The organism is Streptomyces gelaticus (assembly GCF_014649535.1).
Taxonomy (GTDB): Bacteria; Actinomycetota; Actinomycetes; order Streptomycetales; family Streptomycetaceae; genus Streptomyces; species Streptomyces gelaticus.
Genome location: NZ_BMTF01000004.1, coordinates 1 through 50,372, shown reverse-complemented (window position 1 = coordinate 50,372; position 50,372 = coordinate 1). Strand labels below are relative to the sequence as shown.

The 50,372-nt window shown below is 70.5% G+C and carries 47 protein-coding genes and 1 tRNA gene; 32 read left to right on the top strand and 16 right to left on the bottom strand.

The window, feature by feature from the left end; genetic code table 11:
* Both IE107_RS34755 and IE107_RS07100 read left to right on the top strand, forming a co-directional pair.
* Window positions 1-623, top strand: a 623-nt coding sequence (locus IE107_RS34755; protein WP_308434210.1) for a styrene monooxygenase/indole monooxygenase family protein, incomplete at its 5' end; no start/stop codon positions are given.
* A 324-nt stretch (window positions 624-947) separates the two neighbouring features.
* A complete protein-coding gene (locus IE107_RS07100) occupies window positions 948-1,094 on the top strand; it encodes a hypothetical protein (RefSeq protein WP_189542233.1) in 147 nt (48 codons plus the stop codon).
* On the opposite strand, the gene IE107_RS07095 is transcribed toward IE107_RS07100, so the two are convergent.
* The 5 genes from IE107_RS07095 to IE107_RS07075 form a co-directional block, all read right to left on the bottom strand.
* Window positions 1,055-2,212, bottom strand: a complete 1,158-nt coding sequence (locus IE107_RS07095) for a C40 family peptidase (protein ID WP_229866745.1) — start codon at window positions 2,210-2,212, stop codon at window positions 1,055-1,057. The two genes, IE107_RS07100 and IE107_RS07095, sit on opposite strands and share 40 nt — an antisense overlap.
* A 130-nt stretch (window positions 2,213-2,342) precedes the next feature.
* Window positions 2,343-4,874 carry an outer membrane protein assembly factor BamB family protein gene (locus tag IE107_RS07090; protein ID WP_189542229.1) on the bottom strand — a complete coding sequence of 844 codons (2,532 nt, stop codon included), beginning with the start codon at window positions 4,872-4,874 and terminating at the stop codon, window positions 2,343-2,345.
* Between the two features lie 83 nt (window positions 4,875-4,957).
* Window positions 4,958-5,224: a DUF8847 domain-containing protein gene (locus IE107_RS07085; RefSeq protein ID WP_189542227.1), complete on the bottom strand. Its 267-nt coding sequence runs from the start codon at window positions 5,222-5,224 to the stop codon at window positions 4,958-4,960.
* Between the two features lie 17 nt (window positions 5,225-5,241).
* Window positions 5,242-5,991 (bottom strand): TetR/AcrR family transcriptional regulator, encoded by a 750-nt coding sequence (locus IE107_RS07080; protein WP_189542225.1) that lies wholly within the window; start codon window positions 5,989-5,991, stop codon window positions 5,242-5,244.
* Window positions 5,992-6,030: 39 nt separating this feature from the next.
* Window positions 6,031-6,966 carry an AurF N-oxygenase family protein gene (locus IE107_RS07075; protein ID WP_189542223.1) on the bottom strand — a complete coding sequence of 312 codons (936 nt, stop codon included), beginning with the start codon at window positions 6,964-6,966 and terminating at the stop codon, window positions 6,031-6,033.
* A 177-nt stretch (window positions 6,967-7,143) separates the two neighbouring features.
* On the opposite strand from IE107_RS07075, the gene IE107_RS07070 reads away from it, so the two are divergent.
* On the top strand, window positions 7,144-8,253 hold the full coding sequence (locus IE107_RS07070) for a ferritin-like domain-containing protein (protein WP_189542221.1): 1,110 nt from the start codon (window positions 7,144-7,146) through the stop codon (window positions 8,251-8,253).
* 230 nt (window positions 8,254-8,483) lie between these two features.
* Here the strand turns inward: IE107_RS07070 and IE107_RS07065 are convergent, their stop codons facing one another.
* The 8 genes from IE107_RS07065 to ligD all read right to left on the bottom strand — a co-directional run bounded on the left by IE107_RS07065 (window position 8,484) and on the right by ligD (window position 18,312).
* A complete protein-coding gene (locus IE107_RS07065) occupies window positions 8,484-9,551 on the bottom strand; it encodes an amidase family protein (protein ID WP_189542219.1) in 1,068 nt (355 codons plus the stop codon).
* Between the two features lie 4 nt (window positions 9,552-9,555).
* Entirely contained in the window at window positions 9,556-11,013 is a 1,458-nt protein-coding gene (locus tag IE107_RS07060) for a penicillin-binding transpeptidase domain-containing protein (protein WP_189542217.1), read from the bottom strand.
* A complete protein-coding gene (locus IE107_RS07055; RefSeq protein ID WP_189542215.1) occupies window positions 11,010-12,389 on the bottom strand; it encodes an FtsW/RodA/SpoVE family cell cycle protein in 1,380 nt (459 codons plus the stop codon). The genes IE107_RS07060 and IE107_RS07055 overlap by 4 nt, the downstream gene beginning before the upstream one ends.
* A 124-nt stretch (window positions 12,390-12,513) precedes the next feature.
* Window positions 12,514-13,848 carry an ATP-binding protein gene (locus tag IE107_RS07050; protein WP_189542213.1) on the bottom strand — a complete coding sequence of 445 codons (1,335 nt, stop codon included), beginning with the start codon at window positions 13,846-13,848 and terminating at the stop codon, window positions 12,514-12,516.
* A complete protein-coding gene (locus IE107_RS07045) occupies window positions 13,845-14,615 on the bottom strand; it encodes a hypothetical protein (protein ID WP_189542211.1) in 771 nt (256 codons plus the stop codon). The genes IE107_RS07050 and IE107_RS07045 overlap by 4 nt, the downstream gene beginning before the upstream one ends.
* Before the next feature lie 111 nt (window positions 14,616-14,726).
* The gene (locus IE107_RS07040; protein WP_189542209.1) at window positions 14,727-15,050 is read right to left on the bottom strand and encodes a zinc ribbon domain-containing protein; all 324 of its coding nucleotides are present in this window, start codon (window positions 15,048-15,050) and stop codon (window positions 14,727-14,729) included.
* A complete protein-coding gene (locus IE107_RS07035; protein ID WP_189542207.1) occupies window positions 15,047-17,212 on the bottom strand; it encodes a HEAT repeat domain-containing protein in 2,166 nt (721 codons plus the stop codon). Before IE107_RS07035 ends, IE107_RS07040 begins: the two co-directional genes overlap by 4 nt.
* A gap of 203 nt (window positions 17,213-17,415) precedes the next feature.
* A complete protein-coding gene (ligD, locus tag IE107_RS07030; protein WP_189542205.1) occupies window positions 17,416-18,312 on the bottom strand; it encodes a non-homologous end-joining DNA ligase in 897 nt (298 codons plus the stop codon).
* A gap of 61 nt (window positions 18,313-18,373) precedes the next feature.
* Between ligD and ku the strand changes: the two genes are divergently transcribed.
* Window positions 18,374-19,438 carry a non-homologous end joining protein Ku gene (gene ku / locus IE107_RS07025; protein WP_189542204.1) on the top strand — a complete coding sequence of 355 codons (1,065 nt, stop codon included), beginning with the start codon at window positions 18,374-18,376 and terminating at the stop codon, window positions 19,436-19,438.
* 251 nt (window positions 19,439-19,689) lie between these two features.
* Window positions 19,690-20,067 (top strand): hypothetical protein, encoded by a 378-nt coding sequence (locus IE107_RS07020; RefSeq protein ID WP_189542202.1) that lies wholly within the window; start codon window positions 19,690-19,692, stop codon window positions 20,065-20,067.
* Between the two features lie 92 nt (window positions 20,068-20,159).
* Here the strand turns inward: IE107_RS07020 and IE107_RS07015 are convergent.
* A tRNA-Arg gene (locus IE107_RS07015) sits at window positions 20,160-20,231 on the bottom strand.
* 169 nt (window positions 20,232-20,400) lie between these two features.
* On the opposite strand from IE107_RS07015, the gene IE107_RS07010 reads away from it, so the two are divergent.
* The 27 genes from IE107_RS07010 to IE107_RS06880 all read left to right on the top strand — a co-directional run bounded on the left by IE107_RS07010 (window position 20,401) and on the right by IE107_RS06880 (window position 48,103).
* Entirely contained in the window at window positions 20,401-20,883 is a 483-nt protein-coding gene (locus IE107_RS07010; protein WP_189542200.1) for a response regulator, read from the top strand.
* A gap of 55 nt (window positions 20,884-20,938) precedes the next feature.
* The gene (nrtL, locus tag IE107_RS07005) at window positions 20,939-21,937 is read left to right on the top strand and encodes an ArgS-related anticodon-binding protein NrtL (RefSeq protein WP_189542198.1); all 999 of its coding nucleotides are present in this window, start codon (window positions 20,939-20,941) and stop codon (window positions 21,935-21,937) included.
* A 26-nt stretch (window positions 21,938-21,963) separates the two neighbouring features.
* The gene (lysA, locus tag IE107_RS07000) at window positions 21,964-23,355 is read left to right on the top strand and encodes a diaminopimelate decarboxylase (protein WP_189542197.1); all 1,392 of its coding nucleotides are present in this window, start codon (window positions 21,964-21,966) and stop codon (window positions 23,353-23,355) included.
* Between the two features lie 95 nt (window positions 23,356-23,450).
* Complete coding sequence (locus tag IE107_RS06995) at window positions 23,451-24,743, top strand: homoserine dehydrogenase (RefSeq protein ID WP_189542195.1); 1,293 nt, start codon at window positions 23,451-23,453, stop codon at window positions 24,741-24,743.
* 6 nt (window positions 24,744-24,749) lie between these two features.
* The gene (thrC, locus tag IE107_RS06990) at window positions 24,750-25,820 is read left to right on the top strand and encodes a threonine synthase (protein WP_189542193.1); all 1,071 of its coding nucleotides are present in this window, start codon (window positions 24,750-24,752) and stop codon (window positions 25,818-25,820) included.
* A 321-nt stretch (window positions 25,821-26,141) separates the two neighbouring features.
* Window positions 26,142-27,059, top strand: a complete 918-nt coding sequence (thrB, locus tag IE107_RS06985; protein ID WP_189542191.1) for a homoserine kinase — start codon at window positions 26,142-26,144, stop codon at window positions 27,057-27,059.
* A gap of 385 nt (window positions 27,060-27,444) precedes the next feature.
* Complete coding sequence (gene rho, locus IE107_RS06980; RefSeq protein WP_189542189.1) at window positions 27,445-29,454, top strand: transcription termination factor Rho; 2,010 nt, start codon at window positions 27,445-27,447, stop codon at window positions 29,452-29,454.
* 375 nt (window positions 29,455-29,829) lie between these two features.
* Window positions 29,830-30,930, top strand: a complete 1,101-nt coding sequence (locus tag IE107_RS06975) for an LCP family protein (RefSeq protein WP_189542187.1) — start codon at window positions 29,830-29,832, stop codon at window positions 30,928-30,930.
* A 142-nt stretch (window positions 30,931-31,072) separates the two neighbouring features.
* Window positions 31,073-31,297 carry a 50S ribosomal protein L31 gene (gene rpmE, locus IE107_RS06970; RefSeq protein ID WP_189542185.1) on the top strand — a complete coding sequence of 75 codons (225 nt, stop codon included), beginning with the start codon at window positions 31,073-31,075 and terminating at the stop codon, window positions 31,295-31,297.
* Window positions 31,298-31,453: 156 nt separating this feature from the next.
* Window positions 31,454-32,530, top strand: a complete 1,077-nt coding sequence (gene prfA / locus IE107_RS06965; protein ID WP_189542183.1) for a peptide chain release factor 1 — start codon at window positions 31,454-31,456, stop codon at window positions 32,528-32,530.
* Window positions 32,531-32,570: 40 nt separating this feature from the next.
* Window positions 32,571-33,416, top strand: coding sequence for a peptide chain release factor N(5)-glutamine methyltransferase (prmC, locus tag IE107_RS06960; RefSeq protein WP_189542181.1), 846 nt, complete (start codon window positions 32,571-32,573; stop codon window positions 33,414-33,416).
* Between the two features lie 64 nt (window positions 33,417-33,480).
* Window positions 33,481-34,128 (top strand): L-threonylcarbamoyladenylate synthase, encoded by a 648-nt coding sequence (locus IE107_RS06955; RefSeq protein ID WP_189542178.1) that lies wholly within the window; start codon window positions 33,481-33,483, stop codon window positions 34,126-34,128.
* On the top strand, window positions 34,125-34,766 hold the full coding sequence (locus tag IE107_RS06950) for an arsenate reductase/protein-tyrosine-phosphatase family protein (RefSeq protein WP_189542176.1): 642 nt from the start codon (window positions 34,125-34,127) through the stop codon (window positions 34,764-34,766). The genes IE107_RS06955 and IE107_RS06950 overlap by 4 nt, the downstream gene beginning before the upstream one ends.
* Window positions 34,767-34,899: 133 nt before the next feature.
* Window positions 34,900-36,165 carry a serine hydroxymethyltransferase gene (gene glyA, locus IE107_RS06945; RefSeq protein ID WP_189542174.1) on the top strand — a complete coding sequence of 422 codons (1,266 nt, stop codon included), beginning with the start codon at window positions 34,900-34,902 and terminating at the stop codon, window positions 36,163-36,165.
* A gap of 119 nt (window positions 36,166-36,284) precedes the next feature.
* Complete coding sequence (locus IE107_RS06940; protein WP_189542172.1) at window positions 36,285-37,643, top strand: MraY family glycosyltransferase; 1,359 nt, start codon at window positions 36,285-36,287, stop codon at window positions 37,641-37,643.
* 260 nt (window positions 37,644-37,903) lie between these two features.
* Window positions 37,904-38,341 (top strand): Cg1360 family ATP-synthase-associated protein, encoded by a 438-nt coding sequence (locus tag IE107_RS06935; RefSeq protein WP_189542170.1) that lies wholly within the window; start codon window positions 37,904-37,906, stop codon window positions 38,339-38,341.
* A gap of 210 nt (window positions 38,342-38,551) precedes the next feature.
* A complete protein-coding gene (gene atpB, locus IE107_RS06930) occupies window positions 38,552-39,388 on the top strand; it encodes a F0F1 ATP synthase subunit A (protein WP_189542877.1) in 837 nt (278 codons plus the stop codon).
* A 72-nt stretch (window positions 39,389-39,460) separates the two neighbouring features.
* Window positions 39,461-39,688, top strand: coding sequence for an ATP synthase F0 subunit C (gene atpE / locus IE107_RS06925; protein ID WP_030386954.1), 228 nt, complete (start codon window positions 39,461-39,463; stop codon window positions 39,686-39,688).
* A gap of 38 nt (window positions 39,689-39,726) precedes the next feature.
* On the top strand, window positions 39,727-40,272 hold the full coding sequence (locus IE107_RS06920; protein WP_189542168.1) for a F0F1 ATP synthase subunit B: 546 nt from the start codon (window positions 39,727-39,729) through the stop codon (window positions 40,270-40,272).
* The gene (locus tag IE107_RS06915; protein WP_189542166.1) at window positions 40,269-41,084 is read left to right on the top strand and encodes a F0F1 ATP synthase subunit delta; all 816 of its coding nucleotides are present in this window, start codon (window positions 40,269-40,271) and stop codon (window positions 41,082-41,084) included. Before IE107_RS06920 ends, IE107_RS06915 begins: the two co-directional genes overlap by 4 nt.
* Before the next feature lie 138 nt (window positions 41,085-41,222).
* Window positions 41,223-42,794, top strand: a complete 1,572-nt coding sequence (atpA, locus tag IE107_RS06910; RefSeq protein ID WP_189542164.1) for a F0F1 ATP synthase subunit alpha — start codon at window positions 41,223-41,225, stop codon at window positions 42,792-42,794.
* 3 nt (window positions 42,795-42,797) lie between these two features.
* The gene (locus tag IE107_RS06905) at window positions 42,798-43,712 is read left to right on the top strand and encodes a F0F1 ATP synthase subunit gamma (RefSeq protein ID WP_189542162.1); all 915 of its coding nucleotides are present in this window, start codon (window positions 42,798-42,800) and stop codon (window positions 43,710-43,712) included.
* Complete coding sequence (gene atpD / locus IE107_RS06900; RefSeq protein WP_189542161.1) at window positions 43,712-45,154, top strand: F0F1 ATP synthase subunit beta; 1,443 nt, start codon at window positions 43,712-43,714, stop codon at window positions 45,152-45,154. The genes IE107_RS06905 and atpD overlap by 1 nt, the downstream gene beginning before the upstream one ends.
* A gap of 110 nt (window positions 45,155-45,264) precedes the next feature.
* On the top strand, window positions 45,265-45,639 hold the full coding sequence (locus IE107_RS06895; RefSeq protein ID WP_114246680.1) for a F0F1 ATP synthase subunit epsilon: 375 nt from the start codon (window positions 45,265-45,267) through the stop codon (window positions 45,637-45,639).
* A 141-nt stretch (window positions 45,640-45,780) separates the two neighbouring features.
* A complete protein-coding gene (locus IE107_RS06890) occupies window positions 45,781-46,227 on the top strand; it encodes a DUF2550 domain-containing protein (RefSeq protein ID WP_189542875.1) in 447 nt (148 codons plus the stop codon).
* Window positions 46,228-46,466: 239 nt separating this feature from the next.
* A complete protein-coding gene (locus IE107_RS06885) occupies window positions 46,467-47,672 on the top strand; it encodes an aromatic ring-hydroxylating oxygenase subunit alpha (protein WP_189542159.1) in 1,206 nt (401 codons plus the stop codon).
* Window positions 47,669-48,103 (top strand): PaaI family thioesterase, encoded by a 435-nt coding sequence (locus IE107_RS06880; RefSeq protein ID WP_189542157.1) that lies wholly within the window; start codon window positions 47,669-47,671, stop codon window positions 48,101-48,103. Before IE107_RS06885 ends, IE107_RS06880 begins: the two co-directional genes overlap by 4 nt.
* Window positions 48,104-48,239: 136 nt before the next feature.
* On the opposite strand, the gene IE107_RS06875 is transcribed toward IE107_RS06880, so the two are convergent.
* Together IE107_RS06875 and IE107_RS06870 are read right to left on the bottom strand one after the other, a co-directional pair.
* On the bottom strand, window positions 48,240-49,742 hold the full coding sequence (locus tag IE107_RS06875; RefSeq protein ID WP_229866744.1) for a class I adenylate-forming enzyme family protein: 1,503 nt from the start codon (window positions 49,740-49,742) through the stop codon (window positions 48,240-48,242).
* A 337-nt stretch (window positions 49,743-50,079) separates the two neighbouring features.
* Window positions 50,080-50,372, bottom strand: a 293-nt coding sequence (locus IE107_RS06870) for a glycosyl hydrolase family 18 protein (protein ID WP_268246564.1), incomplete at its 5' end; no start/stop codon positions are given.

Below are 50,372 nucleotides of genomic sequence, written 5' to 3'. Positions count from 1 at the left end.
CGCTGACCACCTCCGGCCGCGCCGACATCCTGTTCTGGGAAGGCATCCCGGGCGGCCCGCTCGATGTCTTCCAGGGCATCAAGGACCCCTCCGAGCACCTGGCGAAGACGCTGGAGCTGATGGAGCGGTTCACGCCGTGGGAGTACGCCCGCGCCACCAAGGTCGAACTGACCGACGCCAACGGCACTCTGGCGGGCCGTTACGCCCCGACCGTCCGCAAGCCGATCGGCCGGCTGCCCAGCGGCGGTCTGGTGCTCGGCGTCGCGGACGTGGTCGTCGCCAACGACCCGGTCACCGGACAGGGCTCCAACTCGGCCTCCAAGTGCGCCAACGCCTACCTGGACTCGATCACCGAGCACGGTGACCGGGAGTTCGACGCGGAGTGGATGCAGGCCACGTTCGACCGCTACTGGGACACCGCGCAGCATGTCGTGAAGTGGACCAACGCGATGCTCGGCGTACCGCCGGAGCACGTACTGAACCTGATCGGCGCCGCCGGCCGGCTCCAGCCGGTCGCCGACCGCTTCGCCAACGGCTTCAACAACCCGGCGGACTTCGAGAACTTCTTCTTCGACCCGGAGAAGGCCAACGCGTACCTCGCCGAGGTCTCTGCGGCTGCGTAGGTGTCCGATCTGCACAACAGGCGGTCGACGTCGTTGAACGCCGGTGTCCGTGGGCCGTCCTCGGGCGGCCCACGGACGGCCCGGTCGCCAACGCGGTGACCGGCCCGACACCCCGTGACAGTCAGGACCCCGTGACATCCAAAGCCTTGGGCAGACGCCGTGTCACACGGGCTGACACCGACCGTGACACCGCCTGACATCCGGACGGGCCCGCCACCCGCCGTGGGCGGGGACCCGGTGAGGGCGTAACGGGCCGGTGCCATGCGGGGCGCTACGGAATCGCCGCGTACCGCGCAGCCATCCCGGCAATATCACCGCTCCGACATGGCTAGGACAACCACACCCGAGATGGGCGGCATGCAGGAGATCAGGGTCCCCGACGACAACACGGCGGACACGATGCGTTCGGCCGCCCGCGCCCGCGACTCCGTCTACTGCCCGGGGGCCGAGGGGGCCGACGAGGAGCTGTAACCCGTGTCCGAACCGGCGGAGGCCCCCTGCGGGAGCCGCGGCGGCCTGTACGTGGACAGCGGCGCGCTCCGCGGGTCGGGCCGTACGGCGCCGAGCAGCGGGTTCGACGCCACCGGCGAGACCTTCACCCGCGAGCCCGGCCGGGGGGCCTGCACCACCAGGCCGTTGCCGAGGTACAGCGCCACATGGGTGGCCTTCGGGAAGTAGATCACCAGGTCACCCGGACGCAGTGCGTTCGTCGGCACCTTCCGCAGCTGCCGCCACTGCTCCTGCGACGTCCGCGGAATGACCCGGCCCGCCTTCGCCCAGGCCTGCGAGGTGAGTCCCGAGCAGTCGAAGGACTCCGGCCCCTCGGCGCCCCACAGGTACGGCTTGCCGACCTGGGCGATCGCGTACTTCACCGCCTCGCCACCCGCTTCGGACGGCGGCCTCGTGGAGGACAGCGCCCCGGAGGCGACCAAAGCGCCCTGCGCCTTCTTCGTGTCCCGCTGTTCGAGGCGGGACAGCTCGGTGAGCTGTGGGCCGGAGAGCGTGGCCAGCACTTTCTCGACGGCCTTCAGCCGCGACCGGACCGTGTCCCGCTGCTTCTTCTGCTTCGCTGCCAGCACCTGCTGCCGGTCGAGCACCTTGCGGGACTCGGTGGCCAGTTCGTCGGCGCGCTCCTCGGCGCCGGTGAGCCGCTTCACGGTCGCCGCCCGCGCGGCCGCCGCGTGCCGGAGCACATGCTCCTGGTCCAGCAGGTGCTCGGGGTCCGGGGACAGCAGCAGCCGCACGTACGAGGAGAAGTCGGACCGGCCCTGGTACTGCTGCCGGGCCAGGCGCCCGGCCTCGTCGCGGCTGCCGGACAGTGCGCTCCGGGCGGCGACGAGCTCGGCGTCGAGCTTCTTCGCCTGTGCCGCGCGCTTCTTCAGCTCCGCGGCGGTCCCGTTGTACTTTTCGGTGGCCTCCTCGGCCTTCTGGTACAGCTGCCGCAGCTCGGACAGGAGCTGGGAGACGCTCCTGTTCGCACCCGCGGGCGCCGCGGGGTCCGGGGCCACGGGCGCGGCGGCCGCCGGCGAGGTCACGACGAGCGTGGCCAGGGCGGCGGCGCAGACCGCACGCAAGACTCCGCCTGACACGACATCACCTCCGATGACGGGGCGATCATGGGGATACCCCATAAGTGAGCGCAACGGAACAATACGGTCACTCGGTGTCGGGAGATGCAAGAACCGCGCGGCGTGGCGGCAGAGGATTCGCTCGTACGCTCTAGGCGACCGGGAACGCGTAGAAGATCCGGTCGCGTTGCACGACGGCCGTCCGGCCGGCCGTCATTACCCGGTACGGAGCGGTGACCGTGGGGCCCTTCGGGTCCTGGGTGCCGATGTCCTGGAACTTCCACAGCCGCCGCCCGTCCTCGGCGGCGAACGCGGTGACCTGGGACGCGTCCGCGGCCAGCAGCGTACGGCCGGTCGTGCTGAGGGTGACGGCGGGGGCGGCGGTGGTGATCGCAGCCTCCGTCGAGCGTCGCCAGCGCAGCCGCCCGGTCTCCCGCTCGACCGCGCCCACTTCCTGGTTGCGGTTGGTGGTGTGCAGCACCGTTCCGGTGACGACGGGGGTGCCGTACGGGGTGCCGCCGGTGCCGTTCAGTGTCCACTTCGGCTTGCCGGACGGGGTCTCGAACGTCTGGAGGTCGTCGCCCACCGCCGCGTACAGCAGTCCCCGGTCGTCGCCCGTGGCAGCCGCGTCCGGGGCGACCGTGCCGAACTGCTTGCTCCACAGCGCCTTGCCGGTCCTGCGGTCGAAGCTCCGGAAGACGGCCCTGCCCTTGGCGGCCTTGACGTCGCCGGGGGCGAGAGTGGCCGGGGTCTGACGTACCACCAGGTCGTCCTGGCGGACCGCGATCAGCCGGTGGACGGGGGCGGCGGTGCCGCGACCGGCGGGTACGGGGGTCCGCCACAGCTGCGCGCGCCGCACGATGTCGTACGCGAAGAGATAGGCCCTGACGACCTGCCGGTCCTTGCCGCGCTTCTTGCCCTTCTTCGGCGGCGGGGCCTTGACGGTGACCGTCTCGGCGCCGGTGAACCAGATCACCGGTCCGGACGCCCCGACGAACTCCGGCGCCGAGAGCTTCGGCATTCCGGGGGACAGGGCCGCGTGGTCCACCCGGTGCACGGTCTTCCCGTCCTTCGGCGACAGCCAGAGGAACCCGGTGGGGGCGGCGACGAAGCAGAGGTCCTTGCCGGCGGGGAGCGCGGCCTCCGCGTCGGCTGCGTCCGCGTTCTGCCAGGCACGGAGCCCGGTGCGCAGGTCCACGGCGGTCGCGCCGCTCTTGCCGGTGAGCACCAGCAGCCGCTCGTTCCAGACGGCGGCGGTGAGCGGTGCCGGTTCCGCCGCCGGGTGCGTGTACACCCAGCGGGGTTGCGGCGGCAGTCCCGCGACGGTGGGACCGCTGTGGCCCGGCGCGGGCTTCGGGTCGTCCGTGTCCCCTCCGCCACCGCCCAGCGCCAGCACACCGCCGCCACCGACGACCAGCCCCGCGGCCCCGGCGGCGAGCCCGATCAGCAGACCGCGCCGGTCCACGGCGGAGGAAGGGGCGGCGGCGCGACTCGTGGGGACGGGCAGGGGGCGCGGGGTCACCGGGACCATGGGTGGAGGCACGGCGGGCACCCCGCCGGGCAGGGCCGGGGCGGGGGCGGGGGCGGCGGCGGGGCGTCCGGTGAGTTCGGGCGGGACGGACAGCTGGGTCGTCGGCCGGTCGGTCCTCGGGACACGCCCGATGTCCCCGAGCTGAGCGGTCCGCGTATCCGGGCCCGGGGCGGGATCGGGGGCCGGAGCGGGGGCGGGCACCACCGCGTCGACCGGGCCACCGGCCACCGCGTCCACCGGCGCACCGGCCGCGACCGTCTCCCGTACGCGCACCCCCTGCTCCGCCACCGCGGCGGCCAGCCGCTCCGGCAGCCAGCCGCCCTTCGCCAGGCCCGCCGCCCCCTCCAGGGCCAGCTCGGCCGCCACCGCCCCGGCGCTCGGCCGCTCGGCCGGGTCCTTCTCCAGGCAGCGGGCGATCAGACCGCGCAACTCCTCGGGAACCGCGCCGAGTTCGGGAGCGGTGCGGGCGATCCGCTCGGCACCCTCGGCGGCCGGGCCGTCGGCGAGCGGGGTCGTGCCGGTGGCCGCGTACGCCAGCAGCAGGCCCAGCACGAAGAGATCGGAGGCCGGTCCGGGCTCCTCGCCCTCGACCTGCTCCGGGGTGAGATAGCCGAGCCGTACGGACAACTGCCCGCCGGGCCGGGCCTCCGCGTCGGCCGCGGCGCCCAGCGGGCCGAAGGCGGTGAGCCGCGGCCCGTCCTCGGCCAGCAGCACCGTCCGGGGAGCGAGGCCCTGGAGCACGGCTCCGGTGGCGTGCACCCGGGAGAGGGTCTCGGCGAGGCCCGCGCCCAGTATCCGCACGGCACGCTCGGGAAGCGGCCCGGTGAGCTCGATCGCCTCGGCGAGCGTCAGCGCCGGTATGTACGGGCCCGCCATCCACAGCGGCTCTTCGTCCGGGGTGTCCTCCGGGCCGCCCAGCCGGGTCTGGACCCAGTGGCCGGTCAGTCGGTCCGCGGTGCGGGCCTCCGCCTGGAAGCGGCGCCGGAAGGCGGGCAGTGCGGCGAGCTCGGGGCGGGCGGCGGTGATCACCACCGCGTCCTCGGAGGCCGTGTCGCGTGCGAGGTACTGCACGCTGCTCGCGGTCCCTCTCAACCGCGCCAGCACGGTGTACGGGCCGAAGCGGCGTGGATCGTCCTGACGCAGCGCCTCCATGGCGCACCCCCTCGCTGACCGTGCCTGGGCACCAGAGCGTCGATCTTAGACCGGCCACCCCTCACCCCATCGGCCCCGTGTCCTCAGTCCGGCTTCGACCAGGGCCACTTGGGGCTGTGCCGCTCGCGGCCCCCGGGAGCGTACTCGTACACCCAGCCGCGCGGGAGCCCCAGCCGCTTGGAGTGGCCGGCCGGCACTCTGCGGTACGCGTACACGGTTGCGGGACCGCCGTCGGCGGCCGGTACCGGGACCTCGTACCACTTGGGCGGATGGCCGGTCGGGCCGACGAGGACGGGCAGTACCCGCCCGTCCAGGGGCCCGCCGGTGAAGGCGGTGTTCTCGCTTCTCACCGCCCCAGTCTGACCGATCAGCCGTCCTCGGCCAGCAGATGGGCCGCCTCGCCGAGCACCGGGACCAGCCGCTGTGCCAGCCGTCCGGCCGGACCCCCGGCGGTCTCCTGCGCCAGCAGAGCCGTCATCGCCGAGGCGGTCTCCCGGTCCGTGGCCGCGGTGGCGGCCAGCTGCACCATCAACTGGTCGACCAGCCAGTCGCGCAGTTCGGCCGCGGCGGGCTGCTTGCCCTCGTCGAGCCAGATCAGGGACGCCGCCTCGACGGCCGCGATCCAGGTGCGCACCATCATCCGCAGCCTCGGGCCGGCCGCCTCGCCGCTGCCCAGATGCAGCAGGATCTGCTCGGCCGCCGCCCGCCGCACCTCGTCGACGATCGCCGACGTACGGGAGGTCTCGACGACGGAGCCGCCACGCAGCAGCGCGCTGAACCCGGTGTCGTGCTCGTCGACGAAGGCGAGGTAGCGGTCGAGTACCCGGGTCACCCGCTCGGTGGGCGGTCCTGCCGGCGGTTCGCCGAAGCACAGGATCAGCTGCTCGGCGGCGGACCTCAGCGCCGCCTCGTACAACTGCTGCCGCCCGCCGGGGAAGTAGCGGTAGACGAGTGGGCGGGACACCCCGGCGACCGTGGCGACCTCGTCGAGCGAGACCTCGTCGGGGGCCCGGTGGGCGAAGAGGGTGAGGGCGGCACCGAGGAGCTGGGCCCGGCGCTCCTCGACGCCGAGCCTTCGGTACGCGCGGGCCGGTGGCGCGGCGGCAGCAGGGGTCATACGCCGAAGCCTAAGGGCTGTCCCTCGTGCCGGACCGGATCAGGCCAGCAGGCCGGAGCGCTTCCACAGCCTGCGGCCCACCCCGTTCAGCACCCCGATGTCGTCGAAGAAGTCCGTCAGCCGCTTCGCGCCCGACTGCATGACCTCCGCCCGGTGGCCGCTCGCCTTCACCTGGGCGACGGCCTCGTGGCGGTCCAGGCCGACGTTCTCGTACACCCGCGGGTTGATGAAGCAGACGGAGAAGACGCGCGCCGCCTCGCCGCAGCTCAGCCGGGTCAGTTCGCGCTCCCAGCGCGGGGCGGTCACCATCTGGCGGCGCAGCTCCTCGCGGGCGTAGCGGACGTGCCGCGCCTCCTCGACCACATGGATGCGGGTCACGCCCCGCACCAGCGTCTGGACGCGCTCGTCCGGGAAGGTCAGCCGCTGCATCCAGTCCAGGATCTCCTCGCCGAGCAGGGTCGAGGCGAACGAACCGGGGGTGGTGGAGATAGTCTTCAGTACCCGCGCGAGGTTGTGGTAGACGCGCGGCACGGGGTAGTCGGGCGAGCCGCTCCACTTGATCATGCGGCCGAACATCATCGAGTGCCGGCACTCGTCTGCTATCTCGGTGAGCGCGTAGCGGACGTGATTGCTGGTCACCGGCCGGTCGTAGATGTGCCGGACCAGCAGCTGCATGAGGATGATCTCGAACCAGATGCCCAGCGAGGCGAGCGAGGCCGCCTCGTGCCGGGACAGCTCCATCCGCTGCTCCTCGGACATCTTCCGCCACAGCGGGGTGTCGTAGAGCGAGACCAGCTCGGGCGGCCAGAACCACTTGCCGTCCTCGGCCGGCGCCTCCCAGTCGAGTTCCTTGTCCGGGTCGAAGGAGTGCTTGGCCGACGAGTCGAGCAGCCGCTCGGCGATCTGTTCGCGGTCCCGGAGCGGGCCGAGTGCGTCGCGAAGCAGCTGGACGTCGCGTTCGCTCACTGTGGTCATGCTGGAGGCACCTCGCACATGGGTTACCGGCGGTCGCTCCTTATAAGACTCCTCGTCAGCAAGGTCGTCAATCCCTTGCGCACGAATTGTTGACCCGGTGTCTACCAACGTGTGAACCTGCCAACTGATGCAACTGCCAAGGGAATTGCCGGAACGCGCCAGGCGAAGGAGCCGTCCGTGTCGACACACGACCTCTACACCACCGCCCCCGAAGCACCGTTGTGGCAGGTACCCGCCTCCGGCGCCGCCCGCTTCAGCTGGGACTACGACGACGGCCGCGAACGCCTGCTCGCCCTCTACCAGAAGGGCAAGGACAAGCAGTGGGACGGCAACAAGCGCATCGACTGGTCCCTGGAGGTCGACCCCGCCGACCCGCTCGGCACGCCCGACGAGGCCCTCACCCTGTACGGCACCCCGCACTGGGCGAAGATGACCGAGAAGGACCGGGGCGAGCTGCGCAAGCACTACACCTCCTGGCAGTTCAGCCAGTTCCTCCACGGCGAGCAGGGTGCCATGGTCTGCGCGGCCAGGATCGTGGAGTCCGTCCCCGACCTGGACGCGAAGTTCTACTCCGCGACCCAGACCATGGACGAGGCCCGGCACGCGGAGATCTACGGCCGGTTCCTGCACGAGAAGGTCGGGATGCTCTACCCGATCAACGACAACCTCCAGGGGCTGCTCGGCGACACCCTGCGCGACTCCCGCTGGGACATGCCCTATCTCGGCATGCAGGTCCTCATCGAGGGGCTCGCCCTGGCCGCGTTCGGCATGATCCGCGACACGACGACCGAGCCGCTGCCCAAGCAGATCCTCGCGTACGTCATGCAGGACGAGGCCCGGCACGTCGCGTTCGGGCGGATGGCGCTGCGCGACTACTACAAGCAGCTGAGCGACGCCGAACTGCGCGAGCGCGAGGAGTTCGTCATCGAGGGCTGCTACCTGATGCGGGACCGGCTCAGCGGCGTCGAAGTGCTGGAGAACTTCGGCATCGGCAAGCAGGAGGCCAAGGAACTCTCCGAGCACTCGGAGTACCTCCGGCTCTTCCGCAAGCTGCTGTTCAGCCGGATAGTGCCGTGCGTCAAGGACATCGGCCTGTGGGGCGAACGGCTCCAGAAGGCCTATGTCGACATGGGCGTCTTCGAGCTGGGCGACTCCAATCTGGATCTGCTGATGGCCCAGGACGAGGAGATCGCCGAACAGCTCGACCGGGACCGGTTCGAGGCGGAGGAACGGGCCAGGGTCGCCGAGGTCGAGGAGGCGATAGCGCAGGGCACACCGGGAGAGTGACGCGAAGCCGCGCCTTCGCGGGGGCCGAGAAGGATGCACGCCGCCGGCCGGCGAGGGAGGTCCCGGCCGGCGCGGGAAAGCCCCGGCGGGCGCCGGGAACGGCCTGCGCAGGGTGAACGCCCGTCGGGTGAGCCCGTGTTCACGCAGATGCTACAGGCGCTCCTCGGCATCCGAGGGCGGGACATGTTCACCCGGGCCGGTTCATGGCCGGCCCGCGGGGGTGTTGTGCGTCATGGCCGCACCGTGGCCAGCGCGTCCTCCACCGCACAGGCCGTTTCGAGCAGTTGGACATCGGCGCCGCGCTCCGCGACCAGCTGGAGCCCGACCGGGCAGCCGTCCGCCGTGAATCCGGCGGGCACACTGGCCGCGGGATGCCCACTCAGATTGAACGCCCAGGTCAGCGCAGTCGAGAAGAGCTCGCCCGGACCGTCGTGGCCGTGCGGGCGGTTGGGTGTGGTCGGCGTGAGCAGCAGCGGGGCACGCGCGAACAGGGCTTCCAGCGCGGTGTCGTTCGCGCGCCGGATCTCCGCGGCGCGCGGGGACGGCGACCCGCCCCGGACCGCCTGCCACGCCTCGCGCGGGTCGAGCAGCTCGCACCCGCGGTCCACGAGCCGCACCACCCCGGCCGCCACGAGCCCCCCCACCGCCCGCCGGACGACCGCCGCGACCTCCGGGTCGACGTCGGCGTACCCCAGGCCGGTGCTGAAGACGGCCGGTACGGGAAGGACGGGCGGCACCGGCGCGCAGTCGTCCAGGACGGTGCGCAGATACGTCCGGGCCCCGGCGGCCGACCGGGTCAGCACCCCGGCGGAGGCCAGCCCGGTGCGGTCGGGGGAGGGCAGCAGACCGTTCGTGGTCTTCAGGCCGAACACGCCGCACCACGCCGCCGGGATCCGTACCGACCCCGCCCCGTCGCTGCCGGTCGCCAGCCCCACGAGGTCCGCCGCGACGGCGACCGCCGAGCCCGCCGAGGAGCCGCCCGGGGTGCGATCGGGGCGCCACGGGTTGACCGTGCGGCCGTGGGCGCCCAGCCCCCAGGTCTGCCAGTACGTGCCGGGGCCGGGCACCGAGGTCGAGCCGACCGGGACTCCGCCGGCCCCGATCAGCCGCCGGGCCGCGTACGAACGGATGCCGGTCCGCCCCTTGACCGCGAACGGCATCCCGGCCAGTGGGAGCCCCCGGGCCCGCTCCGCATCGGCGAGCGCCCGCTCGGGCCACACCTCGATGAACGCGCACAGCCGGGGATCCTCCCGCCCGATGCGCTCCAGTGCCCGGTCCACCCCGCTCGCTCCAGCCATCCGGTCAGTCTTGCAGGGCCGCCGCCATGACGGAACGGGCGATCGGTGCCGCGCTGCCGCCGCCGCTGATGTCCGCCCGGTTCGCCGCTGCGTCCTCCACGACCACCGCGACCGCGACGGCCGGCTGTCCCGAACGGGGCGACTGGGCCCAGGAGATGAACCAGGCGTACGGCCTGCCCGAGTTGTCGATGCCGTGCTGTGCGGTGCCGGTCTTGCCGCCGACGGTCACCCCGTCGATCGCGGCGTTGGACCCGGTGCCGTTCTCCACGACGTCGACCATCATCCTCCGCAGCTGCATCGCCGTCCGCGGGTTCATCGCCTGGTGGTAGGTGTGCGGGCCGTTGCGGTGGACGGACGCGCCGCTGTGCGTGGTCGTACGGTCCACCAGATACGGGTGCTTGAGGTCGCCCCCGTTGGCCACGGCGGACGCCACCATCGCCATCTGGAGCGGAGTCGCCGTCGTGTCGAACTGCCCGATCGACGACAGCGCCAGCTGGTCCCTGGTCATCTCGGTGTCGAAGTTGCTCTTCGCCACCCCCGAGGGGATCTTCAGCCCGGTGTCGTTGAAGCCGAACTTCCGCACCGCGTCCACCATGCCGTCGAGGCCGACCCGCACCCCGAGATCCGCCATCACCGTGTTGCAGGAGATCCGGATCGCCTCGGCGAGCGAGGCCTGCTCGCAGCCCTGTGCCTCGTTGGGCAGCGTGGTCGACGTACCGGGCAGCACATACGGGGACGGGGTGCCGGTGTCCGCGTCGGGATCGGTGACGACGTCCGCGTCGAGCGCCGCCGCCGCCGTCACGATCTTGAAGGTGGAGCCCGGCGGATAGGTCTGCCGGATCGCCCGGTTGAGCATCGGCCGGCTCTTCGAGGCGTTCAGCCGCGCCCAGGCGTCGGTGACGGACGAACCGGTGCCCGAGAGCAGACCGGGGTCGTACGAGGGGGTCGAGACCAGCGCCAGGATCTTCCCGGTGGACGGTTCGACGGCGGCGACCGCGCCGCGCCGGCCGCCGAGCCCTTCGTACGCGGCGCGCTGCATCGAGTCCTTGACGGTCGTGACGACGTTGCCGCCGGGCTGCTGGCTGCGGGTGATCTCGTTCCACAGCGGGAACGGGGCGAGCATCGGATCGGTGCCGGAGAGGACGGAGTCCTCGGCGTTCTCGATCAGGGTCGTGCCGTACGTCTGCGAGGCGTAGCCGGTCACCGGCGCGTACAGCGGGCCGTCGAGGTACGTGCGCTCGTACGCGAGCTGCTCGCCGGTGTTCTTCGAGCCGGTCACGGTCCTGCCGCCGACCAGGATGTTGCCGCGTGCCTGGCCGTAACGGGCGATCGTCAGACGGCGGTTGGCGGGATTGCTGTCCAGGCTGTCGGCCTCGAAGACCTGGATGCGGGCGGCGTTCAACAGCAGTGCCACGAGCAGCACCAGGAGAAGCGCGGCGGCCCGTCGGATGTAGCGGATCACTGCTCTCCCTCCGTGACCTGCGCGATGATCCCGGTCTCCGCGTGGTCGGGGCGCGGTCTGCGGGCCTGGTCGCTGATCCGGATCAGCAGCGCCACGATGATCCAGTTGGTGACGACGGACGAACCGCCCTGGGCGAGGAACGGCATCGCCATGCCCGTCAGCGGGATCAGCCCCATCACCCCGCCCGCGATCACGAACACCTGGAGCGCCAGGATCGAGGCGAGACCGATCGCGAGCAGGCGCCCGAAGGGGTCGCGCAGGGCGAGGCCGGCCCGGTAGCCGCGGGCCACCAGCAGCGCGTACAGCAGGAAGATCGCGGTCAGCCCGGTCAGTCCGAGCTCCTCGCCCGCCGTCGCCAGGATGAAGTCCGACTTGGCGGCGAAGCCGATGAGGATGGAGTGGCCGAGGCCGAGCCCCGTGCCGAGCATCCCGCCCGCGGCGAACGCGAACAGCGACTGGGCCAGCTGGCCGGGGCCCTGACCGGCGTCGATGGAGGCGAACGGGTCGAGCCAGTCCTGGACCCGGCTGTGCACATGAGGCTCGAAGGAGCCGACCACGAACGCGCCGACCGCGGCGAGCAGCAGCCCCACCGCGATCCAACCGGTCCGGCCGGTGGCCACGTACAGCATGATCACGAACAGGCCGAAGAAGAGCAGCGAGGTGCCCAGATCGCGTTCCAGGACCAGCACGCCGACGCTGAGCAGCCAGATCGCCACGATCGGGCCGAGCACCCGGCCGGTGGGCAGCTGGAGCCGCCAGATCCGGCGGCCGGTGTAGGCGAGCGCGTTGCGGTTCGCGGCGAGGTAGGCGGCGAAGAACACGGCGAGCAGGATCTTGGCGAACTCGCCCGGCTGGAAGGAGAATCCGCCGACCCGGATCCAGATCTTGGCGCCGTTCACCGCGGGGAAGAAGATCGGCACGATCATCAGGACCAGCGCGGTGGCGACCGAGAGATACGCGTACCGCTGGAGCACCCGGTGGTCGCGCAGGAAGACGACCACCGCGGTGAACAGCGCCACACCGAGCGTGGACCAGACCAGCTGGGTGGGAGCAGCCTGGTCCCTCGGCGTCTCCAGGTCGAGCCGGTAGATCAGCACCAGGCCGAGCCCGTTGAGCAGTACAGCGATGGGCAGCAGCAGCGGATCGGCGTACGGGGCGCGGAAGCGGACCGCGAGATGGGCGAGGAGGGCGAGCAGCCCCAGGCCCGCGCCGTAGCCGGCCACATCGGGCGGGACCGCGCCGTTCCTGGCCAGACCGACGGCCGCGTAGCCGTAGACGGAGATGAGGACGGCCCCGATGAGGAGCAGCAGCTCGACTCCGCGCCGCTTGGGCAGACGTAGATCGGGCGGGGGTGCGTCCGCCGTCGTTGCGGTCATGCCAGGCAACGTAGCAAGAGCTGGTGTGTATTTCCCTTATGTCGTAGCAAATATGTCCGACGGTATGGTGATGAGCGTCGGCTTGCGGCCCGACGCCTCGTCACTCCCCGTGATGCGGGCCGGACTACGGGCCGCTCCGGGGTTCCGCCGCCCCGTCGTCCGCTGCCGGGCACCCGGGCAGCGTCACCCGGGCCACCGCCCCGCCGTCCGAGGCGTTGCGGAACACCAGGCCGGCGCCGATCACCGCGGCCTGACCGGCCGCGATGGTCAGCCCGAGACCGTGCCCCCGGCCGACGCCCTCGGTACGGAAGCGCTGCGGGCCGTCGTCCAGCAGATAGTCCGGGAACCCCGGGCCGTGGTCGCGTACGGTCACCACCGGCCCGTCGACCGTCAGCACCACCGGGGGCCGGCCGTGCTTGTGCGCATTGGTGATCAGATTGCCCAGCACCCGCTCCAGGCGCCGTCTGTCGGTCTCGACGCGCAGGTGTGCGGAGCTCTCCGGGTGCTCGACACGGATCGCGGTCCCGGCCCCGGACGCGCACACCACCCGTTCCACGAGCGGCACCAGCTCGTACACATCGAGATCGACCGCTTCGCTGCGGGCGTCGAGCCGGGAGATCTCCAGCAGATCCTCCGTCAGCGCCCGCATCGTCCGGACCCGGTCCCGCACCAGCTCGGACGGCCGCCCCGGCGGCAGCAGCTCGGCGGCGGCCGACAGACCGGTCAGCGGAGTGCGCAGCTCGTGCGCCACATCGGCGGTGAAACGCTGCTCGGCCTGCAGCTTGCGCTGGAGCGTGGACGCCATCGTGTCCAGCGCCCCGGCCACGATCGCGACCTCGTCCTGTGGGCGCGAGGGGTCCGCCGTACGCGGGTCGCGGACCCGGGCGTCGAGATCGCCGGCGCCGATCCGGCGGGCCACCCGGGCCGTCTGGTGCAGCCGCCGGGTGACCCGGGTGACCGCGAAGGCGCCGACCAGCAGGGTGGCGGCGATGGCCAGCACGGAGGAGCCGACGATCGCCCCGTCGACGCTGTCGATGGTGCGGGCGCTCTGGCTGTAGTCCACCTGCGTGGCCAGCGCCCGGCCGTCGGCCGGGGCCGCCGCCCACATGGCCGGGCGCCCGTTGTGCTCACCGACGAGCGTGCCGCGTTCGCCGCTCGTGGCCAGGGCGCGCAGAGCGGCCGGCAGCCCCGGCGGATCGATCCCGGAACCCGGCGGCAGCGCCTCGCCCGTCTCGTACGCGACGGTGACGTCGGTCAGCCGGGACAGGGCCTTCTCGCGGGCCTGGCCGACGGTCTGGCGGGTCACCTCGGTGTGGACCAGCACGCCCAGCAGGGCGGCGAGCGCGCAGCACATCACGGAGATGAAGACGGCCGACTTCCAGGTGAGCGTCGCGGCCCAGGGAGGCAACCGCGGCAGGCGCCGCCCCGTTCGCGGCCCGTCCGCGCCGGGCCGGCTCACCGGCGCTCCGCGGAGACACCGGCGGACGGCGTCGCGGTGGGGCCGGTGGGCGCGGTGCTCGGCCGGGCGGTCGTGAGCTGCGGGCGCGGTGCCCGGGACGGCGGAATCCGCTGGATCTCGTCCTGCGTCGGCAGCATCGCGCGCTGCCGGGCGTCCCAGGACCAGGCGGTGCGGTACTCGTACCCCGCGATCGCCGACGGCGCCCGCATGATCAGGTCCCGGCCCGCCAGCTCGATGCTGATCACGGCGTCCGAGGTGGACAGGATCCGGGTCAGCCCGCCCGCCTCGGGCATGTAGACCCGCACGGAGACCTGGTGGTCGGGCAGCCGGATGCCGAGCACCAGCTCGTCCCTCCCGTCACCGGTCAGATCGCGGTAGTACGGCCGGAGCACGGGACAGGAGGCCGGTTCGGTCCGGCAGGCGTCGATCTCCCGTACGGTGTCGGCGGGCAGGACGGCCGTACCGCTGGACCGGTCGGGCCGGGCCCGCAGGTCGGCCCGCACCACCGCCACCGGATCCAGCCGGTGCACATCGCCGTCCGGCACCTCGATGCCGGGGATGCGCGCGGTCTCGCCCTCGCCGTAGTCGTACGGCGCGGCGGAGGCGGGCGGCAGCTCGGGCCAGAGCCTGGCGGGCCCGACGGCGGTCGGGGTCGGTCCGGCGCTCCGCAGCCCACCGCCGTTGCCGCAGCCGGTCAGCAGCGCCATACCGGCGGCGGCCCCCAGGGCCGCCACCGTGCGGCACCGCACCCCGCGACGCGGACGCATGACTCCCTCCCTTCCCGAGGTCCAGCTCTCCAGACCTTATGCGGAAGGAAGTCCGTAATGCCTATTTAATGCAGGCGGAGGCGTTCGTTTCGGTATCGGCAGGGGTGCCTGTCAGCCCTGGTAGGGATTCTGGCCCTGAGCGTTCGGCGCGTACCCCGGCTGGCCCTGCGGCTGCCCGTACGGATTGCCCTGCTGCGAGGCCGCGTGCTGCGCCAGCAGCTGATCGGCCTGCTCCTTCGGTATCTGCTGCTCCCCGCCGCAGAAGGTGCACTGGGTCGCGAATTTCGTCGAGAAGGGGAAGAGCGGCACGAAGAACAGTGTGAACTTCGTGACCCTCTTGCGCAGCGTGTGCGCGGCCGGATTGCCGCACCAGCCGCATACCAGCGTGAGTACGGCCAGTTGGTACAGATAACCTCGCGTACCGAAAATGATCATGTTGCGGGCCCCTTCCCCGTGTTCCACAGCAGCGCCTGCCGGCAGAGCGCCAGCAGCTTTTCGTCCTCGTAGGTGTCGTGGCTGCCGTACCCGCTGTCCATCGCGTTGTGACGGCGTACGGAGGCGAGTTCGGCGCGCAGCACATATGCCGCATCCGACCCTGCACCAGCGGCACCCATCCGCGCCAGGCCTTCCGCCACCCGGACGCGCGCATGACGGTTCTGCTCCCAGGCCGCCAGCAGCACCGGCACGGACGCGTCGGACCGCCCGGACACCTCCCACAGCGCGATCGCCGCGTCCACCCGCAGCCACAGCTCCCCGTGACCCAGCAGCGCCCGCAGCCTCGGCGCGACCACCCCGGCCCGCGCCCCGAGCCCGCCCAGCGCGTTCACCGCGGACCGGACCTCATGGACGCGCTCCGCCCGCAGCCCCTCGATCAGCACCGGGAGCACCGCGCCGGCATCCCCCTCGACCGCCCACAGGGCCTTCGCGACCTCGGTCGCCGAGGTGGCCCCGGGACTCCGCAGCAGCACCCGCAGCTCCGGCACGGCACCGCGCGCCGCGGGCCCGAACGCACCGAGCGCCCGCAACGCCGCCGTACGCACCCACTCGCCCCGGTACTCCGGCACGCCGCGCAGCACCCGCAGCACCTCCGGCAGCGCCTCACCGGCCCGGAGCGCGGCCAGACCGGTGAGCAGCGGGCCCGCCCGGTCGTGTGCCCGCTCGTCGAGCGGGACCTCGCCGAGCCTGCGGCGCAGCACCTCGGCCAGCGGGTCCGCCGCCGCCCCCAGACAGCCGATGGCGAATCCCATGTCGTGCGGCACCTCGGGCCGCTCCAGCGCGGCGGTCAGCGCGGGCACGGCGCGGGCATCGCCCAGCCCGGCCAGCGCCTTCACCGCACTGCCCAGCGCCGGCGGCCCGCTCGGCCAGTCCCGCACCCAGGCCCCGGGATCCGCCGCCACCCGCGCCGCCAACGCGTCCGCGGCGGGGGCAGCGAGCCCGAAGAGCTCCTCCAGCACCTGCGAGGCCTCGTCGGCCAGCCGTGGATCGGGGGTGGCGAGCTGCTCGCCGACCAGCCGGACGAGCTCTTCGTACGAGCCCCGCCAGGTCCGGATCAGCCCGCTGCTCATCCGGAGCGCGTCGATCCGCTGCCGGCGGTCCGCGCTGCGCAGCTGATCCGCCAGCAGCGCCGTCCGCTCGGCGACCCGGTCGTCGAGCCCGACGTGCAGTGTGCGCAACAGGTCCGCCGTCCAGGGGGCGGCGGCCGGCGGGACCTCCTCGTCGGACAGCGCCCGCAACTGGCCCACCAGGGTCGCCGGCGCGACCCGTTCCTCGGCGGGCGGTTCCCCGGCCGCGTCCGGATACCCCGCGACCGCCTCGGCCGCACCGGCCTGGGCGTCGAGTGCCGGGACCGCCCCGGACCGGCGCGCGGGTATCGAACGCAGCTGCCGCAGCAGCCCCGTCACCATCCGCACCACATCGCCGGGCAGCGCGTCCGGCGCGCACCGCGCCAGCTGGGCCAGCGCGGCCAGCCGCAGCCCCGGCGGGAAGCCCTCGCCCGCCAGCCGGCTCAGCCAGGCGGCCGCCGGCCCGGCCTGCAGCCGGTGACGCAGGGCTATCCGCCCCGCGGCCTCGATCAGGGCGAGCCGCACCTCCTCGTCCGGCTCGATCGGCAGCCGCTCCCGCAGCAGCTCGAGAACCCTGCCCGGATGGTCGTGGAGCGCGGCGAGTGCCAGGGGAGCGCAGAGCCGTACCCCTGGGTCCTCGTCGGCCATCAGGTCGAAGAACACATCGGCGCCCGCGGTGACGGCGGTCGCCGCCATCGCGTAGTTGGCCGCGCCCTCGATCTCGTCCTCGTCGATCTCGTCCTCGTCGTCCTCGTCCAGATCGATGCCGCCGATGCTGGTGAGCAACTCGACGATGCCGCCCCGGTCCGGGATCCCCGGATCGACGACCAGTTCGAAAAGGAAAGGAATGCTGGCCAGTGTGCAGGCGTACACATCGCCCTGGTGGTGAACCGCCCCGTACATCCCGTCCAGCGCCTGTTCGCGCTCGGCCGGATCGGCCGACGCCAGCCCCCGCAGCATCGCGGGCACATCACCGGCCGGTCCGTAGGCATGTTCCATCGAGGCCCAGTCGACCTCGTCGATCCCAGCGAACACCCCATCGCCTCCCCACGCATTTCAACGAAGCAGTGTCTGCGAGGAGTGTGCACCACCGGTCGGACGGTCCGCCCTCCACATGCGGTCTTTTCCTGGCGAGCATGACAAACGCGCATGCCATGCGCTATCGGTGGACCGTCGCGAAACGGTCACTTTTGATGGCGAGACGTCAGAATCGCTCCTGCGCGGCCCTGTTGCCGTGCCTACCGCGCGTCCGGCAGGCGTCCGGCCCCGTCCGGATCGGCCAGCGGCCCGAGCAGATCCCCGTACCGCTCCAGCCGCGCCCTCATCCCGTCCGCCAGGAAGACCAGCTCCCCGGGGGTGCGGCACTCCTGGATCTCGGCCCAGGTGACGGGCGCGGAGACGGTCGGTTCGGGCCGGGCACGCAGCGTGTACGGGGTGGCGGTGGTCTTGGCCGCCGCGTTCTGGCTGAAGTCGACGAACACCTTCCCCGGCCGCAGCGCCCGCTTCATGCGGTGCACGACCAGGTCCCCGAGCTCCCGCTCCGCCTGGACGGCCAGCCCTTTCGCGTAGGCCGACACCCGATCGGCGGGGGTCGGCTCCAGCGGTACGAGCAGGTGCAGCCCCTTCGCCCCGGACGTCTTCCCGTACGCGCACAGCCCGTCCGCCGCCAGCCGCTCGCGCAGCCACAGCGCCACCGCACAGCACTCCACCACGGTGGCGGGTGCGCCCGGGTCCAGGTCGAGGACCATCCGGTCGGCCATCCCGGGCGCATCGGCCCGCCACTGCGGGGTGTGGAACTCCACCACCAGATTGGCCGCCCACATCAGCGAGGCCAGATCCTCCACGACCACCTGCCTGGCCTGCTCGTCGTCGTGGTGCGGCACCGGGGTGGTCCGTACCCAGGACGGCGTACCCGGCGGCGGATTCTTGGTGAAGAAGCGCTGCCCGTCCGGCCCGTCCGGATAGCGCAGGAAGGAGACGGGCCGGTTGTCCAGATGCGTGAGCAGGGGCCCCGCGACGGTGGCCGCGTAGTAGTGCAGCACCTCGCCCTTGGTGGTTCCGGTGGCCGGATACAGCACCTTGTCGAGATTGCTGAGCGCCAGCCGCCGCCCCTCCACCTCTGTGATCGGCGTCATACGATAAGAATCACATGATTCACGGATCTACAGGTATCTACGCGGACACAAGGGGTGAACAGTGAGGTCCATCTGGAACGGCGCCATCTCCTTCGGGCTGGTCAGCATCCCGATCAAGCTGGTCAACGCCACCGAGAACCACTCGATCTCCTTCCGTCAGATCCACCTCGCCGACGGTGGCCGGATCCGTTACCGCAAGGTCTGCGAGCTCGACGACGAGGAGGTCGCCGCGGCCGAGATCGGGAAGGCGTACGAGGAGCCCGACGGTTCGCTGATCCCGATCACCGACGAGGACCTCGGCTCGCTCCCGCTGCCCACGGCCAAGGCGATCGAGATCGTGGCCTTCGTGCCGGCCGCCTCGATCGACCCGCTCCAGATGGACGCGGCGTACTACCTCTGTGCCAACGGGGTACCGGCGGCCAAGCCGTACACCCTGCTGCGTGAGGCGCTGAAGCGGAGCCGGAAGGTCGCCCTGGCGAAGTACGCGCTGCGCGGCCGCGAGCGGCTCGGCATGCTGCGGGTGGTCGACGACGTGATCGCCATGCACGGCCTGCTCTGGCCGGACGAGATCCGCAGCCCCGAGGGCGTCGCCCCGGAATCCGGGGTCAAGGTCCGTGAAGCCGAACTCGACCTGGCCGACGCGCTGATGGACACCCTCGGCGAGGTGGACATGGATTCGCTCCACGACGACTACCGCGAGGCGGTCGAGGAGCTCATCGCGGCGAAGGCGGAGGGCCGGACCCCGGAGCCGGCGGGGGCGGACGCCTCGGGCGGCGGCAAGGTCATCGACCTGATCGCGGCCCTGGAGAGCAGCGTCCGGGCGGCGAAGGAGGCCCGGGGCGAGGAGCCGGAGGCCGCCGAGCCGGAAAAGGCATCCGTCGCCAAGGTCTCCTCGCTCACGGGCCGCAAGAAGACGGGCGGAACCGGAACGAAGAAGAAGGCCACCGTGTCCGCCGACAAGACGCCCGCGAAGAAGTCGACGCCGAGCAGGACACCCGCCAAGCAGACTGCCGCACGGTCGACGGCGAAGTCGTCCGCCAGATCGACGGCGAAGAAGACCACCGCGAAGTCGGACACGAAGACGGCGGCGAAGAAGGCGGCTTCTCGCAAGCGCGCCTCGGCCTGAAACACGGATGAGCGGCGCATCCCAGCGACGATCACGGTCAACACCGTTCCTGTAACGGTCCTTTGCCCGAAGAATCGGAGCCGGTAACTCCACATGGCCGAGGGGCCGAGGCTGCTACGGCCGCATCCCCTTCGCGGGCACGGGCTCGGTTTCCTCCTGGTCCGAACCCGGACCGCCGAAGGCGCGAAGGCGCGAAGGCACGAATGACCGACCGCCCACAGGTTGCGCGGTTCCGCGCCTATGCTCGCCGGATGGAGCAGAGCGAAGTGGTGAAGCGAGTGGTGGGCATCCTCACGGAGGCGGGCGAGATCCGTCGGCTGCTCGAAGAGAACGTCGACCGCGACGACCTGGAAACCGATCCCAGCGTGGTGACCGTACTCCTCAACGAGACGATGCCCCGGATCACCGTCCCCGAGGACGCCTCGATCGAGGAGGTCGCGACGCTCGTCGGCCGGGAGGTCGGCGCCGCGGTGGAGCAGCTCGTCGGTGCGTTCACCCTGGCCTTCGCGATGCTGGCCCAGGTGCACGACTCCGGGCAGACGGACGTCTCGTCCGCCGACGTGCTCCAGGACCTGGCGCTGCGGGCCGAACAGATCGGCTCCGACGGGCCGGACGACGTGGGGCCGTAGCCGGTACGGGCCGCCGCAGTCCGACAGGCTCGCGACCATGACGAAAAGACCCTCCGCTCAGCGTTTCCGCTGGTCGGAGGGTCTGTCGGAAGTGCCCTCGGCAGGATTCGAACCTGCGCACACGGCTCCGGAGGCCGATGCTCTATCCCCTGAGCTACGAGGGCGAATCGCTGTGTTGCTCGGCGACGGGTGAAACACTACCAGCTTCCGCGGGGTGTCCGTGAACAGGTATTTCCGGGCCGGCCGGCGAGGCCGCGGGGGCCAGGAGGAGGGGCGTGCAGTGCGTTCCGGATGCATCCGGCCACCCCTCGCGCCACTCGTCCGGGGTCGGAAATGGGCAAAACCCGGACGCAGCCCCTACGTCCCACCTACTCTCGGAGTGTGTCAGGGGCGTGTGGCCGCGTGCTTGTTGTCGACGACAACAAGGTCATCCGGCATTTGATCAGGGTCAACCTCGAGCTCGAGGGCTTCGAGGTCGTGACCGCGGCCGATGGTGTCGAGTGTCTGGATCTGGTGCATCGGGTCAGTCCCGATGTGATCACGCTCGATGTCGTCATGCCCAGGCTGGACGGTCTGCAGACCGCCGCCAGACTGCGCTCCGATCCGCGAACCAGACAGCTGCCCGTGGCGATCATCAGCGCCTGCACGGCGTACGAGGTGGACAGCGGGGTCGCCGCAGGGGTCGACGCGTTCCTCGCGAAGCCCTTCGAGCCGACCGAGCTGGTGCGGCTCGTACGGCAGTTGATGGAGCGGGAGGACCCGCCGACGCTCGACGGCAGACAGGGTGCCGGGACGGCGGAGCGTGCAGCGGGGTGACCGCATGGCGAAACCGGTTCGCGGGGTGCCCCCCTTCCTCCCATACGCTTGTCCTGTGACCCCCGCCGATCTCTCCAGGACCGTGCTGCACGCCGTGCGCCGCGCGGTCGACGAGGACGCCCTGCGTGCGCCCGTGCCCGCGCGCGTGCGGGTGGAGCGGACCCGCCCCGGCGGGCGGGGGGAGTACGCCTGCGCCGTCGCCCTCCAACTGGCCGGGCCCGCCGCGCTGCCGGCCCGGGACGTGGCCGAGATCCTCCGGGCCCGGGTGCTGGGCGCGCCGGGCATCGGGGACGTCGAGGTCACCGGGCCGGGATTTCTGAACTTCACGCTGCGGGCCGGGGCGCGCGGCCTCGACACACTGGTGCGGACCGTCACCGCCCACGGCACGGCGTACGGACACGGCGACGCCCTCGCCGGAGCGGTGGTCTCGTTCGCGCCCGTCGAGGAGCTCCGCGCCCGTCTCGTCACCGAGACCGTCGAACGGCTGCTGAGGGCCCAGGGCGCCGAGGTCGGGGAGCGGACGGCGGGCGGGGAGGCGCTCCACGTGATTCCGGTGCCGGCCGCCGACCGTGACCTCTTCGGGCGGCTCGGCAGCGACGCCGCGCGCTGGGCCCTGCTGCGGGCCGCCCCGCACGACCGGCCCCGGAGCACGGGGAACGACGAGCTCCTCGTGCAGCAGGAGAGCAATCCGCTGTTCCGGGTGCGGTACGCGCACGCCCGGATCCGGGCGCTGGGCCGTGGCGCCCGGCAGCTCGGGTTCGGCCCGGCGTACGAGGAGAGCGTGGACGCGCCCGCGCTCGGCGCGCTGCTCGCCGATCATCCCGGCGTGCTGGCGGCCGCCGCCCGGCACCGCGAGCCGGATCGCGTCGCCCGGCAGCTGGAAGCCCTCGCGCTGGCCTTCTTCGACTTCCACGACAGTGCTTCGCCGCTCCCCGTCGGTGACGAGAAACCCTCGGCCGCCCACCGCTCCCGGCTCGCTCTTGCCGACGCCACCGGGACGGTGCTGGCAGGCGGCCTGTCCCTGCTCGGCATCAGCGCACCCGAAGTCCTCTGAGAGATCCGAGAGAGCAGAGCAACACCATGAGCCGATCCGCACACCCCGCCGGGCCCCGCCACGCCGATGTCATGACGGAGGGGCACTACACCGCGCCGCCGGCCGATCTCAACGCCCTGGACGAGAAGGTCTGGGCCCGCACCGTCACCCGCGACGAGGAGGGCGCGATCACCGTCGGCGGGATCGGAGTGACGCGGCTGGCCGAGGAGTTCGGCACCCCGGCCTACTTCCTCGACGAGAGCGACTTCCGGGCCCGCTGCCACGCCTGGGCCGACGCCTTCGGACGCGACGCCGACGTGTTCTACGCCGGAAAGGCCTTCCTGTCGCGGGCCGTCGTGCGCTGGCTCCAGGAGGAGGGGCTCAACCTCGACGTCTGCTCCGGCGGCGAGCTGTCCACCGCGCTGGACGCCGGGATGCCGGCCGAACGCATCGCCTTCCACGGCAACAACAAGACCGTCGCCGAGATCGAGCGGGCCGTCGAGGCCGGCGTCGGGCGCATCGTGCTCGACTCGTTCCAGGAGATCGCCCGGGTCGCGCACACCGCGCAGCGGCTCGGCAAGCGGCAGCGCGTACAGATCCGGGTGACCGTCGGCGTCGAGGCGCACACCCACGAGTTCATCGCCACCGCGCACGAGGACCAGAAGTTCGGGATCGCGCTGGCCGGGGGACAGGCCGCCGAAGCGGTGCGCCGGGCGCTCGCCCTCGACGGTCTGGAACTCATCGGCATCCACTCGCACATCGGCTCGCAGATCTTCGACATGGCCGGATTCGAGGTCTCCGCCCGGCGTGTGGTGCAGCTGCTCGCCGAGGTGCGCGACGAGCACGGGGTGGAGCTGCCCGAGATCGACCTCGGCGGCGGGCTCGGCATCGCGTACACCTCCGAGGACGACCCGCGCGAGCCGCACGAGATCGCCAAGGCGCTCGGCGACATCGTGACCCGCGAGTGCGAGGCGGCCGGGCTCGCCACCCCGCGGATCTCCGTCGAGCCGGGGCGCGCCATCGTCGGCCCGACCGCCTTCACGCTGTACGAGGTCGGCACCATCAAGCCCCTGGAGGGGCTGCGTACCTACGTCAGCGTCGACGGCGGCATGTCGGACAACATCCGCACCGCGCTGTACGACGCCGAGTACTCCGTCGTGCTCGCCTCGCGCACCTCCGACGCCGAGCCGATGCTGGCCCGGGTCGTCGGCAAGCACTGCGAGAGCGGCGACATCGTGGTCAAGGACGCGTTCCTGCCGTCCGACCTCGCTCCCGGCGATCTGATCGCCGTCCCCGCCACCGGCGCGTACTGCCGTTCCATGGCGAGCAACTACAACCACGCCCTGCGTCCGCCGGTCGTCGCCGTGCGCGACGGTCAGGCGCGTGTCATCGTCAGGCGCGAGACGGAGGAAGATCTCCTGCGTCTCGATGTCGGCTGATGAAATACATGTCTCAGGATCCGGACGGGTGGCAGAAACTCCCGTCCGGTGAGTGAGACTGGTCCACACATCGGATGTAAAGGAAACGAGGTCGGATGATGCGTACGCGTCCGCTGAAGGTGGCGCTGCTGGGCTGTGGAGTGGTCGGCTCAGAGGTGGCGCGCATCATGACGACGCACGCCGACGACCTCGCCGCGCGCATCGGCGCGCCGGTCGAGCTCGCCGGTGTCGCCGTGCGCCGGCCCTCCAAGGTGCGCGAGGGCATCGACCCCGCGCTGATCACCACCGATGCGACGGCCCTGGTCAAACGGGGCGACATCGACGTCGTCATCGAGGTCATCGGCGGCATCGAGCCCTCCCGTACGCTCATCACCACCGCCTTCGAGCACGGCGCGAGCGTCGTCTCGGCGAACAAGGCGCTGCTGGCAGAGGACGGCGCCGCGCTGCACGCCGCCGCCGAGCAGCACGGCCGGGACCTCTACTACGAGGCCGCGGTGGCCGGCGCCATCCCGCTCGTACGGCCGCTGCGCGAGTCGCTCGCCGGTGACAAGGTCAACCGGGTCCTCGGCATCGTGAACGGCACGACCAACTTCATCCTCGACAAGATGGACACGAGCGGAGCCGGATACTCCGAGGCGCTCGACGAGGCCACCGCCCTCGGGTTCGCCGAGGCCGACCCGACCGCCGACGTCGAGGGTTTCGACGCCGCCGCCAAGGCCGCCATCCTCGCCGGCATCGCCTTCCACACCCGGGTGAGGATCGGCGATGTGCACCGCGAGGGCATCACCGAGGTCACCGCCGCCGACATCGCCTCCGCCCGCCGCATGGGCTGCACCGTCAAGCTCCTCGCCATCTGCGAGCGCGCCGCCGACGGGCAGTCGGTCACCGCCCGGGTGCACCCGGCGATGATCCCGCTGAGCCATCCGCTGGCCTCCGTGCGCGAGGCGTACAACGCGGTCTTCGTCGAGGCGGAGGCGGCCGGGCAGCTCATGTTCTACGGCCCCGGCGCCGGTGGCTCGCCGACCGCGTCCGCGGTCCTCGGAGACCTGGTCGCGGTCTGCCGCAACAAGCTCAACGAGGCCACCGGCCCCGGTGAGTCCGCGTATACGCGCCTGCCGGTCAGCCCCATGGGCGACGTGGTCACGCGGTACCACATCAGTCTCGACGTGGCCGACAAGCCTGGCGTGCTCGCCCAGGTCGCGACGGTCTTCGCCGAAAAGGGCGTATCGATCGATACCGTCCGCCAGCAGGGCAAGGATGGCGAGGCATCTCTCGTCGTCGTCACCCACCGCGCGTCCGACGCCGCCCTCTCGGCGACCGTCGAGGCGCTGCGCAAGCTCGACACCGTGCGCGGTGTCGCCAGCATCATGCGTGTTGAAGGGGAGTAAGGACCCATGACCAGCAAGGGCACCCACCAGTGGCGCGGCATCATCGAGGAGTACCGGGACCGCCTTCCGGTCACGAGCACGACGCCGGTCGTCACGCTTCGTGAGGGCGGTACGCCGCTCGTACCCGCCCAGGTCCTCTCCGAGCGCACGGGCTGCGAGGTCCACCTCAAGGTCGAGGGTGCCAACCCCACCGGTTCCTTCAAGGACCGCGGCATGACGATGGCCATCACCCGGGCCAAGGAGGAGGGCGCGAAGGCGGTCATCTGTGCCTCCACCGGCAACACCTCCGCCTCCGCCGCCGCGTACGCGGTGCGGGCCGGCATGGTCTGTGCCGTCCTCGTGCCGCAGGGCAAGATCGCGCTCGGCAAGATGGGCCAGGCGCTGGTGCACGGCGCCAGGATCCTCCAGGTCGACGGCAACTTCGACGACTGCCTGACGCTGGCCCGCTCGCTCTCGGACAACTACCCGGTGGCGCTGGTCAATTCGGTCAACCCGGTCCGCATCGAGGGCCAGAAGACCGCCGCGTTCGAGATCGTCGACGCGCTCGGCGACGCCCCGGACATCCATGTCCTCCCGGTCGGCAACGCGGGCAACATCACCGCGTACTGGAAGGGTTACAAGGAGTACGCGGGGGACGCCGTCGCCACGCACACCCCGCGCATGTGGGGCTTCCAGGCCTCCGGCTCCGCGCCCATCGTCCGCGGCGAGGTCGTCAAGGACCCGTCGACCATCGCCACCGCGATCCGGATCGGCAACCCGGCCTCCTGGCAGTACGCATTGGACGCCCGGGACGAATCGGGCGGTTTCATCGATGAGGTGACGGATCGCCAGATCCTGGCCGCCTACCGGCTGTTGGCCTCCCAGGAGGGCGTCTTCGTCGAGCCCGCCTCGGCCGCCTCGGTCGCCGGTCTGCTCAAGGCCGCCGAGGAGGGCAAGGTCGACCCCGGCCAGAGGATCGTCTGCACGGTCACCGGCAACGGCCTCAAGGACCCCGACTGGGCCGTCGCGGGCGCCCCGCAGCCGGTCACGGTCCCCGTCGACGCGGCCACCGCCGCCCAGAAGCTGGGCCTCGTCTAGAGCCTGCGCCGATCCGCCGGGCAGGTCCCAGGACCCTCCCGGCGGCTCAGGGAAGAACCCAGCTCAACCACCCCTATTCGGGGCGGAGAGCGCATAGGAGGCGTGCGACACGCATCGTGCGCCTCCCGTGCGCCCTATGTCGCCACAGAACCTTCCTTCGATAAGCTGTACTCAAGCCGCCCCGCCGCATCTGCCGCGGTGCATGGACCGTTGTGGCCGTCGGTTCGCCGGAATCCCACTCCCCGTCACCACGGCCTCCCGCCACCACGGAGAAAACGCTTCACCACCCCCCGCTGCCACACAAGGAGAGTCGTCCAACCGATGGCCGGTCCCGCCTTCCGAGCCGCCGCCGTCCGGGTGCGCGTCCCCGCGACCAGCGCCAACCTGGGCCCGGGTTTCGATGCCTTCGGCCTGTCGCTGGGGCTGTACGACGACGTCGTCGTCCGTGTCGCCGACTCCGGACTGCACATCGACATCGCGGGTGAGGGTGCCGACACGCTGCCCCGCGACGAGAGCCACCTCCTCGTGCGCTCCCTGCGCACGGCCTTCGACCTGCTCGGCGGACAGCCCCACGGCCTGGAGATCGTCTGCGCCAACCGCATCCCGCACGGGCGCGGCCTCGGGTCCTCCTCCGCCGCCATCTGCGCCGGCATCGTCGCCGCCCGCGCCGTGACGACCGGCGGGGACGCCCGGCTCGACGACGCGGCCCTGCTGGAGCTCGCCACCGAGATCGAGGGCCACCCCGACAACGTCGCGGCCTGCCTGCTCGGCGGCTTCACACTGGCGTGGACGGACGGCGGATCGGCGCGCGCGATCAGGATGGATCCCGCACAGTCCATCGTTCCGGTGGTTTTCGTACCCGGCAAGCCGGTCCTCACCGAAACCGCCCGCGGGCTGCTCCCGCACTCGGTCCCGCACGTCGACGCCGCCTTCAACGCGGGCCGTGCCGCACTGCTCGTCGAGGCGCTGACCAGGCGTCCCGAGCTGCTGCTCACCGCCACCGAGGACCGGCTGCACCAGGAGTACCGCGCCCCGGCGATGCCCGAGAGCGTGGAACTCGTCAACCGACTGCGCGCGGACGGCGTCCCCGCGGTCATCTCCGGTGCCGGGCCGACCGTGCTCGCACTGGCCGAGGACGGTGCGGCCGACAAGGTCGCACAGCTGGCGGGCGAGGGATGGGCGGCCAATCGCCTCGCTCTCGACGCCCCGGGCGCGAGTGTGCTGCCGCTCGCCCCGTAGCCGAGAAGTGATTGCCGGTGAGTGAGAGGGGGAATGTTTGTTGGAGCCGGTAGTGTTAACCTCAAGTCTGCAACCGACGTCTATGTGGCGCGTTGCTTCGTGTCCCTTTCCGGGACCACCAATTCTTCCGGGAGCCTCCCCAACTGCCTGAGCAGCCTGCCTGAGCAGTTTCGTGCACGCTCCGGAACCGGCACGACACCCCTCGCTCGTCCAGGAGTGGGCCGAGCAGGGGGATGCTCGCGCCGGGCCCTTGCACACCTTCATCCCTCCGCCGTACCCGGCGGACCACCGCCCCGGCACGGTCCGCAAGAAAAAGACCGCAGTCGGACAGCACAACCGGTCGCCGAGCCAGAAGGCCGACGTCCGCTCCAGGGAAGGACCCTTCGTGAGCGACACCACCGATCTGATGGGCGTGACTGCCGACAAGACCGTCGACAGCGCCGCGCCCGCCGAAGGTGCTGCCACTGGCACCACCACACGGCGCCGCCGCTCCGGCACCGGCCTTGACGGCATGGTCCTGGCCGAGCTGCAGCAGGTCGCGTCCGGCCTCGGCATCAAGGGCACTGCGCGGATGCGCAAGGGCCAGCTGATCGAGGTCATCAAGGAGGCGCAGGCCGGTAGCTCCGCCGCGCCCAAGGCCGCCGCGCCCGCCGCGGCGACCGAGACCAAGCCGAAGCGCCGCGCCACCTCCAAGGCGCGCACCGGGGACGAGCCGGTGGCCGCCGCGCCCGCCGAGAAGACCGCGGCCCAGCAGCAGATCGACATTCCCGGCCAGCCGGCCAGCGACGACCAGCCCACGGGCGAGCGCCGTCGGCGCCGTGCCACCGCGCAGGCGGGCAGCCCGGAGAGCAAGGCGGAGAGCAAGCCCGCCGAGGCCAAGACGGAGGCGCAGGCCGAGCCCAAGGGCGAAGACCGCGCCGAGGCCAAGGCCGAAGCCGCCGCCGACACGGCCGAGGGCCGTCGCGGCGACCGCCAGGACCGCCAGCGCGGCGACCGGGGCGACCGCCAGGAGCGCGGGGACCGCCGCGACCGTCAGCGCGACCGCCGGGGCAAGGGCGACGAGCAGGGTGGCGGCCAGGGCCAGCAGGGCGGCCAGCGCCAGCAGCGCCAGGGCCAGCAGGGCGGCGCCCCGCAGGACGACGGGTACGACGACGAGGCGGGCGGCCGTCGCGGCCGTCGCGGCCGCTACCGCGACCGCCGTGGCCGCCGTGGCCGCGAGGACTTCGCGGGCGAGGTCCCGGTCTCCGACGACGACGTCCTGATCCCCGTCGCGGGCATCCTGGACATCCTCGACAACTACGCGTTCATCCGGACCTCCGGCTACCTGCCGGGCCCGAACGATGTGTACGTCTCGCTCGCCCAGGTCCGCAAGAACGGCCTGCGCAAGGGCGACCACGTCACCGGTGCGGTGCGCCAGCCCAAGGACGGCGAGCGCCGGGAGAAGTTCAACGCCCTGGTCCGCCTCGACTCGGTCAACGGCATGGCGCCCGAAACCGGCCGCGGCCGCCCGGAGTTCCAGAAGCTGACCCCGCTCTACCCGCAGGACCGGCTCCGTCTGGAGACCGACTCCAACGTCCTGACGACGCGGATCATCGACCTGGTCGCTCCCATCGGCAAGGGCCAGCGAGGGCTGATCGTGGCCCCGCCGAAGACCGGCAAGACCATGATCCTGCAGGCGATCGCCAACGCGATCACCGTCAACAGCCCCGAGTGCCACCTGATGGTCGTCCTGGTCGACGAGCGTCCGGAAGAGGTCACCGACATGCAGCGGTCGGTGAAGGGCGAGGTCATCTCCTCGACCTTCGACCGTCCCGCCGAGGACCACACCACCGTCGCCGAGCTGGCCATCGAGCGCGCCAAGCGTCTCGTCGAGCTGGGTCACGACGTGGTCGTCCTGCTGGACTCCATCACCCGCCTCGGCCGCGCGTACAACCTCGCGGCCCCCGCCTCCGGCCGCATCCTGTCCGGTGGTGTCGACTCGACCGCGCTGTACCCGCCGAAGCGCTTCTTCGGCGCCGCGCGCAACATCGAGGACGGCGGTTCGCTGACCATCCTGGCCACCGCGCTCGTCGAGACCGGCTCGCGCATGGACGAGGTGATCTTCGAGGAGTTCAAGGGCACCGGCAACATGGAGCTCAAGCTCGACCGGAAGCTCTCGGACAAGCGCATCTTCCCGGCGGTGGACGTCGACGCGTCCAGCACCCGCAAGGAGGAAATCCTCCTGGGCAGCGAGGAGTTGGCGATCGTCTGGAAGCTGCGCCGGGTGCTGCACGCGCTCGACCAGCAGCAGGCGATCGAGCTCCTCCTGGACCGGATGAAGAAGACCCAGTCCAACGCGGAGTTCCTGCTCCAGATCCAGAAGACGACGCCGGCCCCGGGCAACGGCAACGACTGACGTCGTACCGGACCGGCTGGATCACAGGGCCGCCCCCGGCACTTCGGTGCCGGGGGCGGCCCTGTGCCGTGGGCGGGGCGCATGTGACGCAGCCGACCCCGGTACCGGTGGCCGAACCGAGACCTTTGCCACATGCCGGACGTGCCGCCGGTCCCGCCACGATGCCTGCACCTACCAAGAAACCGCAGGTGAGCGCCGGATCACCGGCTGTTGAACCGGGTTGGGTGTCCGTTTCGTCCTCACACGGAAACAACAGGTGCCTGTGCAACCCTTCTTCGTGCCACGGCGTCGTACGCGGTACCGACATGTCGATGTTTCGGTGCCCGAACACCGCTGCTGGGGGTAGCAGGGGAAGCTGACGACCGAAGGAGACCCATGACCGAGCGCGGGAGCGGCGGCCGAATACGCCCCACCGGCAAGCGCCGGAAGAAGCCCTCCCGTCGCCGCAGGGCGACCGTGATCGCCGCGTGGACCCTGGCCGGCGCGGTGGTCGTCGGCGGTGCCGGACTGGGATTCGCCTACTTCAAGCTCAACGGCAACCTCAAGGCCGTCGACATCAACGCCGCGCTGGGCAAGGACCGCCCCGACAACATCGACAACGGCTCCCAGGACATCCTCGTGCTCGGCTCGGACTCCCGGTCGGGCGCGAACTCCGCGTACGGCGCCGACGAGGGAACCGCCCGCTCCGACACCGCGATGGTCCTGCACGTCAACAAAGGCCACAAGACGGCCTCCGTGGTCTCCATCCCGCGCGACACCCTCATCACCCGCCCCGACTGCATCAGCGACACCACCGGGCAGACCGTCGCGGGCCAGCAGCGCGCGATGTTCAACACGGCGTACGAGGTCGGCGGACCGGCCTGCGCGGTCAAGACCGTCGAGGCCATGTCCGGCATCCGCATGGACCACTACGTCGAAGTCGACTTCACCGGTTTCAAGAAGCTCATCGACGAGCTGGGCGGCGTGAAGGTCACCACCACCGAGCCGATCGACGACCCCAAGAGCCATCTGAAGCTCGAACCCGGCACCCACACCCTCGACGGGGAGCAGTCGCTGGGACTGGTCCGTACCCGCAAGAGCGTCGGCGACGGCAGCGACCTCGGCCGCATCCAGCTCCAGCAGGCGTTCATCAAGGCGCTGATGGAACAGGTCAAGACCGTAGGGGTGTTCTCCAACCCGAAGACCCTGTACGACCTCGCGGACACGGCCACCAAGACCGTCACCACCGACTCCGACCTCGGTTCGGTCACGGAGCTCACGTCCTTCGCCAACGGCCTCAAGGGGCTCGGCGCGAACAATGTCCACATGGTCACGCTGCCCGTGCAGTACGACCCGGCCGACCCGAACCGCGTCGTACCGCTGGACGCCGAGGCCCGGCAGGTGTGGACCGCGCTCGCGCAGGACAAGCCGATCCCCGCCTCCGCCACCGAGAAGTCGGCGGGCGACAAGGGCGCCGCGGGCGACGTCGTACGGTGACCGGGCGGGCCGGGAATAGGTGCGGCCCGCCCCCGGTTTTGGGAGATACGGCCGGTCCTGGCAGACTGGTACGTCGGCCCCGGTTCACGGACGCGCAATCCGCGCGTGCGACCCGGTGCCCTCCCGAACCTAGGAGAAACCCTTGAAGCGCGACATCCACCCCGAGTACGCCGAGACGCAGGTCAGCTGCACCTGTGGCGCGTCGTTCACGACCCGGAGCACCATCGACGGCGGCACCATCCGCGCCGACGTCTGCTCCGAGTGCCACCCGTTCTACACGGGCAAGCAGAAGATCCTCGACACCGGTGGCCGCGTGGCCCGCTTCGAGGCCCGCTTCGGCAAGGCTGCCGGCTCCGCCAGCAAGTAGCGAGCCACTGCGCCGGTTCTCGGCGCCCTCTTGCGGGGGCGCCGGGACCGGCGTTTTTGTCCGGCCGGGGGTACGCGGCCCCGTCACGTATCCCCGCCCGGCCGGCATCACGCCGTCCAGCAGGCACGCACGAGTGAAGAAACCAGGAGCCCGAAGATGTTCGAGGCGGTCGAGGAACTGATCGGCGAACAGACCGATCTCGAGAAGAAGCTCGCGGACCCCGCGGTCCACGCCGACCAGGCCAACGCGCGCAGGCTCAACAAGCGCTACGCCGAGCTGACCCCGATCGTCGCCGCGTACCGCGCCTGGAAGCAGGCCGGGGACGACATCGAGACGGCCCGCGAGCTCGCCGCCGACGACCCCGACTTCGCCGCCGAGGTCAAGGAGCTGGAGAAGCAGCGCGAAGAGCTCACCGAGAAGCTCCGCCTGCTCCTGGTCCCGCGCGACCCCAGTGACGACAAGGACGTGCTCCTGGAGATCAAGGCGGGCGCGGGCGGCGACGAGTCCGCCCTGTTCGCCGGCGATCTGCTGCGGATGTACCTGCGCTACGCCGAGCGCGTCGGCTGGAAGACCGAGATCATCGACTCCACCGAGTCCGAGCTCGGCGGCTACAAGGACGTCCAGGTCGCCGTGAAGACCAAGGGCGGCAACGGCGCCACCGAGCCCGGCCAGGGTGTGTGGGCCCGGCTGAAGTACGAGGGCGGGGTGCACCGTGTGCAGCGGGTGCCGTCCACCGAGTCGCAGGGCCGCATCCACACCTCCGCCGCCGGTGTGCTCGTCACGCCCGAGGCCGAGGAGGTCGACGTCGAGATCCACGCCAACGACCTCCGTATCGACGTCTACCGCTCCTCGGGCCCCGGCGGCCAGTCCGTCAACACCACGGACTCGGCGGTCCGCATCACCCATCTGCCGACCGGCGTCGTCGCCTCCTGCCAGAACGAGAAGAGCCAGCTCCAGAACAAGGAGCAGGCCATGCGCATCCTGCGCTCGCGGTTGCTCGCCGCCGCCCAGGAGGCCGCCGAGCAGGAGGCTTCGGACGTACGTCGCAGCCAGGTGCGTACGGTCGACCGTTCCGAGAAGATCCGTACGTACAACTTCCCGGAAAACCGGATCTCGGACCACCGCGTCGGCTTCAAGGCGTACAACTTGGACCAGGTGCTCGACGGCGACCTGGATTCCGTGATCCAGGCGTGTGTCGACGCCGACTCAGCCGCAAAGCTCGCCGCTGCGTGAGCCGAGCCCGCCCCACCCGTGAACCGTACGGAGAACCGCGATGAACCTGCTGCTCGCCGAGGTGGCCCAGGCCACCCAGCGGCTGGCCGACGCCGGTGTGCCCTCGCCGCGATTCGACGCGGAGGAACTCGCCGCGTTCGTGCACGGCGTCAAGCGGGGCGAGCTGCACCGGGTGCCGGACGCGGACTTCGACGCCCGTTACTGGGAGGCCATCGCCCGCCGCGAGGCCCGCGAACCGCTCCAGCACATCACCGGCCGCGCCTTCTTCCGCTACCTGGAGCTCCAGGTCGGCCCCGGTGTCTTCGTCCCCCGCCCGGAGACCGAATCGGTCGTCGGCTGGGCGATAGACGCGGTGCGCGCGATGGACGTCGTCGAGCCGGTCGTCGTCGACCTGTGCAGCGGATCGGGTGCCATCGCCCTGGCCATGGCCCAGGAGGTGCCGCGCTCGCGCGTGCACGCGGTCGAGCTCTCCGACGACGCCATCGAGTGGACCAGGAAGAACGCCGACGGATCCCGGGTCACCGTCCACCAGGGAGACGCGCTGACCGCCCTCCCCGAGCTGGACGGCCAGGTCGACCTGGTCATCTCCAACCCGCCGTACATCCCGCTCACCGAGTGGGAGTACGTGGCACCCGAGGCCCGCGACCACGACCCGGAGATGGCCCTCTTCTCCGGCGAGGACGGCCTCGACACCATCCGCGGCATCGAGCGCACCGCGCACCGCCTGCTGCGTCCCGGTGGCCTCGTCGTCATCGAGCACGCCGACACCCAGGGCGGCCAGGTGCCGTGGATCTTCACCGAGGAGCGCGGCTGGGCGGACGCGGCCGACCACCCGGATCTGAACAACCGGCCGCGGTTCGCCACGGCCCGCAAGGCCATGCCGTGACCGGCGGTTACCACCCGCACGACCCGTACCCGCGACACCCGTACACGCTTGAGGAGGCCGGCTGATGGCACGGCGATACGACTGCAACGACGCGACCGACCGTGCGACGGGTCTGCGTGAGGCCGCGTCGGCCGTCCGCCGCGGCGAACTGGTCGTGCTGCCCACCGACACCGTGTACGGCCTCGGTGCGGACGCCTTCAGCGCCGAGGGCGTCGCCGATCTGCTGGAGGCCAAGGGCCGCGGCCGCAACATGCCGACCCCCGTCCTGATCGGCTCCCCGAACACCCTGCACGGCCTGGTCACCGACTTCTCCGAGCAGGCCTGGGAGCTCGTCGACGCCTTCTGGCCCGGCGCCCTCACGCTCGTCGCCAAGCACCAGCCCTCGCTCCAGTGGGACCTCGGGGACACCCGCGGCACCGTCGCCATCCGGATGCCGCTGCACCCGGTCGCCATCGAGCTGCTCACGGAGGTCGGCCCGATGGCCGTCTCCAGCGCCAACCTCACCGGCCACCCGGCCCCCGAGGACTGCGACGCCGCCCAGGAAATGCTCGGCGACTCCGTCTCCGTCTACCTGGACGGCGGCCCGACGCCCGGCATCGTGCCCTCGTCGATCGTCGACGTGACCGGCAAGGTCCCCGTGCTGCTGCGCGCCGGCGCGCTCTCCGCGGAGGAGCTCCGCAAGGTGGTACCCGACCTCGAGGTGGCCAATTGACCGCCCCTGAGGGGCGTGGCATAGCGGGGCGGGCCGACTCTTTCCGCATCCTCCACGTCAGCACCGGCAACGTCTGCCGCTCACCGATCACCGAGCGGCTGACCCGCCATGCCCTGGTGGACCGCCTCGGCGATCCGCTCGGTGGCGGACTGATCGTGGAGAGCGCGGGTACCTGGGGCCACGAGGGCGCCCCCATGGAGGCCAACGCCGAGACCGTCCTGGCCGACTTCGGCGCCGACACCGCCGGCTTCGTCGGCCGGGAACTGCTCGACGAGCACGTGATCCGCGCCGACCTGGTGCTCACCGCGACCCGTGACCACCGCGCACAGGTGATCTCGATGGGTCACTCGGCCGGCCTGCGGACCTTCACCCTCAAGGAATTCACCCGGCTGGTCCGGGCGATAGACCCCGCCACGCTGCCCGACCCGCGGGACGAGGGCGTCGTCGAGCGTGCCCGCGCCCTGGTCCGGGCCGCGGCCGCGCTGCGCGGCTGGCTGCTGGCCCCCACCGCCGAGGCGGACGAGGTGTACGACCCCTACGGCGCCCCGATCACGTTCTTCCGCTCCATCGGCGACGAGATCAACCAGGCCCTCGACCCGGTGGTCACGGCGCTGACGGGCGTCCCCGCGCCCCACTGACGGGCGTACACACCTGCCGGGCACCCCTGGGGTCCCAACGGGTGCGCCGCGCGCCGCACAGCGGGCAGGAGGGCCGTCACGGGCCTACATTTGGAGCTGACGCCAGCCCCCTCCCCAGGCCCGGAGCCCATCGATGCCGGTCACCACTCCAGCCGCACCGTCCTCCGCCGCCGGGGCCGCCCTGCCGCAGGACTTCGACGCCCTGCTCCGGGAGGACCCGGAGATCGCAGCCGTGCTGCTGGGGGAACTGCGCCGCCAGTCCAGCACCCTCCAGCTGACCGCCGCCGAAAACTTCACCTCGCCCGCGGTCCTCGCCGCCCTCGGCTCACCCCTCGCGAACAAGTACGCCGAGGGCTATCCCGGCGCCCGCCACCACGGCGGCTGCGAGTATGCCGACACCGCCGAACGCATCGCCTGCCGCCGCGCCACCTCGCTCTTCGGCGCCGAGCACGCCAATGTCCAGGCGCATTCCGGCTCCTCCGCGGTCCTCGCCGCGTACGCCGCCCTGCTCCGCCCCGGTGACACGGTGCTCGCGATGGGACTCCCGTACGGCGGACACCTCACCCACGGCTCGCCCGCCAACTTCTCCGGCCGCTGGTTCCAGTTCGTCGGCTACGGGGTGGACTCCGAGAGCGGCCTGATCGACTACGAGCAGGTCCGCGCCCTGGCCCGTGCCCACCGCCCCAAGGCCATCGTGAGCGGCTCCATCTCGTACCCCCGCCATCCCGACCACGAGCTGTTCCGGGAGATCGCCGACGAGGTGGGCGCGTATCTGATCGCCGACTCCGCGCACCCGATGGGGCTGATCGCCGGGGGAGCGGCACCGAACCCGGTGCCGTACGCCGATGTGGTCTGCGCGACCACGCACAAGGTCCTGCGCGGGCCGCGCGGCGGGATGATCCTGTGCGGCGCGGAGCTGGCCGAGCGGATCGACCGGGCGGTCTTCCCGTTCACCCAGGGCGGCGCGCAGATGCACACGGTCGCCGCGAAGGCCGTCGCGTTCGGGGAGGCGGCCACCCCGGCGTTCACGGCGTACGCGCATCGGGTGGTCGCCCACGCCCGGGTGCTGGCGGCCGGCCTGGAGGCGGAGGGCTTCGAGGTCACCACGGGCGGTACGGACACCCACCTGATCGTCGCGGACCCGGCCCCGCTGGGCGTCGACGGACCGACGGCCCGAGCCCGGCTGGCGGCGGCCGGACTGGTGCTGGACACCTGCGCGCTGCCGTACGGGGACGCCCGGGGCATCAGACTCGGCACCGCGGCGGTCACCACCCAGGGCATGGACGACGACGACATGGCCCGGCTGGCGGAGCTCTTCGGTACGGCGGTGCGCGAGGAGGACGACGTCCGCGCAAAGGTGCGGGAGCTGGCGGAGGAACATCCGCCGTACCCGGGGTAGGCGCTGGTGTGGAACCGACGGGTCCGGTGGCTGTGTCCTCGCTCATGAGGCCCGTGCAGCGCGGCCGTCCCTGATGGCCGGACGGTTTAGGGTGTGGGCTGAGATGGCCGGCGAAATCTATGGGGCAGCCCGTGCGTGATTACCTGCTGACGCTCTGTGTCACGGCTGCGGTGACCTATCTGCTGACCGGTCCGGTGCGTAAGTTCGCCATCGCGGTCGGGGCGATGCCCGCGATCCGTGCGCGTGACGTGCACCGAGAACCGACACCGAGGCTCGGTGGCATCGCCATGTTCGGCGGGCTGTGCGCCGGACTGATCGTCGCGGCCCATCTCCACAACCTCGACTGGGTCTTCCAGCTCTCCACGGAGCCGCGGGCGCTGCTCTCCGGGGCCGCGCTGATCTGGCTGATCGGTGTCCTGGACGACAAGTTCGAGATCGACGCCCTGATCAAGCTCGGCGGGCAGATGATCGCCGCCGCGGTCATGGTCCTCCAGGGTCTGACGATCCTGTGGCTGCCGATCCCCGGTGTCGGAACCGTGGCGCTCACCCAGTGGCAGGGCACGCTGCTCACGGTCGCCCTGGTCGTCATCACCATCAACGCGGTCAACTTCGTCGACGGGCTGGACGGCCTCGCGGCGGGCATGGTGTGCATCGCCGCCGCCGCGTTCTTCCTGTACACCTACCGGCTCTGGTACGGGCACATGATCGAGGCCGCGGCCCCGGCGACGCTCTTCATGGCGATCCTGATGGGCATGTGCCTGGGCTTCCTGCCGCACAACATGCATCCCGCGCGGATCTTCATGGGCGACTCGGGTTCGATGCTGATCGGCCTGGTGCTCGCGGCCGGCGCGATCTCGGTGACGGGCCTGGTCGACCCGGACACGATGAAGCTCTTCGCGGGCAGTGAGCGCGAGGCCACCCACGCGATGCTGCCGGTCTTCATCCCGCTGCTGCTGCCGCTGACGATCATCGCGATCCCGGCCGCGGACCTGGTGCTGGCGATCGTGCGCCGTACGTGGAACGGGCAGTCGCCGTTCGCGGCGGACCGGGGCCATCTGCACCACCGGCTGCTGGAGATCGGCCATTCGCACAGCAGGTCCGTGCTGATCATGTATTTCTGGTCGGCCCTCATCGCCTTCGGTGCGGTCGGTTATTCGGTGCATTCGGCGTCCCTGTGGATCGTGCTGGTGATCATGGGGATGAGCACGGTGGGCCTCGTGCTGCTGCTGATGCCCCGCTTCACCCCGCGGGCGCCCTACTGGGCGGAACGCTTCGTACCGCCCCGCTACCGCCGCAGCCGCAGGGACGAGGAGCCCGAGCCCCAACAGGAGGCGCTGGAGGGGCAGATGGAGCGGACGGGCGCCGAGTCGCAGGAGCGCGCTCCGGTCGTCGTGGGAGTCTCCGGCGTCAACGGGGCGACCGCGATCGGCCCTCGTTCGCGTTTTCCGGACAGAGATCGGGCTGAATCCGCACGCTGAGAAACGGGCATCGCGGGCAATATCAGACAACGTATTGAGTTGCTTTGCTCACATGCGCGAATTCACTCTCACGTGTGACAGTAAGCACACTTTCTTGGTAAAGACCTCATCAAATAGTTTGTGATACCGTTCACGAAGCCCGGTGACGGAGCCGAAGGACCTGAGCAGCACGGTCCGCTGGTGCGAGGCATCGACTCGGACCGGGCCTACGCTCGTCCATGACGACACACTGCCCACCCCCTGCAAGCGGAGCTGCCGCCATGCCGTCCAACGACGCCCGGACTCTCCTCCAAGCCGCCGTACCCACCGCTGTCGCCGGCGCTGTCGCCGTTGCTGTCGGCGCTGGTGTCGCGGGCGGCAAGGGAGCCCTCGGCGCGGGCGTTGCGACGATCGTGGTGATCCTCTTCATGGGGATCGGACTGCTGGTCCTGCAACGGACCGCGCGGTCCCTGCCTCACCTGTTCCAGGCGATGGGGCTGATGCTGTATACGGCTCAGCTTCTCCTTCTGTTCATCTTCGTGGCCGCATTCAAGAACACGACGCTGTTCGACCCGAAGGCCTTCGCGATCACATTGGTCGCGATGACTCTCGTGTGGATCGGCGCACAGACGCGTGCACACATGAAGGCCAAGATCCTTTACGTCGAACCCGAGTCCGACAAGGCGGAAAAGCCCAAGAACACGGGCTCGAAGCCGTGAAGGGTAGGGGCGGGATAAGTGCAGGTTCAAGACCCTGCTATCGTCCGGTTCCAACTGCGGCACTGCGGGCGCGGGCATGTGAGCTGACGCCTGCTCGATCGCGAGGCTCAATGCCTGACTGCCGCTCACACATCCGTAACACCAGTCCAGTGCCGAACCGCGGCTGCGCGCCGCGCCGACACAACGAGGTTGCCGTACCTATGCGCCACGCTGAAGGAGCCCGCGGTGAGTGCTGACCCGACGCAGGTGCTCGCCTTCGAGACCGATTGCCACATCTTCTCCGGTTGTGGTTTCCCGGGTCCTGGCCTGCACTCTTTCCTGTTCGAGCCGATCTTCGGTGACGCGGACAGCAACATCTACTTCAACAAGACGATGCTGCTGGCGCTCCTCGGTACGGTCATCATCGTCGGCTTCTTCTGGGCCGCCTTCCGTAAGCCGAAGGTCGTTCCGGGCAAGCTGCAGATGGTCGCCGAGGCCGGCTACGACTTCGTACGCCGCGGCATCGTCTACGAGACGCTCGGCAAGCGCGAGGGCGAGAAGTACGTCCCGCTGATGGTCTCGATCTTCTTCTTCGTGTGGATGATGAACCTCTGGTCGATCATCCCGCTCGCCCAGTTCCCGGTGACGTCGATCATCGCGTACCCGGCCGGGCTGGCGCTGATCGTCTACATCATCTGGATGAGCGTCACCTTCAAGCGCCACGGTTTCGTCGGCGGCTTCAAGAACCTGACGGGCTACGACAAGTCGCTCGGCCCGGTGCTCCCGCTGGTCATGGTCATCGAGTTCTTCTCGAACGTCCTGGTCCGGCCCTTCACGCACGCGGTCCGACTCTTCGCGAACATGTTCGCCGGTCACACCCTGCTGCTGCTCTTCACCATCGCCAGCTGGTACCTGCTCAACGGCATCGGTATCGCCTACGCGGGCGTCTCGTTCGTGATGGTCATCGTGATGACGGCCTTCGAGCTGTTCATCCAGGCAGTTCAGGCGTACGTCTTCGTGCTCCTGGCGTGCGCCTTCATCCAGGGTGCCGTCGCCGAGCACCACTGATCGCGCCTCCCCTACCCCCAGTCGTCCGGTGGCCAACCCCCACCGGTCCGTGAAAGAGAAGGAAGAACTGGCATGTCCCAGACCCTTGCCGCCGTCACCGGTTCCCTCAGCTCCGTCGGGTACGGCCTGGCCGCCATCGGCCCCGGCGTCGGCGTCGGCATCATCTTCGGTAACGGCACGCAGGCTCTCGCTCGTCAGCCCGAGGCTGCCGGCCTGATCCGCGCCAACCAGATCCTCGGCTTCGCCTTCTGTGAGGCGCTCGCCCTGATCGGTCTGGTCATGCCGTTCGTCTACAGCTGACGAACCGCGACTAGTCCGTTCCGACGAAAGGCACTGATGTGAACCCCCTGGTTCAGCTCGCGGCCTCCGAGGTGGAGAACCCCCTCGTTCCGCCGATCCCTGAGCTCGTCATCGGTCTGATCGCCTTCGTCATCGTCTTCGGCTTCCTCGCCAAGAAGCTCCTCCCGAACATCAACAAGGTTCTGGAAGAGCGTCGCGAGGCCATCGAAGGCGGTATCGAGAAGGCCGATGCGGCCCAGACCGAGGCCCAGAGCGTCCTTGAGCAGTACAAGGCCCAGCTCGCCGAGGCCCGTCACGAAGCCGCGCGCCTGCGCCAGGAGGCGCAGGAGCAGGGCGCTGTGATCCTGCAGGAGATGCGGGCGGAAGGCCAGCGGCAGCGCGAGGAGATCATCGCTGCCGGCCACGCCCAGATCGAGGCCGACCGCAAGGCCGCGGCCTCCGCGCTGCGTCAGGACGTGGGCAAGCTCGCCACCGACCTGGCCGGCAAGCTCGTCGGCGAGTCCCTCGAGGACCACGCCCGGCAGAGCGGCACCGTCGACCGTTTCCTCGACGAGCTCGAGGCGAAGGCCGAGGCTGTCCGATGAACGGCGCGAGCCGCGAGGCACTGGCTGCCGCACGCGAGTCCCTCGACGCGCTGACCGACAACACGTCGGTCGACGCGGCGAAGCTCGCCGAGGAGCTGGCCGCCGTAACGGCGCTGCTCCAGCGCGAGGTCTCCCTGCGGCGGGTCCTCACCGACCCGTCGCAGCCCGGCGAGGCCAGGGCGGAGCTGGCCGGACGACTGCTGCGCGGTCAGGTGGGCGGCGAGACCGTCGACCTGATCTCCGGCATGGTCCGCTCCCGCTGGTCGCAGTCGCGTGACCTGGTCGACTCGGTCGAGGAACTGGCGAACACCGCAGACCTCACCGCCGCCCAGCGCAGCGGAGACCTCGACGACGTCGAGGACGAGCTGTTCCGGTTCGGCCGGATCGTCGCCTCCGACAAGGAGCTGCGCTCCGCGCTCACCGACCGGTCCGCGTCCGCGTCCGCCAAGGGGCAGTTGCTGCACAGCCTGCTCGGCGGCAAGGCCCGGCCCGCCACCGAGCGCGTCATCACGCGCCTTGTCACCCAGCCGCGTGGACGTAGCCTGGAGGAGGGACTCGAGTCCCTGTCCAAGCTGGCCGCGGAGCGCCGGGAACGCATGGTCGCCGTGGTCACCTCGGCAGTGCCGCTCAGTGATCGGCAGAAGCAGCGCCTCGGCGCCGCGCTGGCGAAGATCTACGGCCGCCCGATGCACCTGAACCTCGATGTGGACCCCACGGTCCTCGGCGGGATCGCGGTGCGGGTCGGCGACGAGGTCATCAACGGCACCATCTCGGAGCGCCTCGAAGAGGCGACCCGTCGTATGGCCGGCTGACCGACGCAACGCAGCAACAGAACAGAGCAAGACCAGCGGCCCGGTTGGGCCGTGCAGAAATTGCAGAAGATTCCTGGGGGTCGGCCCCCAGACCCCCTTAAGAAACTTCGGGCCCAACAAGGAGAGCAGGGAACCCAGATGGCGGAGCTCACGATCCGGCCGGAGGAGATCCGGGACGCGCTGGAGAACTTTGTCCAGTCGTACAAGCCGGACGCGGCCTCGCGCGAGGAGGTCGGTACGGTCAGCGTTGCCGGCGACGGCATCGCGAAGGTCGAGGGTCTTCCCTCGGCCATGGCGAACGAGCTGCTGAAGTTCGAGGACGGCACCCTCGGTCTCGCCCTCAACCTCGAGGAGCGCGAGATCGGTGCGATCGTCCTCGGCGAGTTCAGCGGCATCGAAGAGGGCCAGCCGGTGCAGCGCACCGGTGAGGTGCTCTCCGTCGGCGTCGGCGAGGGTTACCTCGGCCGCGTCGTCGACCCGCTCGGCAACCCGATCGACGGTCTCGGCGAGATCGCGACCGACAGCCGCCGCGCCCTCGAGCTGCAGGCCCCTGGCGTCATGGTCCGTAAGTCGGTGCACGAGCCGATGCAGACCGGCTACAAGGCCGTCGACGCCATGGTGCCGATCGGCCGCGGCCAGCGTCAGCTGATCATTGGTGACCGTCAGACGGGTAAGACCGCTCTGGCCGTCGACACGATCATCAACCAGCGCGACAACTGGCGCTCGGGCGACGTGAACAAGCAGGTGCGCTGCATCTACGTCGCCATCGGCCAGAAGGGCTCCACCATCGCCTCCGTGCGCGGTGCCCTCGAAGAGGCCGGCGCGCTGGAGTACACGACCATCGTCGCCGCCCCGGCGTCCGACCCGGCCGGCTTCAAGTACCTGGCGCCGTACACCGGTTCGGCCATCGGCCAGCACTGGATGTACCAGGGCAAGCACGTCCTGATCATCTTCGACGACCTCTCGAAGCAGGCCGACGCCTACCGCGCCGTGTCGCTGCTGCTGCGCCGTCCGCCGGGCCGTGAGGCCTACCCGGGCGACGTGTTCTACCTCCACTCGCGTCTGCTGGAGCGCTGCGCGAAGCTCTCCGACGAGATGGGCGCCGGTTCGATGACGGGCCTCCCGATCGTCGAGACCAAGGCGAACGACGTGTCGGCGTTCATCCCGACCAACGTCATCTCCATCACCGACGGCCAGTGCTTCCTGGAGTCCGACCTGTTCAACGCCGGCCAGCGTCCGGCCCTGAACGTCGGTATCTCGGTCTCCCGTGTCGGTGGCTCCGCCCAGCACAAGGCGATGCGCCAGGTCTCCGGCCGTCTCCGTGTCGACCTCGCCCAGTACCGCGAGCTGGAGGCGTTCGCCGCCTTCGGTTCCGACCTGGACGCGGCCTCGAAGGCGTCGCTGGAGCGTGGTAAGCGCATGGTCGAGCTGCTGAAGCAGCCGCAGTACGCCCCGTTCCCGGTCGAGGAGCAGGTCGTCTCCATCTGGGCCGGCACCAACGGCAAGATGGACGACGTCCCGGTCGAGGACATCCGCCGCTTCGAGACGGAGCTGCTGGAGTACCTGCGCCGCGACCGCAAGGACCTCCTGACCAGCATCCGCGAGGGCGCCAAGATGTCCGACGACACGCTGCAGGCGATCGCCGACGCCGTCGCCGCCTTCAAGCAGCAGTTCGAGACCTCGGACGGCAAGCTCCTGGGCGAGGGCTGATCGATGGGCGCTCAGCTTCGCGTTTACAAGCGCCGCATTCGCTCCGTCACCGCCACGAAGAAGATCACCAAGGCGATGGAGATGATCGCCGCCTCGCGCATCGTCAAGGCGCAGCGCCAGGTGGCGGCATCGACGCCGTACGCCACCGAGCTCACCCGCGCGGTGACCGCGGTGGCGACCGGCTCCACCACCAAGCACCCGCTGACCACCGAGGCCGAGACCCCGGGACGGGCCGCGATCCTGCTCATCACGAGCGACCGCGGTCTGGCCGGCGGTTACTCCTCCAACGCCATCAAGGCCGCGGAGCGACTGACCGAGCGGCTCCGGGGCGAGGGCAAGGAGGTCGTCACGTATGTGATCGGCCGCAAGGGCGTCGCCTACTACGGCTTCCGCGAGCGGAAGATCGAGGACTCGTGGACGGGCTTCACCGACAGCCCGACGTACGAGGACGCCAAGCGGGCCGCGGCCCCGCTGATCGAGGCGGTCACCCAGGAGACCGCCGCGGGCGGCGTGGACGAGCTGCACATCGTCTACACGGAGTTCGTGTCGATGATGACGCAGAACCCGGTGGACAACCGGATGCTGCCGCTCAGTCTCGATGCCACGAAGGAGGAGGGCGGCAAGGGCGAGATCCTGCCGCTGTTCGACTTCGAGCCGTCGGCGGAGGACGTCCTCGACGCCCTGCTTCCGCGGTACGTCGAGAGCCGGATCTACAACGCGCTGCTGCAGGCCGCTGCTTCCGAGCACGCCGCCCGCCGCCGCGCGATGAAGTCGGCCACCGACAACGCCGGTGAGCTCATCAAGACGCTCTCCAGGCTTGCCAACGCGGCCCGCCAGGCCGAAATCACCCAGGAAATCAGCGAGATCGTCGGTGGTGCCAGTGCGCTGGCCGACGCGACCGCGGGGAGTGACAAGTAATGACGACCACAGTTGAGACGGCCGTTGCCACGGGCCGCGTCGCCCGGGTCATCGGCCCGGTCGTCGACGTGGAGTTCCCCGTCGACGCGATGCCGGAGATCTACAACGCGCTGACCGTCCAGGTGGCCGACCCGGCCGAGGACGGCAAGCTCAAGACGCTGACCCTCGAGGTCGCCCAGCACCTCGGCGACGGCCTGGTCCGCGCGATCTCGATGCAGCCCACCGACGGTCTGGTCCGCCAGGCGCCGGTGACCGACACGGGCACCGGCATCACGGTCCCCGTCGGCGACATCACCAAGGGCAAGGTGTTCAACACCCTCGGTGAGATCCTGAACAAGCCCGAGGCCGCGGCCGAGGTCACCGAGCGCTGGCCGATCCACCGCAAGGCGCCCAACTTCGACCAGCTCGAGTCCAAGACCGAGATGTTCGAGACCGGCGTCAAGGTCATCGACCTTCTCACCCCGTACGTCAAGGGTGGAAAGATCGGTCTGTTCGGTGGTGCCGGTGTCGGCAAGACCGTTCTGATCCAGGAAATGATCTACCGCGTGGCCAACAACCACGACGGTGTGTCGGTGTTCGCCGGTGTCGGTGAGCGCACCCGTGAGGGCAACGACCTCATCGAGGAAATGGCCGACTCGGGCGTCATCGACAAGACGGCGCTCGTCTTCGGTCAGATGGACGAGCCGCCGGGCACGCGTCTTCGCGTCGCGCTGGCCGGTCTGACCATGGCGGAGTACTTCCGCGATGTGCAGAAGCAGGACGTGCTCTTCTTCATCGACAACATCTTCCGGTACACCCAGGCCGGCTCCGAGGTGTCCACCCTGCTCGGCCGTATGCCGTCCGCGGTGGGTTACCAGCCGAACCTGGCCGACGAGATGGGTCTGCTGCAGGAGCGCATCACGTCGACCCGTGGTCACTCGATCACCTCGATGCAGGCGATCTACGTCCCCGCGGACGACCTGACCGACCCGGCCCCGGCCACCACCTTCGCCCACCTCGACGCGACGACGGTTCTCTCCCGTCCGATCTCCGAGAAGGGCATCTACCCGGCCGTGGACCCGCTGGACTCCACGTCCCGCATCCTGGACCCGCGTTACATCGCGGAGGACCACTACGCGGCGGCCATGCGTGTCAAGGGGATCCTCCAGAAGTACAAGGACCTCCAGGACATCATCGCGATCCTCGGTATCGACGAGCTGGGCGAGGAGGACAAGCTCGTTGTCCACCGTGCCCGTCGCGTCGAGCGCTTCCTGTCGCAGAACACCCACGTCGCCAAGCAGTTCACCGGCGTGGACGGTTCGGACGTTCCGCTCGACGAGTCGATCGCCGCGTTCAACGCGATCTGCGACGGTGAGTACGACCACTTCCCCGAGCAGGCGTTCTTCATGTGCGGTGGCATCGAGGACCTCAAGGCCAACGCCAAGGAGCTCGGCGTCTCCTGAGCCCCTGGCTCACCGAGGGGGACGGGCCTGTCCCGTCCCCCTCACCACGCCCCGTAGAATTGACCCAACACCCGGCTCGAACGGCCGGGTGGTGACCCGAGGAGCCACCCTTGGCTGCTGAGCTGCACGTCGAGCTGGTCGCCGCGGACCGCAGTGTCTGGTCCGGCGAGGCCAACCTGGTCGTCGCGCGCACCACGTCCGGCGACATCGGCGTCATGCCCGGTCACCAGCCGCTTCTGGGTGTGCTGGAATCGGGCCCGGTGACGATCCGTACGAGCGACGGCGGCACCGTTGTCGCCGCTGTGCACGGCGGTTTCATCTCGTTCGCGGACGACAAGCTCTCGCTGCTCGCGGAGATCGCGGAGCTGGCGGACGAGATCGATGTCCAGCGCGCCGAGCGTGCGCTGGAGCGTGCGAAGTCGGACACGGACGCCGCCTCCGAGCGGCGCGCCGAAGTGCGACTGCGTGCGGTGGCGGTGCGCTAGCGCACCGCGACCACGTAGCTTTACCCTCAGCCGCGGCCCGAGCTGGAGACCACTCCAGACCGTGCCGCGGCTGAGGCGATGCAGGTGCGGTTGTAGTTCTGGCGGTATCCGTTACTCGACGACGCGAGGAGGTCGGTGGAGATGTTCCTCGCGCTGTGGGTGGGCGGGATGCTCGTCGCACTGGTCCTGGTGGGACTCTTCGTCTTCGGTCTTCGCCGGCGGCTGATTCAGCGCTCCGGCGGGACCTTCGACTGCAGCCTGCGCTGGAACGTCCCGGAGGAGCCCGATATCTCGGGCAAGGGCTGGGTCTACGGAGTCGCCCGTTACAACGAGGACCAGATCGACTGGTTCCGGGTCTTCTCCTACGCTCCTCGACCCCGCCGGGTCCTGGAGCGTTCCGCCATCGAGGTGGTCGCCCGCCGTCTGCCCGAGGGTGAGGAGGAGCTCGCGCTGCTCTCCGACGCCGTGGTGCTCGGCTGTCTCCACCGGGAGACCCGCTTGGAGCTGGCCATGAGCGAGGACGCGCTGACCGGGTTCCTCGCCTGGCTGGAGGCGGCGCCGCCCGGCCAGCGGGTCAACGTGGCCTGAGGGCCGTCCCGTAGCCCCTTCGTCGAACTGCCGCCTGCCGTGCGGCGGGTTCGGGCATGACGAGGCCCGGCGTTCACGCCGGGCCTCGTCATGCCGTCCCCAACTTCCGCTTCCGGGCGCTCGGTTGTGCGTCGAACCTGCCGTCCGCTCTTGTTCCGAGGATCGTTGCCTCGCCTCTGCATCCTCCGTACCATGAATTGAACGATGATTCATGGCTTGGTGTGGACGTGGGGGGACAGATGCAACACGCCGAACAGGTGGACATGCTCAAGCGCCTTCTCGCACTGCGCGAGACGCGCCGCGACGAGAAGATGCTCGATGAGGTCGTCAGGCTTCCGGTCACCAAGTACACGGATGAGGCGCTCCTGGAGCAGGAGATCGCCTCGGCCTTCTCCCAGTACCCGCTGATAGCGGGCCATGCGTCGGCGCTCGCCGAACCCGGGGCCTATCTGACCAGTGACTGGGACCAGTTTCCGTACTTCGTCGTCAGGGGTGAGGACGGCCGGGTCCGCGCCTTCTACAACCAGTGCCGCCATCGGGGCGCCCGGCTCGCCGAGGCACCGGCCGGCACGGTGAAGAACTTCGTCTGCCCCTTCCACGGCTGGGTCTACGGGCTCGACGGCGCTCTGAAGGGCATCACCCGGGCACATGACTTCCCCGGCGTGAACCCGTGCGACTACGGGCTGGTGGAACTGCCGGCCACGGAGGCAGGGGGACTGGTCTGGGTCGGCCGGACGCCCGGGGCGACGCTCGACATCCCCGGCTTCCTCGGGGCGTTCCACGAGGACCTCGTGAACTTCGACGTGGCCTCGTTGGTCCAGTACAAGAAGACGAAGGTCGTCAAGGAAGCCAACTGGAAGCTGCTGATCAAGACATACCTGGAGGGCTACCACGTCCCCTACCTCCACCGGGACACGCTCGCGGCCGCCTTCAAGAGGGGCGTGATCGCCCACGACAGCGACGGGCCGCACATCCGGCTGTCCGCAGCACGGACCAACATCGGCGAGACCGCCCTCAAGCCGGAGGAGGAGTGGCGCATACTCGACTACGCCTCCGTGTACTACACGCTCTTCCCCAACACCTTCTTCATCCTGCATCCCGACTACGTGTCCATCAACACGTTCTGGCCGCTGAGCCCCGACCGGACGATCTGGACCCACGAGATGCTCTACCGGGCCGAGGACTTCGCCGGTTCCGCCGGGCAGAGCGCCCTGGAGAAGCGGTTCCGCTTCACCAACGACACCGTGTTCGACCAGGAGGACTTCGCCATCGCCGAGGACGTGCAGCGCCACCTCCGGCACGGCGGCAGCGATCACCACGTCCTGGGACTCGCGGAGGGCCTGCTCGCGATATTCCAGAGCAACATCGACGAGCGGCTCACCGGACCGGGCGAGGCCGCCGGTGCTTCGGCCACCACCCCCGCGACGACAGGACAGCACTCATGACCACGGACCTCAACGGTTTCGCGCACAGCATCTTCAAGGCCCAGCCCTTCAGCATGTTCCTGGGCGCCGAGCTCACCTCGGTGGGGCCCGACTCGGCCGAGATCCGCATCTCCAACCGGCCCGAGATCCAGCAGCAGCACGGCTTCGTGCACGGCGGGGTCCTCAGCTACCTGGCGGACAACGCGCTGACGTTCGCGGGAGGGCTCGCCCTGGGGGGCGACGCGCTCACCGCCGAATACAAGATCAACTACGTCAAGCCGGCGGTCGGCGACATCGTCATCGCCCGCGCGCAGGCAACGGCCACCACCCGGCGGCAGGCCGTGTGCCAGTGCTCCATCTACGTCACGTCGTCGCAGGGACCCGAGCGCCTGGTCGCCGTGGCGCAGGGGACGATCGTGACGGCGGGCGAGCGCGCGGCGCAGGAGGACTGACCGCAGACGCCCACCGCTGTCTCCCCGGCCCCTGGCGAGAAGACCCCCGTCCTCGCGTCAGGGGCCGCGCTGTCCGCTCCGTCGGCCGTCCTGCCGACCGGGTCCGGCCTCCTGCGTGCGGTGCCGCGCGGCGCGGTCAGTGTGCGCCCGGCAGTGCCTGTTCGCGCAGGACGTGCTTCATCACCTTGCCGGAGGGGGTGCGGGGGAGTGACGGGAGTACCACCAGCTCCCGGGGGATCTTGTACTTGGCCAGTCTCGTGGCGAGGAACCGGCGCAACTCCTCCAGCGTCACAGGTGCGTTCGCCTCCACGACGGCCACGACGGTCTCTCCCCATTCCTCGTGCGGCCGGCCGATGACGGCGCCGTCCTGGACCGCCGGATGCTGGCGCAGCGCCTCCTCCACCTCGGGCGAGAAGACGTTCTCGCCGCCGGTGATGACGACGTCCTTGAGCCGGTCGACGATGAACAGGTAGCCGTCCTCGTCGACGCGTGCCAGGTCCCCGGACTTGTACCAGTCGCCGTCGAACGCGCGCTCCGTCGCCGCCGGGTCGTCGAGGTAGCCGATCATCCGTGTGCCCGACCGCAGCCACAGCTCCCCGGTCTGGCCGGCGCGGGCATCGCAGCCGTCGGCCCTGACCACACGGATGTCCACGCCCGGCATGCCCCCCGCGCCGATCGACCCGGCCTTGGTGACCTGTTCCTGAGGATAGAGAGCGGAACCGACGGGGCCCATTTCGGTCATCCCGTACACCTGGTAGAAGCTGTCGGATCCGTAGGCGGTCTGCAGCATCCGTACGGTCTGCGCTCCCAGCGGTGCGCCGCCATAGGCCCACAGCCGCATGTGCGAGAGATCGAAGCCCGACAGGTCGCGTCCCGCCGCTTCCAGTGTCCTCAGCGGAGCGAGGTAGGCGATGGGGGCACCGAAGAACGCGGTGGTCCGGTGTTTCTGGACGGCTTCGAGGAAGGCGACCGGGTGGTACTCCTTGAGCAGGACCACGGTGCCGCCCAGGTAGATCATGGACAGGAACCAGTTGTTCAGGGGCGCCGCGTGCCAGATCGGCATCGCGATGAGGAACCGGTCGTCGCGGCGCAGACCGGTGGCCGCGGTGGTGTACGCGGGCACGCCGGACAGGCCACGGTGCGAGTGGAGACATCCCTTGGGCGCACTGGTTGTCCCGGAGGTGTAGAGCACCTGCGCGACGGCGTCGGGCCCGACCTCCACGCCGTCCCACTCCTGTGCCTGTGCGACGTGCCGGTCGAACTCGCCGCTGCGGTTGTCACTCGTGGTGAGAGCAACGACGCCGGGGGCCCCTTCGCGCATGCGCCCGGCCAGTTCCTCGGCCACGACCGCCATTCGGACCTTCGCGTGCCCGGTGACGTACGCGACCTCGTGTGCGGTGAGCTTGTGGTTGATGGGCACCAGGGCTGCGCCGGCCCGCCAGATGCCGAACGCCGCCACGGCGAAGGCAGGAGTGTTGTACGCCATCACGCCCACGCGGTCGCCCGGCCGCACGCCGTGGTCCCGCAGTACGGCGGCCGCCCGCTTCGAAGCCGAGAGCAACTCGGCGTAGGTCATCGAGCCCAGGTCGGAAACCACGGCGGGCTTCGCGGCGCAGGTGCGGGCCGACCTCTCCAGCATCCATGTCAGGTTCACTGCAGGACTCTCCACATCGCGTCGCGGCCGCGGTTCGACGAAGCGCGGTCCTGCCGCGAATTCTGGATGGCGCCCCACCGGCCCGGCAAGGATTGAATCATTGTTCAATACTTTGCGGAAGTCCCAACAGCCCCTGGTACGAAGGCGAATGAGTGCGATGGCCTCTACGCCTGAGTGAATCGGCGAGGTGGGTGGAGTGTGTCCTGGTGGAGTGCGCCCCAGCAGACGGAAAACCGGGGAGGCGGGGGGCGGACCCGTCTCCCCGGCTGCTTTCCGGGGTGATGCGCGGTGCTGGTGGGGGGTTCGCTTCAGCCCGTGGGGGCTACTTCAGGCCGCTGTTGATCGCGCCGACGAGTTCACCGTTGGCGGTGTCGCCGCTGAACTCCCAGAAGAACGCCCCGCCCAGGCCCTGGCTCTTCGCCCAGCCCATCTTGGACGTGATCGTGGCCGGGGTGTCGTAGCTCCACCAGTTGGTACCGCAGCGGGCGTAGGCCGTGCCTGCGACGGTGCCGGTGGCCGGGCAGCTGTTCTTGAGGACCTTGTAGTCCTCGATGCCGGCCTCGTAGGTGCCGGGGGCGGCGCCGGTGGCGGTGCCGCCGGGTGCGTCCTGGGTGA

What these genes read in the sequence shown, in the direction of transcription:
- IE107_RS07100 (WP_189542233.1), top strand. Translation starts at nt 948, where the DNA reads ATGGCTAGGACAACCACACCCGAGATGGGCGGCATGCAGGAGATCAGG.
- IE107_RS07090 (WP_189542229.1), bottom strand. Translation starts at nt 4,874, where the DNA reads ATGGAGGCGCTGCGTCAGGACGATCCACGCCGCTTCGGCCCGTACACC.
- IE107_RS07080 (WP_189542225.1), bottom strand. Translation starts at nt 5,991, where the DNA reads ATGACCCCTGCTGCCGCCGCGCCACCGGCCCGCGCGTACCGAAGGCTC.
- IE107_RS07075 (WP_189542223.1), bottom strand. Translation starts at nt 6,966, where the DNA reads ATGACCACAGTGAGCGAACGCGACGTCCAGCTGCTTCGCGACGCACTC.
- IE107_RS07065 (WP_189542219.1), bottom strand. Translation starts at nt 9,551, where the DNA reads ATGGCTGGAGCGAGCGGGGTGGACCGGGCACTGGAGCGCATCGGGCGG.
- IE107_RS07055 (WP_189542215.1), bottom strand. Translation starts at nt 12,389, where the DNA reads ATGACCGCAACGACGGCGGACGCACCCCCGCCCGATCTACGTCTGCCC.
- IE107_RS07045 (WP_189542211.1), bottom strand. Translation starts at nt 14,615, where the DNA reads ATGCGTCCGCGTCGCGGGGTGCGGTGCCGCACGGTGGCGGCCCTGGGG.
- IE107_RS07040 (WP_189542209.1), bottom strand. Translation starts at nt 15,050, where the DNA reads ATGATCATTTTCGGTACGCGAGGTTATCTGTACCAACTGGCCGTACTC.
- ligD (WP_189542205.1), bottom strand. Translation starts at nt 18,312, where the DNA reads ATGACGCCGATCACAGAGGTGGAGGGGCGGCGGCTGGCGCTCAGCAAT.
- IE107_RS07020 (WP_189542202.1), top strand. Translation starts at nt 19,690, where the DNA reads ATGGAGCAGAGCGAAGTGGTGAAGCGAGTGGTGGGCATCCTCACGGAG.
- IE107_RS07010 (WP_189542200.1), top strand. Translation starts at nt 20,401, where the DNA reads ATGGGCAAAACCCGGACGCAGCCCCTACGTCCCACCTACTCTCGGAGT.
- lysA (WP_189542197.1), top strand. Translation starts at nt 21,964, where the DNA reads ATGAGCCGATCCGCACACCCCGCCGGGCCCCGCCACGCCGATGTCATG.
- IE107_RS06995 (WP_189542195.1), top strand. Translation starts at nt 23,451, where the DNA reads ATGATGCGTACGCGTCCGCTGAAGGTGGCGCTGCTGGGCTGTGGAGTG.
- thrC (WP_189542193.1), top strand. Translation starts at nt 24,750, where the DNA reads ATGACCAGCAAGGGCACCCACCAGTGGCGCGGCATCATCGAGGAGTAC.
- thrB (WP_189542191.1), top strand. Translation starts at nt 26,142, where the DNA reads ATGGCCGGTCCCGCCTTCCGAGCCGCCGCCGTCCGGGTGCGCGTCCCC.
- IE107_RS06975 (WP_189542187.1), top strand. Translation starts at nt 29,830, where the DNA reads ATGACCGAGCGCGGGAGCGGCGGCCGAATACGCCCCACCGGCAAGCGC.
- prfA (WP_189542183.1), top strand. Translation starts at nt 31,454, where the DNA reads ATGTTCGAGGCGGTCGAGGAACTGATCGGCGAACAGACCGATCTCGAG.
- prmC (WP_189542181.1), top strand. Translation starts at nt 32,571, where the DNA reads ATGAACCTGCTGCTCGCCGAGGTGGCCCAGGCCACCCAGCGGCTGGCC.
- IE107_RS06955 (WP_189542178.1), top strand. Translation starts at nt 33,481, where the DNA reads ATGGCACGGCGATACGACTGCAACGACGCGACCGACCGTGCGACGGGT.
- glyA (WP_189542174.1), top strand. Translation starts at nt 34,900, where the DNA reads ATGCCGGTCACCACTCCAGCCGCACCGTCCTCCGCCGCCGGGGCCGCC.
- IE107_RS06940 (WP_189542172.1), top strand. Translation starts at nt 36,285, where the DNA reads ATGGGGCAGCCCGTGCGTGATTACCTGCTGACGCTCTGTGTCACGGCT.
- IE107_RS06935 (WP_189542170.1), top strand. Translation starts at nt 37,904, where the DNA reads ATGCCGTCCAACGACGCCCGGACTCTCCTCCAAGCCGCCGTACCCACC.
- atpE (WP_030386954.1), top strand. Translation starts at nt 39,461, where the DNA reads ATGTCCCAGACCCTTGCCGCCGTCACCGGTTCCCTCAGCTCCGTCGGG.
- IE107_RS06915 (WP_189542166.1), top strand. Translation starts at nt 40,269, where the DNA reads ATGAACGGCGCGAGCCGCGAGGCACTGGCTGCCGCACGCGAGTCCCTC.
- atpA (WP_189542164.1), top strand. Translation starts at nt 41,223, where the DNA reads ATGGCGGAGCTCACGATCCGGCCGGAGGAGATCCGGGACGCGCTGGAG.
- IE107_RS06905 (WP_189542162.1), top strand. Translation starts at nt 42,798, where the DNA reads ATGGGCGCTCAGCTTCGCGTTTACAAGCGCCGCATTCGCTCCGTCACC.
- atpD (WP_189542161.1), top strand. Translation starts at nt 43,712, where the DNA reads ATGACGACCACAGTTGAGACGGCCGTTGCCACGGGCCGCGTCGCCCGG.
- IE107_RS06890 (WP_189542875.1), top strand. Translation starts at nt 45,781, where the DNA reads ATGTTCCTCGCGCTGTGGGTGGGCGGGATGCTCGTCGCACTGGTCCTG.
- IE107_RS06885 (WP_189542159.1), top strand. Translation starts at nt 46,467, where the DNA reads ATGCAACACGCCGAACAGGTGGACATGCTCAAGCGCCTTCTCGCACTG.
- IE107_RS06880 (WP_189542157.1), top strand. Translation starts at nt 47,669, where the DNA reads ATGACCACGGACCTCAACGGTTTCGCGCACAGCATCTTCAAGGCCCAG.
- IE107_RS06875 (WP_229866744.1), bottom strand. Translation starts at nt 49,742, where the DNA reads ATGCTGGAGAGGTCGGCCCGCACCTGCGCCGCGAAGCCCGCCGTGGTT.